This window comes from Bartonella sp. AP150HLJHH (assembly GCF_042196385.1).
GTDB lineage: Bacteria > Pseudomonadota > Alphaproteobacteria > Rhizobiales > Rhizobiaceae > Bartonella.
Genome location: NZ_JBHIQC010000007.1, coordinates 1 through 57,671, shown reverse-complemented (window position 1 = coordinate 57,671; position 57,671 = coordinate 1). Strand labels below are relative to the sequence as shown.

The following is a 57,671-nucleotide window of genomic DNA, read 5'->3' as shown; positions in this document are numbered from 1 at the left end:
AGGTTTTATCTCTTTGTTGAATTTGGCAGCTTTTCTTTCAATAAGTGTTGGGCTTATTAACCTTTTTCCGATTCTACCGCTTGACGGTGGGCATCTTTTATTGCATGTCATTGAGGTCATTACTGGGAGGAAAATATCTGCTAAAATTCAGGGAATCGTTTTTCGTTTAGGTTTTTCCATTCTTCTCCTTTTTATGATCTTTGTCTTTTTTAATGATTATTTTTGTTGGTTTAGCTAATTAAATTATGGAAAACGCTTTATAAATTAAGTAATAATAGCAAAAACAAATTGAAGGTTGTTTACCATGTCTACAAAATGTTGTGGCGTTGTACATTATAATGAGTAATTAAGGAATTAAAAGTCTCGCTGTAAAAAGGTTGTTATGGCAGTTAGCTTTTAAGGCATCATGTCCAAGGAACGAGAGTAAGGTAAAAAAGCCAATGACTACGAATTCAAAGTTTTTAAATGCAGCATCTGTATTGGTGTTAAAGATGGGGATGATTGCCCCAACAACGGTTTTTATGTCAATTGCTGCGGTCGGAGAAATACAAGCGTCTGTAGTCCGCTCTATTGAGGTTCGTGGGAATAAGTTTGTAAGTTCTCAGGCGATTCGAGACAATATGGGGATTAAGGTTGGGCAAGGTGTTTCCAGTGGTGATGTTGATAGTGCTGTGAAGAATCTTTTCGAATTGGGTTTATTTTATGATGTTAAAATAAATCCGGTGGGTGATAAATTGGTTGTATTCGTAAAAGAATATGAGGTTGTCAATCAAATATTGTTTCAAGGAAATAAATCTTTTAAAGACCCAGATCTTAAGCGGTTTATTTCTTTAAAACCGAATGAGCCTTTTAATTCTGCTAAGCTTTCTGCTGATATAAATACAATTCGTGAGGCTTATAAAACTCTTGGTCGTAATAATATCACTGTTAACGTTCAAACGATTAACCTTGGAAAAGGGCGGGTTAATGTGGTATTTAATGTCGTTGAAGGGAAAAAAACAAAGATTGGTGATATCACTTTTAAGGGAAATAATGTCTTTGGAAGTCGCCGTTTGCGTGATGTGATTTCAACAAAAACTTCAGGAATTTTTTCGAAGTTGTTGGGAGGTGATGTTTACAGTGAAGAGCGCCTCGCTGTTGATGAAGAAGCTTTACGTCGCTTTTATTATAACCGTGGTTATGCAGATTTTCGTGTAGTCTCTTCTAAAGCAACTTTTGATGCAGCAAGCAATACGTATAAAATTTCTTTCGTTCTTGATGAGGGTGCGCTCTATAAAATTAGCGATATTCAGGTTGAAAGTGATGTTGATGGAATTGACGTTCAATCTGTGAAAAGGATACTTAAAACCCAGCCAGGTAATGTTTATAGTGCAGAAGATATTGAACAGTCTGTTGCAACTATTAATAACAAAGTTGCTGATTCGGGATATGCTTTTGCTAAAGTTGAACCGCGGGGAAATCGTAATTTAGCAAATCATACAATTTCAATTTTATATAATATTGAACAGGGAACACGTGCTTATATTCAACGTATTGATATACGTGGCAATGAGAAAACGCGTGATTACGTCATTCGCCGTGAGATTGATTTAAACGAAGGAGATGCTTACAATCAAACTTTATTACAGCGGGCAAAACGTCGTCTAGAAAGTTTAGGTTTCTTCAAAGCCGTTAATATTTCAATGGTTCCTACAGATCAATCTGACCAAGTTGTTTTGGTAATAGATGTCGTTGAAGCTTCAACAGGAGATCTCTCTCTTTCTGGAGGGTATACAACAGGGGGAACAAGTCCTGGTATGTCACTTGAAGTTTCTGTTACTGAACGTAATCTCGGGGGACGTGGTCAATATGTTCGTTTAGGATTAGGTGCGGGGCAAGAAAAATCTCGTAATTATAATTTATCATTTGTTGATCCTTATTTCTTAGGGTATCGTTTATCTGCTGGTGTTGATGTTTTTCGTAGTACTTATCGTGCTGATAAAGCCTATGATGTACGGCAGACAGGTGGATCGCTGCGGTTTTCGTTACCTATTAATAATCAATTATCTGCTAATGTAGCTTATTCTTATGTGCAGGAAGAATATGATTTTGGCGGAGAGTATGATTTTGACAAAGAGAGTGACATAATAGAATTATATGGGAAATATTCTGGTGCGATTGTTCAAGCTGCAAAACACAGCCCTTGGAAACGTTCATCAATTAGTTATGGTTTCACCTATAATACGATTGATGATATGAGATCCCCCCATGATGGGTGGTACGTACATCTGCTTCAGGAATATGCAGGGCTTGGTGGGAGTGCAAAATTCTTGAAGACCACGGGTAAGGCGATGATGTACAAGACTCTTTCTGACCAGAAGGATATCGTTGGTTTGCTTTCCTTTGGGGGTGGTTATATCCACGGAATGGGCCGAGATGGTGTTCGTATTTTCGATATGTTTAAAGTAAATTCTGATATGATTCGAGGGTTCAAATATAATGGAATAGGTCCGCGTCAGGTTTCCAGTAAGGGTGAGGTTTATTTCTTGGGGGGAACGACATATATGAATGCGACTGCTGAAGTACAGTTCCCTATCCCTGTCGTGCCTGAAGGATTTGGGTTGCGCGGTGCTTTATTTGCGGATATTGCCACGCTTTATGGCAATAATTATAAAGCCGTTTTTAAGGGTGAACCGTCTGTTACCAATACCAAAAGTGCTTGGCGTTCATCTGCAGGTGTGAGTTTGATGTGGGATTCTCCGTTTGGTCCTTTGCGTTTTGATTATGCTTGGCCAATAACGAAGCAGGAAGGTGATCGTTTGCAAAAATTGAACTTTGGTATTTCTACGAAGTTCTGATTTGAGCGATTTTAAGAAGGAAAAACTTGAAGAGAATAGCTTAAGCTGGGAGAGAAAGTGTTTTGATGGCGGATACATTTTTTTTTACGCCGTCCCGACGATTGACAGTTGCAAATGCTGCTGAGTTGACGGGTGCAAAGCTTCTTAATCCAGAGTTTTCTCATAAAGTTATCAATACTCTTTCTTCACTTGAGAGTGCTGTGGAAGGTTCGCTTGTTTTTGTAGAGCATCGGAAGTTTTCTGATGCTTTACTGGACAGTTCTGCTGTTGCTGTTTTGTGTACGAATGAGATTGTTTTTAAAGTTCCCGAAACTATGGCAATTTTGGTGACATCCACACCACAGCGTGACTTTGCTCAGATTGGTCGTATTTTGTTTCCAGATTCTGTCAAGCCAATGCCTTGGTTGGGGCAGAAGGGGATTTCATCGCATGCGCATATTCATCCAACGGCTAAGTTGGCAGATGATGTGTGTATTGAAGCGGGAGCTGTTATTGGTAAAAATGTTGAGATTGGTGCAGGAACTCTCATTTCATCCACAGCTGTTATCGGTGAAAATTGCCGTATTGGATGTGACTGCTATATTGCTCCTAAGGTAACAGTTCAGTGTTCTATAATAGGTGATAAGGTTCAGCTTTATTCTGGTGTTTGCATTGGGCAAGATGGTTTTGGTTATGTTGGGGGCGTTTCTGGAATCGAGAAAATTCCACAGCTTGGTCGCGTTATTATTGAGGATGGTGTAGAAGTTGGTGCGAACACGACAATTGATCGTGGAACATTTCAAGATACTGTTATTGGTGAAGGAAGCAAGATTGATAATCTTGTACAAATTGCCCACAATGTAAAAATTGGCCGCTATTGTCTTATTGCCGCTCAATGTGGCATTGCGGGAAGTACATCTATAGGGGATATGTCTCAGCTTGGCGGAAGTGTGGGAGTAGCTGATCACATCATAATAGGTAAATCTGTTCAGATTGCTGCTCGTAGTGGTGTTATGAATGACATTCCGGATGGCGAAAAATGGGGAGGTAGTCCAGCGCGACCATTTAAACAATGGTTTCGTGAAGTAGCGGCGTTGCGCAGTATGGGAAAAGTTAAAAAGGAGAAACGCTGATATGATCAGCAATGAAAAAACTAAAAACTTAGAGGCTGTCGATATTGAAAAGCTATTATCAATATTACCGCACCGTTATCCATTTTTATTAATTGATCGTATCGTTGATATTGATGGTGAACAAGAAGCGATTGGTATTAAAAATATAACGATTAACGAGCCACATTTTACGGGACATTTTCCCTCAAAGCCTGTTATGCCTGGAGTTTTGATTTTAGAAGCTATGGCACAAACGGCAGGAGCAATAGCACTTTTAAATTTAGGCAATAAGCAAACAAATTTAGTTTACCTTATGACGGTTGATAATGCGAAATTTCGTAAGCCGGTTATGCCTGGTGATCAGCTCAAGATTCATGTTCAGCTTTTGAAAAAAAGATCTGGTATGAGACGTTTTTCATGTGTTGCAAAAGTAGAAGATGTCCGCGTCGCTGAAGCAGAAATTGCAGCAATGATTGTCGAAGAAGAATAAACGATATTTGATGGGAATTTAAAAATGTCCGGTACGAAAATCCATCCAACTGCTCTTGTGGAGAAGGGAGCGCAGCTTGGTGAGAATGTACGCGTTGGACCATTTTGCCATATTAGTTCAGAGGCTGTTATTGGTGATGAATGTAGTTTGACAAGTCATGTTGTAATAATGGGAAAGACAACGTTAGGAGCCAAGAGTAAAGTATTTTCTCATGCCGTTTTGGGGGCAGATCCGCAAAATAATAAACATAAAGGAGGGGCTACAACTCTTTTTATTGGTAAGAATTGTACGATTCGTGAAGGTGTAACAATGCATAGGGGGTCCGATTCGAGTGTAGGAATGACAGTTGTTGGTGATAATTGCCAATTTTTTTGTTATGCGCATATCGCTCACGATTGTTATGTAGGCAATCATGTAACATTTGCCAATAACGCAATGATTGCTGGTCATGTTACTATTGGTGATTATGTGATTATTGGTGGTGGTGCTGCTGTTCATCAATTTGTTCGTGTTGGACATCATGCATTTATCGGCGGCGTATCTGCACTGGTTGGTGATCTGATACCTTATGGAACAGCTGTTGGTGTGCAGGCAAAACTTGCTGGACTCAATATTATTGGCATGAAGCGTGCAGGACTTGAGCGTCAAGATATTCATGCACTCCGTCATGCGGTTGCTATGCTTTTTGATCATAGCAAACCATTTAAAGAGCGTGTCAGTGATGTTGCTTCTTTCTATTCTTCTTCTCAGTCTGTTTCTGAAGTTGTTAATTTTATTAAAGAAGAAGGAAAGCGTTTTTATTGTACACCAAAATTTGAAGGTGTTAGAATAAAAGAACATAAGGATTAAAAATGCCTATTTGGGGAGCCAGAAGTTTTCTTTCCGGCCGTACTGCTATTATAGCAGGAAATGGTGTTCTACCGATTACTGTTGCGCAGACTCTTGAGAAGAATGGAGAAAATCCTTTTCTTGTGCTTTTGCATGGTGAGGCAGATTCTGTTCTTTATCGCTATGAGCATTGCGAGCTATCAATTGTAGAGTTAGCACGACTCGTTAAAATTTTAAAAGAGGCTGGTGTATATAATGTTGTTTTGGCAGGTGGTGTAAAAAAGCGTCCACTTCTTAAACAATTGCGACTGGACTGGACAACATTTTTAGCTCTTCCTAAGTTAATCGGAGCTTTGAAGAGGGGAGACGATGCGTTATTAAAAGCTTTTATACGAGTTATTGAAGCACATGGTTTTTGTGTTATCGGTGCTCACGAAATAGTCCCAGATCTTTTAGCTCCCATAGAATTTAATTTAACAGTACGGCGCGCTACTCCAAAAGAGAAAAAAGATATTTTTTTAGCAGTAGAAGCAGCAAAGCTTTTAGGTCAATTAGATATCGGGCAAGCCGTTGTCGTTGTCCAAGGAAGGGTGGTTGCTCTAGAGGGCGCTGAGGGAACTGATAATATGTTGTGGCGTGTTTGTGAAATGCGAGAAAGAGGGCAAATTCCCCTTAAAGGTGGCATTCTTGTAAAATGCGCAAAACCACAACAGGATAATCGCGTTGATTTGCCATCAATTGGGCCCGCGACAATAATGAATATTGCAAAGAGTGGTTTATCTGGTGTTGCGGTGGAGGCAAATAGAAGTCTAATATTATCAGTGAAAACAACAATAGAAAAAGCCAACAAATATTCTTTATTTATAGAGACATTTGAAAAGTTTGGTCATGAATAATTGTTTCTTAAAGATTGCAGTGGTTTCAGGTGAGGAATCTGGTGATTTACTTGGGGCCGATCTAATTTCTTGTTTATCACAACAGATAGGATGCAATATTCATTTGATTGGTGTTGGGGGGAGCCATTTAAAGGCATTAGGCTTAAAAAGCTTTTTTGATTCCCATGATATTGCTTTAATAGGTTTAAAGGAGGTGTTGAAAAAACTACCATTGTTGTTGCTACATATTCGCAATTTATCCAAATTTATTGCACAAGAACAACCTGATTGTTTAATTATTATTGATAGTCCTGATTTCACGCATCGTATTGCAAAAAAGGTACGTGCTTTAGCGCCTTCTATTCCTATCATTAAATATATTGCACCGACCGTTTGGGCATGGAGGCCAGAGCGTGCGAAAGCTATGTGTGGATTTGTTGATCATGTTTTAGCGGTTTTTCCTTTTGAAGAAAAGATTATGCAAGATTTGGGAGGCCCTGCCACGACTTATGTTGGACATCGTCTTTTGACATATCCTCCCCTTTTGAGAGTTCAGTCAGAAAAAAAAAGCCAATTAGAACACAGAAATTTGATCGATACACAAACATTATCGCCTACATTAGTTATTTTGCCAGGATCACGCAATTCAGAAATTCGTTCCTTAATGCCTATTTTTCGAGAAACAGTAGAGATTCTTGTACAACGTATTCCTCATTTACGTATTATTTTACCAACCTTACCTCATTTGGTAGATAGAATCTGGGATTTTGTGCAGGGCTGGAAAAGCAAGATAGAAATTGTAGTTGGTGAAGATGAAAAATGGCGTTCTTTTGCACAAGCAGATGTTGCTCTTGCTGCACATGGAACTGTTTCACTTGAATTAGCCTTAGCAAAAGTTCCTATGGTTCTTTGCTATAAACTTGATTTCTTTTCTAAAATATTTATTTTTCCTAAAATGATGTTATGGAGTGCTGCTCTTCCAAATATTATTTCTGATAAGCCTATTGTTTCGGAATATTTGAATGAATTAATCCGTCCTGGCATGTTAGCAAGACAGGTAGAACAACTTTTGGCTAATCCTTTATTGCGACAGGCACAACTTGATTCCTTTGAGATGGTAGAACAGAAAATGAAAACTGAAGTACCATCGGGGGTTGTTGGCGCACAAACAATTATCACTCTTTTAAAAAGCAGGAATAAAATTGTATAAATAAAGCAATATTTTAATGATTAATATTTAATTTTAGCAAGAAAATTACAAGCACGTTGGCTTTTAGGATTGGTAAAAAATTCTTCAGAGGCTGTATCTTCAACAATTTTTCCATTTTCTAGAAAGAGTATTCTTTCTGAGACTTTACGTGCGAAGCCCATTTCATGGGTAACACAAAGCATTGTGATCCCTGTATCGGCCAATCGAGCCATCACTTCCAAAACTTCTCCCACACTTTCTGGATCAAGGGCAGAGGTTGGTTCATCAAAAAGCATGACTTCGGGTTCCATACAAAGTGCACGGGCAATCGCAACACGTTGTTGTTGCCCACCAGAAAGTTGTAAAGGATATTTTTCACAGTGTTTTTCAATACCAACATGCGTTAAGTAACGAATTGCCCGTTCTTTTGCTTGTTGTTTGGAAAGGCCCTGAACTGTCATAGGTGCTAAAATACAATTTTGTATAACGCTCATGTGGGGAAATAAATTAAAGTTCTGAAAGACCATTCCTATCTTACGAAGAACATTTTTTTGCTGTTGTATAGGTGCAGTATGGATATCAACGTTATGGATACAGATTGAACCTTTTTGTGCTTGTTCTAATTGATTAATACAACGAATTAACGTTGATTTTCCTGATCCGGATGGTCCACAAATAACGATATGTTCACCAGCTTGAACATTAAAGTTGATATCATGTAGGACCTGAAAGTTTCCATACCATTTATTTAGATTTCGAATAGAGATCACTGGTTTTTTACTGGGAGAGATCGATTTATTATTTTTCAAATTCATCTTATTTTATTCTTTCATTGATGAAGAACTTGATTAATTCAACATTTTGGTTTGGTAAAGTTTTTTATGATCATTTTATTTACCGTAAATGTCGAGTGAGGCGCTGCTCGATAAAAACAATAAAACGATGAATGAGTTCAACGATAAAGAGATAGATAATAGCAGCCCAAACGTAAACTTGAAAATCGAAAGTCCGTGAATAAGCGAGTTTAGCAACCCCCATTAAATCATAAACAGTAATAAGTGAGGCAACAGCACTGGATTTAATCATTAAAATCAACTCATTTCCTAGGGGGCGTAATGCTACAATCATTGCTTGTGGAAGAATAACTCTAAAAAATGTGACAGAGTTGCTTAAACCTAAAGCTTTTGATGCTTCGCGTTGTCCAGTTGTTACGGATAGAAAACTTCCTTTAAAGATCTCAGATTGATAGGCAGCAGAATTGAGTGTAAAAATAAAAAGACAACAATACCACGCGTTTTGAAAAAACCACCATAGCCCCACCTGTTGCCAAAAACTGTTCATTGAACCAAGCCCATAATAAAAAAGAAAGAGTTGAGCTAATAAAGGAGAGCCGCGGAAAAAATAGACATAAGCATTTGCAAAATATTGTAAAAATGTATTCTTTGATAGACGTGCAAAAGCGATAATCATACCCAAAAAAAGACCTAGAGAACAAGAAATAGAAACAAGCTCAACAGTAATAATAAAGCCATTAATAAATTTTGGTCCATAATGGCTTAAAAGATCAGGATTAAAAAGGAAATAAAGCCACTCAGGAATCATTGACCTAGCACCTTTTTATAGCCTATTTGAGTGTATGTTTCCAAATGGCGTAAGATTGCAGTAAAAAACGCTGAAAATAACAAATAGAGTAAGCATGCTATAAAATAAAATAGCATGGGTTTATTGGTAGCAGCGACAGCTAAATTCGTTTGTCGCATGAGGTCAACAAGCGCGATTGTAGAAACAAGGGATGTATCTTTCAGTAAAGTAAGCCAATTATTAGAAAGTCCTGGTAAGGCATTTCGGATGAGCTGAGGAAAGACAATACGAAAAAATGTGGTTGTTCGCGAAAGACCTAAAGCTTTAGCCGCTTCATATTGACCTTTATCAAAAATATTAAATGCTCCAAGCCAAACTTCACAAGAAAAAGCTGCAAGAACCATACTAAGAGCAAGAACACCAGCAACAAAAGCATTGATACTGAACATGATTTCAAAATTAAAATAGTCAAATAAATTTTGAATAAGGCTTTGTAATCCGTAGTAAACTAAAAACAGAGTTAAAAGCTCTGGTAATCCACGAAACACCGTTGAAAAGAGACGTGCTAGAGCTTTAGCTATCTTAATATTGGATCGAATCATTACTGCATTGAGAAGTCCTAGAGGAAATCCTAGAAGGCCACAACATAACGCCAATGACAATGTCATTCCTGCACTGGAAAGTATAACCGCTCCCCATCCCCCATTGCTAAATGATAGCAATGCTAAATTTTCAATCATTCTTGTGTTCCTCATGAAAGAGTTAGATAATATTTTTTAGCAATAACCAACGGGTTTCATTTAAATATCATATTGATATTTAATAAACATCACTTGTAAAATATTTTCTCATAATTTTCTCATAAGTTCCATCCAAACGAATTTCTTTTAGCGCCTCATTGAGCTTATTTTTAAGATCATTATTATTTTGACGGACTGCAATTGCAACAGGAAATCTTGTTTCTTCTAGAGTTCCTAGGAGGGAACAGCAATCTTTTCCTTCATTTTTAAGCCAATTTAATGCTTGTAATTTATCAACAATAATCACATCAAGTCGATGATTTAAAAGATCACGATTCACTTCGATTGTGGAAGGATAGAGTTTTATTTTCACCTCTTCAGAGGCATAATGATCTTCTGCATAGAAAGCTTGTGTTGTATTGGATTGCACACCAAGATTTTTACCTCTAAAATCTTTTGTCGAGATTTCTTTAATTCCCGAAGCTTTGGTAACAATAACAGCCAGTGCTGTATCGTAGTAAGGATCTGTGAAGTCAATTTTTTGTAAGCGATCTTGTGTGAGAGAGAGGGAAGCAATGATAGCATCATATTTTTTTGCAATAAGTCCAGGGATCATTCCCTCGAAGTCTTGTGTGACAATAGTACATTCAATATTCATTTTTTTACAAAGTGCGTAAGATATATCAATATCAAATCCTTGCAGTTTGTTATTTGAGTCAATATAACTAAAGGGAGGATAGGTGCCTTCACTCGCAATTTTTAATGTTTTCGCATCAGCCAATTGGGTGAATAGTGCAGCGCTTATTATAAGAGCTCCAGCTAATAGTTTCATGATGTTCTCCTATTGGATAAGCGGGCAATATGAAATCATTATGTTTTTATAATCTGTAAGCTTTTTGGGAGCAATTCAAAAATTTATTGATGTTTATTTTAGATCATTATGTTGGACATTATTGATAAAAAAAGAATAAATATCTTATTGCTTGTATGATAGCTTAATTTTCACGAAATATTTGATTTGAATCATTTCATGAGTCAAAACTGCGGATTTTTTTTGAAAATAAGGCTATTAAATTTGAACATAAAGAAAAAATTAGATTTTGATACGATAAAAATACAACCTTATTGTTGTCATTAGATTCTACAAAATGTTTAGCTCTCAAGGAGCAATTAAAAGTTATTTTGATAATGTAAATTTTCTTATAAAAAAGCCGAATTTCTAATTATATCTGCATGTCCAATAAAGATTTAAAAAATACTCCTTAAATATACAGATTGAGTTTTAATTCATAGTGCTATCTAATTGATATCGAAAGTAAAATATTTTCTCATAATTTTCTCATAGGTTCCATCGGCGCGGATTTCTTCTATTGCTTTATTAAAACTATTTTTAAGATCATTATTATTTTGACGGAGTGCAATTGCAATAGGAAAATTTGTTTCTTCTAGAGTTCCCAAGAGGTGACAGCAGTCTTTTCCTTCATTTTCAAGCCAATTTAATGCTTTTAATTTATCAAAGATGATGATATCAAGCCGATGGCTTAAAAGATCACGATTAACTTCTGTTGCTGTAGGATAAAGTTTGATATTAACTCCTTCAGAGGCATAATGATCTTCCGCATATGCAGCTTGTGTTGTATTTGATTGTACACCAAGGTTTTTACCTCTAAAGGCTTGTGTTGAGATTTCTTTAATTTCCGAACTTTTGGTAACGATAACAGCGAGTGCTGTGTTGTAGTAAGGATCTGTAAAATCAATTTTTTGTAAGCGCTCTTTTGTAGGAGAAAGGGAAGAAACGATAGCATCATATTTTTTGGCAAGAAGACCGGGAATCATCCCCTCAAAGTCTTGTGTGACAATAGTACATTCAACATTCATTTTTTTACAAAGCGCATAAGATATATCAATATCAAACCCTTGCAGTTTGTTATTTGAGTCAATATAACTAAATGGCGGATAAGAAGCATCGCTTGCAATTTTCAGCGTTTGAGAATTGGCCGATAGGGTAAACAGTGTCGCGCTTATTATAAGAGCTCCTACTAATAATTTCATTATGTTCTCCTATTAGATAAGCTGGCAAATATGAAACCATCATGAATTTTTATAATCTGTAAGCTCTTTTGGAGCAATGTAAAAAATTTATCTGTGTTCATTTTGCTATCATTATGCTGAATATCATTATCAAAAAAATAAATTCTTTTTATCAAGTATAGGAATAAAAAATATAGGAAAGAAGGTCACCTCTTATTGATTATAGGGTGATTTTTAATAATTTTATTTAAAAATCAATAATTTATCTTTAAAAGAAAAACTATCAACTTAAATACAAAGAAAATTTCAGCTTTTAACAGAACAAAATGTAAAAGTGTTTTTATTCTAATTAGAGAAGCACTTAATGTAAGCTTTTTGCAATTTTATCTGAAGAAGATAGAAAGAAAAATTCTGACATTGCTAGATTTTAATATGTAATAAGGCTTTTAAACATGGGGGAATGATAGGGAATACATTTTCATTAAAGATAATGAGGATTATAAGGTAAACTTTTCAATTTCTTTTTGCTAAATGTTTGGCTAATTCGCAGAAGAGTATTCTCAATTTCTTTACAGAGCTAAAACTTAGAATTTTTTAGTAAATTTTTATGATGATGTTATCTCTGTAGAAAGAGTTTTAAAATCACGTTTTATAAAAATTCTTAAAGGATGTTTTTTGATTACTCTCAATAAAGCTTCAGTAAATTGAAGCTTTATTGATTTCTTTTTTTAATTTGCACGTTCATCTATAGGAACATAGTCACGCATAGCATAGCCAGTGTAGAGTTGTCGAGGACGACCAATTTTTTGTGCAGGGTCTTCAATCATTTCTTTCCATTGTGCCACCCACCCGACACTGCGCGCCAATGCAAAAAGGACAGTAAACATTTCAGTTGGAAAACCTAGAGCTTTTAATGTAATGCCGGAATAGAAATCAACATTGGGATAAAGCTTTTTCACAATAAAATATTCATCACTTAAGGCAATTTTTTCAAGCTCTATTGCAATATCAAGAAGAGGGTCATCTTGAATGTTGAGTTCTTTTAAAACTTCATGACAGGTTTTTTGCATGATTTTTGCACGTGGATCATAATTTTTATAGACACGGTGCCCAAAGCCCATAAGGCGGAAAGGATCATTTTTATCTTTTGCACGTGCAATAAATTCAGGAATTCTTTTAATAGAACCTATTTCTTGTAGCATTTTTAGGCATGCTTCATTGGCACCACCATGTGCTGGTCCCCAAAGGCATGCAACACCTGCTGCAATACAGGCAAACGGATTAGCACCTGAGGATCCAGCAAGACGTACCGTAGATGTAGAAGCATTTTGTTCATGATCTGCATGAAGGGTAAATATTTGATCCATTGCCCGAGCAAGCACAGGGTTTGTTTTATATTCTTCACAAGGAACAGCAAAGCACATATGGAGGAAATTTGCAGCATAACTAAGATCATTACGTGGATAAACAAATGCTTGTCCAATACTGTATTTATAGGCCATAGCAGCAAGCGTTGGAACTTTTGAGATAAGACGAACAGAAGCAATCATTCTCTGGTGAGGATCTGTAATATCAATAGAGTCGTGATAGAACGCAGACATAGCGCCAAGGCAGGCAACCATGACGGCCATAGGATGAGAATCACGACGGAAGCCATGGAAGAAGCGTGCAAATTGTTCGTGGACCATGGTATGCTGCATAATACATCGATCAAATTCATTTTTTTCTTGCTGTGTTGGGAGTTCACCATAAAGTAAAAGATAACAACTTTCGAGAAAGTCTCCTTTTTCAGCCAATTGATCAATAGGATAACCACGATAAAGCAATATGCCTTTATCACCATCGATATAAGTAATTTTTGATTCACAAGAAGCTGTTGAAGTAAAACCAGGATCATAAGTAAAAATATCGGTTTTTTTATAGAGAGAAGCAATTTCAATGACTTCAGGTCCACTCGTGCCTTTACGCAAGGGAAGCTCTACTTTTTTATCATTCACAATAATATATGCGTTATTCTCAGACATTCGGTATTCCTTTCAGATCCTTCACTTCTAAAAATTAAGACTCTGCTTCATCAGAGTGGGGGATGTATAACTGAAGCTTTTCTTACTTATTTAAGGGTAGATTGCCTCTAAAAGTGAGTACATGCAATCTAAAAATATTTCCTTATTGATCATTATTACTCAATAAGAAATGTATTTCAATGATATAACATAAAAAACTCTTTTAGGGCGCGTTGAGATATCTGTATAGATCCTTATTTGAGGAAATATACTCAGTGCACATCATGGGCATATTGTTGTGATAAGTTGGTCCTTGATGCGATGAAGGGATTCATTGCGTCCTAATAAAATAAGAATATCCAAAACACCTGGTGATGTTGCACATCCTGTAAGAGCTGCGCGAAGTGGTTGGGCGATAGATCCAAATTTGAGATTCTGTGTTTGGACACAAGAGCGAAGTGTTTCATCTAGAGTTTTTGTATCCCAAGAGGGGCAAGCTTTCAGAGCAAGATAAAGATCGTTTAAAATGGTTCGTCCATTTTTATCTAAGAGTATTTGAGCTTTTTCATCAAGTTGTAAAGGTCGTTGCGTAAAAATGAAGGAGGCATTGTCAATCAGTTCGCACAGTGTTTTTGAACGTTCTTTCAAATGCGGGATTGCTTTTAAAAATTGAACACGGCGTTTTTCATCAAGTCTTTCAATAATTTGTGCTCCCCTATCGGTTTCTGGTAGAATATTAAGAGCGGCATCAAAAAGTTCTTGATCATTACTCATACGCATATAGTGTCCGTTGATGGAATCGAGCTTTTTGAGATCAAAACGAGCAGCACCTTTGTTAATATCCTCAATATCAAACCAAGAAATCATATCTTTAAGGGACATCAGTTCGTCATCACCATGACTCCAACCTAAACGGACAAGGTAATTGCGCAAAGCAGCAGGAAGATATCCCATTGTTCGGTAGGCATCAACACCGAGCGCACCATGTCGCTTTGATAATTTTGCACCGTTTTCACCATGGATAAGAGGAATATGGGCCATAACAGGAATGTCCCATCCCATTGCTTTAAAGATAATCGTTTGTCGGGCTGCGTTGGTAAGATGATCGTCACCACGTATAATATGTGTGATGCCCATATCATGATCATCAACGACAACAGCATGCATATAGGTAGGCGAACCATCAGAACGCAAAATAATGAAGTCATCGAGATCTTTATTAGGAAAACGGACATCACCTTGAACACGATCATGTACAATCGTTTCTCCATCTTGAGGGGCTTTGATGCGAATAACAGGCTTAACATCTTTAGGAGCTTCAGAACTATCACGGTCACGCCAACGTCCATCATAACGTGGTGGGCGCCCTTCTGAACGGGCTTTTTCACGCATTTCAGCTAACTCCTCAGGTGAAGCATAACAATAATATGCTTTGCCATTCTTGACCAACTGTTCAGCGATTTGGCGGTGACGTTCTGCTCGTTCGAATTGCGAAATAGGGGCGCCATCATAACTAAGACCCATCCAGTGCAAGCCATCTATAATGGCTTTTACAGCTGCTTCTGTTGAACGCTCTCGGTCTGTATCTTCAATTCGTAAAAGCATTTTTCCACCGGTATGTTTTGCATAAAGCCAATTAAAAAGAGCAGTACGAGCACCACCAATGTGAAGGAAGCCAGTGGGTGAAGGGGCAAAACGAGTAATAACAGACACGAATATTTTCCTTTAAACTAAGATATTACTTATGGAATTTTATAGAAAAGTCATGTTAGCATAAGTGATGGGGCGTGCAATAGCCGTATTGCGAGTTAAAGTGGGGGACTGATGTTTTATAAAAGTAAAGAGGGTTTATCCGAAAAATCTGTTACAGAAAGAAAAAAGCCATGTCAGATAGGGCAGAGTGTTTTTTCTAGGTATGATGATGCAAAGAACAGTAGCTATAATCAACAAAAACTTTTTTTATTGACACTCTTAAAAGAAGTAATCATTTTTTTTCGCAAATGGTTAGAAGATTGTATTAATAAAGAAGTTTCTTTTGGTATCCTTTTTTCGCTGATTTTAGTCTTTTTTGCCCTAGGAATCATTTTCTATTTTCATTTAGAGTGGGAACCGAGTTGGGGACAATTGGGGGCGTTGGTCAGTATTTTTCTGGGAATATTCTATGTAGCACGTTTTTATCGAAAAATAACGATTCCCGTGGGGTTTCTGTTTTGTATTATATTGGGTGCTTTAGCGGCAAAAATAGAAACGTGGCGTATTGCAACACCCATGCTAAGCAGTGACATTGTCACTACATTGACGGGAAGAATTGTTTCTATTGAGTCAGATGCCAAAGGAGGATTTCGTTTAGTTTTGGATATTTTGAATACAGAAAATCCCGTATTACGCCATAGTCTTCATCGTGTTCGTTTATCGGCAAGATATTTGCCATCTGGCTTAGCGATTGGTGATGGATTGCATGGAAAAGTTAAGATTCGTGCATTCTCTGGGCCGGTGCGTCCAGGAGGCTACGATTTTAGTTTTCATAATTATTTTAAAAGAATTGGAGCACAAGGCGTTTATTTAGGAAAACCAAGAAAAATATCCGTTTCGCAGCCTGATGGAATATTCGCTATCATTCTACAGAAAATTGAAAATTTACGCACGAAGATGACACAAAGAATCCGTATAGCCCTTGAAGGAGAAAAGGGGAGTGTTGCAGCTGCCCTCATAACAGGGCAGCGTGCTGGTATTTCAAATGAGACAAATGAAGCATTACGTACAGCTGGATTAGCTCATATTTTATCAATATCAGGTTTACATATGGCGTTGTTAAGCGGCATAGTTCTTTTGAGTATCCGTAGTTTTTTAGCATTTTTTCCAGTTTTTTCTTCCTATTATTCCAGTAAAAAATTTGCTGCTATCGTTGCTTTTATGATAACAGCTTTTTATTTGTTATTGTCGGGCTTAGCAATATCAGCGCAAAGAAGTTTTGTGATGATTGCTGTTATGTTGGTTGCTATATTGTGTAATCGCTCTGCTATAACAATGCGTAATTTTTCCATTGCAGGGTTGATAACTCTAGCGATGACACCCCATGAAATATTAGGTCCTAGCTTTCAAATGTCTTTTTCTGCGACTGCTGCTTTGATCGCTTTTTTTGATTGGTGGAGTGGAAGGTCATTTTTTCTTAAAAGAAAAACAACTCCCTCTTATGTTGGAGGAGGAGTGATAAATTTTGTTTTCTTATCGATGCTTTCAACATGTGCTTCTTCCTTTGTTGCAGGGAGTGCAAGTGGAATTTATGCTGCTTATCATTTTTCTAATATGGCATCGTTGAGCATTATCAGTAATGCTTTTGCTTTGCCTGTCATCTCAATTTTTGTCATTCCCTTTGGATTAATCGCAGTTCTTGCAATGTTAGGAGGATTCGAATGGCTTCCTCTTCAAATTATGGGTTTTGGAGTTGATCTTGTAATAAAGATTGCACATGCTATCAAGGCTATTTCTCCTGATTTGAATCTTGGTTTTATGCCGTTATCAGCGTTAGTTTTATTGAGTATAGGCTTGGTTGGACTGACTTTTTGCAAAACACCCATCCGGCTCTTTTTTAGTTTGTTTATTTTGGCAGGTATTTCTATTTGTGTATTGCATTCACCTGTACAACTGATTATAGCAGATAATATGCGCCTCGTGGGCGTTATTCATGATAAAAAATTATATATTGATCGTTACCATATTTCTAAGTTCACGACATCCATATGGAAAAAGTCATTTCGTGTGAATGAAACGATTAAACCAACAAAATATGGTCCTTCGTTGCACGGACAATTTATTTGTGATTATCATGTATGTACATCTTTATTGGATAATGGATTAAAAGTGATCGTTTTACAGAGAGAAACAGATCAATGTGTAGAGGCAGATATTCTCATTCAGACATTTGTGATGCATAATCCAACTTGTTACAAGAAGGCAAAAATGGTATTTATACCTCAACAATTGTTATCACGAGGAAGCGTTATGATGACCAAAGGTGGAGATATTATTTGGTCTTCGCTAGGGTTTCATAGACCATGGAATATGCACAGACAGCATTCATAAAAACATATAATCAGTCATATTTTGCTTCACATTTGGATAATGACAAAACAAAAAATAACAGAAGACTTTTCTCATAATATTTTACGGTATTTAAATTGGTAAGTTTATCAACGTTATTGAAATGAGATAATAATCTACAGTTTTCTAGAAATGGATGATTTTTTATATCTGATCATTTTAATTTTTTCAAAAAAATTGATATGTGCATCTTTGTGCATCCTATTGATAGCACAAAATAAATCAAAAATTCTTATTGAATGAGAAAAATCCTAACAAATATTCTCAAAGAAATAAAAAAGATAATTGTTGATTATTCTATTTTATTCTTATCATATATTTCTATAACGAGTAACATCTCTTCAAGCAAGAGATGATGGTCAATTTAAATAGATTGCGTCAAGAGGTTATCTTTTATTATCATTATTATCGGTGGTAATAGGGGTGGTAAATGCTTGCTTATACGGATAGAAGGCAAAGTCATTCATGAATGTTCAGCAGTTAAAAAAAATGGCAGCTATTAAAGCGCTTGAGTTTGTTGAAGATGGTATGCGGCTTGGTATCGGATCTGGTTCGACAGTCAATGAATTTATTCGTCTTCTAGGTGAGCGTGTTGCGGATGGTTTGCGGGTGACTGGTGTTGCTACTTCAAAATATTCTGAACAACTCTGTCATAAGTTTGGAGTGCCTGTTAGCACTTTAGAACAAATACCTGAGCTGGATCTTGATATTGACGGAGCAGATGAAATTGGTCCTGAGATGATGCTCATTAAAGGGGGAGGGGGAGCATTGTTGTATGAAAAAATTGTAGCGTCGGCATCTCGTGCAATGCTTGTCATTGCGGATGAAACAAAGGTGGTAAAAAGACTTGGTGCTTTTGCACTACCAATTGAAGTTAATCCATTTGGTATCCACACAACATGCAGAGCCATTGAAAAAGTCGCTGATGATTTAGGGCTTTCTGGAAAAATTGCATTGCGAATGAATGGAAAAAATCCTTTTGAAACAGATGGTGGCCATTTTATTCTTGATGCATTTTGGGGCTGCATTTTGCAACCAAAACCATTATCGGATGCACTTCTTGCTATTCCTGGTGTTGTTGAGCATGGCCTTTTTTTGGGGTTGGCTTCACGTGCAATTGTCGCTATGGCTGATGGTCAAATAAAAGTTTTAGAACCGTTTGATTTTTAGAAAAGGCATTTACATGATGATATGTTAGCACAGTAAAAAAGGGTCTTAAAGATTTTAGGTAGAATAACGAATTAAAATTATAATTAGCGATCGGGGTAATCATTAAATGAAAATAATATTTTCTTTTCAGCGTTTTGTCGTATATTTTAGTGCAATTGCTATTTTTGTTGTGAATGTTGGCATGGCTTATGCACAAGGTGTGAGTGATCAACATTTAGATTCAGCGCGAAAGGCAATCAGAGCTATTCATGCAACGGATCAATTTGATAGCTTTTTACCAAATGCGGTCCATGATTTCAAAAATGAACTGATTAGCGATGATCCGAATTTGGCAACAGCTATTTCTGATATTGTTGATAAGCAGGCGCTTGCTTTAATTAAAAGGCGCTCTGATCTAGAAAAAGAGATTGCTCATGTATATGCAAAATATTTTACTCAAAAAGAGCTTGATGCGATAACAACATTTTATAATTCTGATACCGGTAAAAAGTTTTTGACAGAAGTCCCCAATATTGCACGTGATTCTTATTCAGCATTTGATATATGGCGTACTGCTCTTATGCGGGATCTTGTAGAAAATGTGAAAAAAGAGATGTCTGAAACACTTAATTTGAATAATTCTACTATGCCTACAAATATGCCTATAAAATCAGAATCTTCAGAAAATAAAAAATAGCTTGATCGATATCATGACAACAATGGGCAATTTCTAATTTTTTTAATAGCGGCGGTTTTCCCGCCGTTTTAAATATTTTAATGAGAATAAGTCTTTTTAGAATACTGCTTTATAAAAAAGGCTTCTTCAAAAGAAAAAAAGACTTTCATTTGATAATAAAAGATCTTAGCCTACTCTTGCAGATGTATAAGAAGGAATAATTCGTGGGCTCTTTTGACTTTGATTTATTTGTTATTGGAAGTGGTTCTGGTGGAGTGCGTGCAGCACGGCTTGCTGGAGGTCTTGGCAAGCGGGTCGCTATAGCAGAGGAATATCGTATAGGGGGCACTTGTGTTATTCGTGGTTGCGTTCCCAAAAAACTTTATGTTTATGCATCACAATATGTAAAAGAATTTAAGAAAAGTGTTGGTTTTGGGTGGGAATATGCGGATCCAATTTTTAGCTGGGAAAAGTTGGTTGCAGCTAAAAATAAAGAAATATCAAGGTTAGAAGGGTTGTATCGTAAGGGATTAGAAAATAACAATGTGCATATTTATGAAAGTCGTGCTACTTTTATAGATGATCACACATTAGAGCTTTCTGCCACGGGTGAGCGGGTAAGTGCAGAAAAAATTTTGATTGCAACAGGGGCAAAACTTGCACCAAATACGTCCATAGAAGGCGGTGAATTTTGCCTTACTTCTAATGAGATTTTTGACCTTAATCAACTCCCAAAATCAATAGTGATTGTTGGTGGAGGGTATATTGGTGTTGAATTTGCTAATATTTTTCATGAATTAGGTGTAAAAACAACACTCCTTCATCGTGGTGATTTAATCCTTCGTAATTTTGATCATGATTTGCGGCAATTGCTCAGCGATGCAATGATTGAAAAAGGGATTTCTATTCTCTATGGCATAACAATTTCTAAAGTGCAGGCTGCAGAAAATTGTTATGAAGTTGTTTTATCAAATGGGAAAATAATCAGAGCCGATCAGATTATGTTGGCTACGGGGCGTGTACCAAATACAACGGGTTTAAGACTTGAGCGGGCAGGTGTTAAGGTGAATGAATTTGGTGCAGTTGTTGTTGATGAGAAAATGACAACAAATATCCCCCATATTTGGGCTGTTGGTGATGTAACAGGTCATATTCAATTAACACCCGTTGCGATTCATGATGCAATGTGTTTTGTTAAGACAGCATTTGAAAATATTCCAACAACACCTGATTATGATTTAATTACAACAGCAGTTTTTTCACAGCCAGAGATTGGAACGGTTGGTCTTTCAGAAGAGGAGGCGGTAAAGCGTTATAAGCGTCTTGAAATTTATCGTACAGTTTTTCGTCCTATGCGTAATATTCTTTCTGGTAGTTCAGAGAAAATGCTTATGAAACTCATTGTTGATGGTGAAAGCCGTATTGTTGTGGGCGCTCATATTTTAGGGGAAAATGCTGGTGAGATGGCTCAGCTTATAGGGATATCTCTCAAGGGTAAGCTGACGAAGGATATCTTTGATGAGACGATGGCAGTGCATCCAACGATGGCAGAAGAATTGGTAACGATGTATAAACCAAGTTATATATATGAAAATGGGAAGAAAATAGAAAGTTAAACAGCATATATTGCGGTAAAAAGCTTTTGGTATGCTAATCTGTAAGATTAATCTTTAGAGAGAGTGTAATGATAAAAGAATGGGCGCCTGACACTTGGAGAACAAGGCCAATTAAACAAGTTCCGACTTATCCGGATAAGTCTATGTTAGAAGATGTTGAGCGAAAACTGAGACGGTATCCTCCTTTAGTTTTTGCCGGTGAAGCACGTGATTTAAAAAATGAATTAGCAGCCGTTGCGAAAGGCCAAGCTTTTTTATTGCAAGGTGGTGATTGTGCCGAAAGCTTTGCAGAACATGAAGCTGATAATATTCGTGATTTTTTTCGTGTATTTTTGCAAATGGCGATTGTTTTGACTTTTGGTAGTTCTAAACCGGTTGTTAAAATTGGTCGTATTGCTGGTCAATTTGCAAAGCCTCGCTCTTCTGATATTGAAAGAAAAGAGGGAGTTGAATTTCCTGCTTATCGTGGGGATATTATTAATGGCATTGAATTTGAAGCCGGTTCTCGTGTTCCAGATCCGCAACGGATGTCTATGGCTTATCGCCAATCTGCGGCAACACTTAATCTATTGCGAGCTTTTTCACAAGGCGGCTATGCTAATTTAGAAAATGTTCACACATGGATGTTGAGTTTTGTTTCTAACAGTCCGCAGGGAGAACGTTATGAATTATTGGCAGAGCGTATTTCTGAAGCAATTGATTTTATGCGTTCTATAGGGATTACATCCAAAACACATTCTTCATTGCGTGAAACATCTTTTTATACCAGTCATGAAGCACTGTTGCTTGGTTATGAAGAGGCTTTGACTCGGATTGATTCAACTTCAGGAAATTGGTATGCAACATCTGGTCATATGTTATGGATTGGTGACCGTACGCGTCAGATTGACCATGCTCACGTTGAATATTGTCGCGGCATTAAGAATCCTATAGGATTAAAATGTGGTCCTTCCATTGAGCCTGATGAGCTTTTGAAATTAATTGATATTTTAAATCCTGAAAACGAGCTGGGGCGGCTTACTCTCATTACGCGCTTTGGTTATGATAAAGTTGAAAGTTATCTACCTAAACTCATCCGTGCTGTTGAACGCGAGAAGCGTGCGGTTATATGGTCATGTGATCCAATGCATGGCAATACAATTACTGCCAATGGTTATAAGACGCGTCCTTTTGATTATGTTTTAAAAGAAGTAGAGAATTTTTTTGCAGTGCATCGTGGAGAGGGAACTTATCCAGGAGGCATTCATATTGAGATGACAGGTCGTGATGTTACTGAATGTACAGGAGGGGCGCACGCCATTTCTGTGGACGATTTATCTGATCGTTATCATACGCAATGTGATCCACGGTTAAATGCAGATCAAGCGTTAGAATTGGCTTTTCTTGTTGCTGAACTCCTTAAAAAAAATCGCGTGACTGACTCGTTAGCAATTGCTGCTGGGGGGTAGGCAAAAATTTGCCTAATATTTTTAGGTCATTATGGCAGAAAAGAATTTTAAAAAATGATGTTTCCGATGATGAAGAATAAAGTTGTGGTTGCTAAACTGATGAAATGATACAAAGGCTTATGAAAAATGATATTCGGGTATCAATTGCCCAATTAAATCCTATTGTCGGTGATATTGAGGGGAATTTTTCTTTAGCTGTCATGGCGCATCAAAAGGCCAAAGAAGAGGGGGCTGATCTTGTTTTATTCACGGAACTTTTTATAAGTGCTTATCCGCCGGAAGATCTTGTTCTAAAACCTGCTTTTACAAAAACATGTGAAGAGACTGTTGAGAAATTAGCAAAGATAACCGTAGGCGGACCAGGAATTGTCATTGGTCTTCCATTAAGGCGCAATGGTAATATTTACAACGCTGTCATGGTTCTTGATGAAGGGAGAGTCATTGCCGAATGTTTGAAGTTTGATTTACCTAATTATGCTGAATTTGATGAAAAGCGTTTATTTTCTTCAGGTCCACGTCCTCAGCCTATTGTCTATCATGGAATTAAATTAGGAATAGTCATTTGTGAGGATCTTTGGAATGATTCCTCTCTTAGTACAGAGCTTAAAGATAAAGGAGCGGAAATTATTCTTGTCCTTAACGGATCTCCTTATTATCGTAATAAAACATTAAAACGTATAGACGTTGTTCATACACAGGCTCTACAATCTGGAGTGCCAATTATCTACGCTAATCAAGTAGGTGGTCAAGATGAGCTCGTTTTTGATGGTGGGTCTTTTGCCTTGAATGGACAAGGCAAAAAGATATTTCAAATGAAACACTTTGATAGCCATATTGCTTTAAGCCATTGGCAAAAAACAACGACGGGATGGCACTGTATTTCAGGTCCTAATGAAAGTCTTCTCAATGGATTAGCGGCTGATTATCAAGCTTGTGTTTTGGGGTTGAAAGATTACGTTAATAAAAACGGCTTTAAGGATGTTATTCTTGGTCTTTCAGGAGGAATTGATTCAGCCCTGTGTACGGCAATGGCGGTGGATGCTCTTGGTGCTGAGAGGGTTCGCACCATTATGATGCCCTATCATTATACTTCGCAAGAATCATTAAAAGATGCCAAAGAATGTGCTGATCTTTTGGGATGTCGTTATGAAATCATACCGATTGCACAATCTGTTGAGGCTTTTTTAAAGACAATGGCACCTGTTTTTTTAGGGTTACCCTCTGACGTCACAGAGGAAAATCTTCAAAGTCGTATACGCGGTACACTTTTAATGGCGCTTTCAAATAAATTCGGCTCAATGGTGGTAACGACAGGCAATAAGTCAGAAATGGCTGTGGGATATGCAACACTGTATGGGGATATGAATGGCGGGTTTAATCCTCTTAAAGATATTTATAAAATGCAGGTTTATGCATTAGCGGAGTGGCGCAATAAAAATCACTTGCACAATTTGAGAGGACCAAAAGGAATGATCATTCCATCCAATATTATAGAAAAAGCACCCTCTGCAGAGCTGCGGGAAAATCAAAAAGATGAAGATTCTCTTCCGCCTTATCCTATTTTAGATGATATATTACAATCTCTTGTAGAAAATGACATGAGTATTTGTGATATTGTTAAACGTGGACATTCACGAGAAACTGTTGCGAAAGTTGAACAGCTTCTTTATGGTGCCGAATATAAAAGGCGTCAATCTGCGCCTGGTGTAAAAATCAGTTACAAAAATTTCGGACGCGATCGTCGCTATCCTATAGTCAATCATTTTCGCGATAAAAATTGAGTATTATTTTATGGTTAAAGTTCGTTTTGCTCCCTCTCCAACAGGTTATATTCATATTGGCAATATCCGTATTGCGCTTTTCAACTGGCTTTATGCGCAAGCGTATAAGGGAGAATTTATTTTACGCTATGATGATACAGATATTGAACGTTCTAAACAAGAATATATCGATGCTATTGCTGTTGACCTTGAATGGCTTGGTATTCAACCAGATGCAATTTATTACCAATCCAAGCGATTTAATCGATATGATGAAGTGGCAGAAATTCTCAAACAACGTGGCCTTCTTTATCCTTGTTATGAGACAACAGAGGAATTAGAGCGGCGTCGTAAAATCCAGCTTTCACGCAAATTGCCTCCTGTTTATGACCGTGCAGCATTGAAGTTGACAACAGAAGAGAGAAAAAACTTTGAATCACAAGGTCGTAAACCCCATTGGCGTTTTCTTCTTCCTAATTTTGAAAGTGATCCTTTACACACAAAGCGAACAGAAGTTTGCTGGAATGATGCAATAAAGGGAAAGCAGACGATTGATTTAGCTTCTCTTTCAGATCCTGTTCTTATTCGTGAAGATGGAACCTATCTTTATACATTGCCGTCTATTGTTGATGATGTAGATATGGCTATTACGCATATTATTCGTGGGGATGATCATATTACAAATACAGGCGCTCAAATTGCTCTTTTTAAAGCTCTTAATGCAGAATTACCGGTTTTTGCTCATACCAATTTATTGGCGACAGTTTTAGGAAAAGGATTTTCAAAACGTAATAATGATCTTTCTATTCGTTCTCTACGGGAAGAAGGATTTGAATCTATAGCTGTTCAATGCCTTGCCGTTTTGATTGGGACATCGCAAAATGTGCATCCCTATCCCAATCAAGCTGCGCTTTTAGAGCATTTTAATCTCCAAGATACGTCAAGATCCGTTGCAAAATTTGATATTGCTGATCTTCTTGCTTTGAATAGTCATCTTGTCCATGAGTTAACCTATGAGGAAGTAAAAATGCGCCTTAAAAAACTTTCTATTGAGGGAGATAAGGCGGAATATTTCTGGAACGCGATAAGAAGCAATATTAATAAAGTCAATGAGGCTGTTTTTTGGTGGAAAATCATTCATGATGAACAGAATTTTGATACAGTAGCACTAGAGGATCGTGCTTTTGTGCACCAATCACTCGATTTCTTACCTGAAGGTGCTTTGAATGAGGAAAGTTGGAAAATTTGGACAACAGCATTAAAAGAAAAAACAGGTCGAAAAGGAAAAGCTTTATTTATGCCATTACGTCAGGCACTTACGGGCATGGATCATGGACCTGAAATGGGAAAAATTTTGCAGCTTTTAGGGCGTGAAAAGGTAACGGAAAGGCTCTCTAGAAAATAAGAGCGGATTTTTTAAAAGTATTTTGTTCATTTCACTCTAAAAGAGAGTAGAGAACGGGTTTATTTGCACGTTTTTATAAGCATGAAAGCAGGAATATCATCACCAAATCCAATAGGTGTGTAATTCTTATTTTTTCGTGAGCGTTGTTGCTCAGATGGCTTCTCCTTATTATTTGCATTTTTGATATATTCTGTTTTATTCTCTTCTACAGATTTTTTAGTGTGAGCAACAGTCTCTTTTGGAGCAGTTTTCTTTGATGGTTTTGAAGATTTTTTCTTTACAACAATATCTTCTGTTTGATCATCGGCTATTAAAGTTGAGAGATCTCCATTGAGCCATTCAATTTTTTCATTACTCATTTCCTCGATGGCATTGATATATTTTTGATCAGCTTTTGTAACGATTGTAAAGGCTTTTCCGCTACGATTTGCACGCCCTGTACGACCAATTCGATGGATATAGTCTTCAGCATGTGTAGGAACATCATAGTTAAATACATGACTTACAGCTGGAATATCGAGTCCACGGGCAGCAACATCAGAAGCAACAAGAAGTGTAAGTTTATTATTTTTAAAATCAGCTAGGGTGTTCATGCGCGAATATTGGTCCATATCTCCATGAAGTGCCCCTACATTAAAGTTATGTTTGATGAGCGATCTAAAAAGTTCAGAAATATCTCTCTTTCGATTACAGAAAATGATTGCATTTTGAAGCTCTGCACCTTCATTTTGGATAAGCTCTCGTAAAACCGCTCTTTTATCCCATGATTTATTTCCAGATTTGACAAGCCGTTGTGTAATTGTGGTAGCTGTTGAGGAAGCTTTTGTAACTTCAACAGATACGGGAGAATGTAAAAATTGTTTCGTTAGTTTTGTAATTTCTGGCGCCATTGTTGCAGAAAAGAACAAAGTTTGACGCGTAAAAGGGGTTAGCTTACAGATGCGTTCAATATCAGGAATAAAGCCCATATCCAACATGCGATCAGCTTCATCAATCACAAGGATTTCAACGCCCATCAGGAGTAGTTTACCGCGCTCGCAATGATCAAGAAGGCGCCCTGGTGTTGCTATAAGAACATCAGCTCCCCGTTCAAGTTTGCGATCTTGGAGTTCAAAAGATACCCCACCAATCAAGAGAGCAACGTTTAAACGATGATTTATTCCGTATTTATCGAAATTTTCTTCAACTTGAGCTGCAATTTCTCTTGTTGGTTCTAAGATGAGCGTACGGGGCATTCGTGCTCTTGCACGACCTTTTTCAAGGAGAGTGAGCATAGGCAATACGAAAGAGGCAGTTTTACCTGTTCCCGTTTGGGCGATTCCTAAAACGTCTTTTCTTTGAAGGACATGCGGAATTGTTTCACTTTGAATAGGTGTCGGAGCTGTATACCCCGCTGATTTCACCGCATTAATAACCTTTGCGGAAAGACCTAAATCATCAAAACTGTTTAAAGATGGTATCATTTTTTTATCAACTGCTCTGTGATTTTAACTGCGCTATCTAATGATGATTATAACCAATATTCTACACTCTTTAAAAGTATTAAGATGGTTTCACAAAAAAAATAACTATAACAATCATATACATATAAAACGCATAATACAATCATTAATAGCGAAATTGTTCTGATAAAATGCGCTCATCCCATGAATGATTTGAGTCAAAAAGGATTGAAGCTGTTACTTCTGTTGCCATTGAAATAGTAACTGAATGAACAGATTTAACTTCAATATTATCTGCAGCAGCGTTTACAGGGCGTTTGTCAGGTTCAAGCATATCAAAGCGCACTGTTACTGTATCGGGAAGCAAAGCTCCATGCCAACGCCGAGGGCGAAAAGGGCTAACGGGAGTGAGGGCCATAAGGGGAGCCATAAGAGGTAAGATAGGTCCTTGTGCTGATAAATTATAGGCGGTTGATCCAGCTGGTGTAGCGACGAGGACACCATCACAACTTAATTGTTCCATGCGTACGTTGTTATCAATGGTGATGCGAATTTTTGCCGCTTGATAAGATTGCCGAAAGAGGGATACTTCATTAATTGCAAGCGCCTCGATAGAATCTTGACATTCAGATTTTGCAATCATGCGCAGGGGATGGATTTCTTTTTTATGTGCGGCAGCAATACGATTGGGCAATTTTTTTTCATGAAATTCATTCATAAGAAACCCTACAGAACCTTGATTCATACCATAAATAGGTTTGCCTGTGTTCATGATATCTCGTACGGTTTGTAACATTGTCCCATCACCACCGATTGCAACAACAATATCAGTTTCTTCCAGAGAAGAATGACCATAAACGGAAATTAATTTATGGGTAGCTTTGATAGCCTCCTCAGTTTCTGCGGAAATAAAATGAAAGCGACTTGGTAATGTAGCCATTTAAAAATTATCCTGATACTTATAATTTATGTTGTAACTTATTTTTGAGAGTTTTGAAGTTGTAATAAAAGCTCTTTTTATAATAAAAAGAGCATTGAATAAAGAGAAGTTATTTCAAGGTAAAGTATCATTAAAAAGTAAAAGGAATGCGTCGTTAGATAAATTACAAACGAGTAATTTTTTTATTAGAATGATAATTTAGCATTGAAGCTAAGAGTATGATTAGTTAAAAGACCATAACTGATTTTAATAATCAGTGTGAAGCACCCGTAGCTCAGCTGGATAGAGCGCTGCCCTCCGAAGGCAGAGGTCACAGATTCGAATTCTGTCGGGTGCACCAAATTTTTCAACTTTATATCATACTAAATAACAATATTATCTAAAAGAAGCCAATTTCCTCTTTTATGAAAATGGTTATTTGAGTTGTTTATTAAGTTTTGCAGCGAATAAGCAAATGATTTTAAGAGAAGTAAAATTTACGGCTGCGTATATAATTTTTCGGTTAGTCATTTTGAATATCGAGATAAAAAAGCAAGGTTATCTAAATATGCTTTCAATTTAACTATAAACATTTATAACATAAAAATACATATTAATTCAATATGTTATTGTAAAACTGATCTGGCGATGTTGATAGTAGACCGCTAAATATATTGTTTTGAGCATTAAAATAGATAGCTAAATTTGCTTTTATTCTATTTTTGGAGTTAAAGGCTGTTATGGTGATATGGAACGCGGATGAGAAATATCACCAGTTAAAGGAATAATTAAGGGGGAAAAAACAACCGTTAAGATTTGAATTGTTTCAAAATGCTGTATTCGATATGGTTTTGATATGGGTATCTGGTGATTTCTCTATACACCAATATTGCCAGTTATGTTGGATGAGGGATTGTTTACTTTTAATCAACTTTTTTATATACTGAACGCTAATTATGGTGGTTATTTAGTTGGGAGTATGTTCTTTACGTTTGGCAGAATTGGGATTATATTTCTTGCTCCTCGCATACTATCTTGTGCAGCTATAGTGATGAGTGCACTTAATTATTTTCATGGCGTTAACACTTAGTCCTTTTGATCCGTTTTGCTGCTGGTGTTGCGAGTGTAGCAATAATGGTTTTGGGTTCTATTATGGTCATGCAGCATAGCCATATGGGCGGATTATTGCTTCGCTTTATGCAGGTGTAGGAGTTGGTATTCTACTACTAGGTAATGAATATGTTATTATTAGTTTGAACAGAGCGCTTGATGCAACAAACATTTGGTTTGGAGCTGGCTTAATGTCTGTTCAAAACTTTTAAAAACATACAGGTTTAATTATGATAACTATATCAAAAAACACCTCCGTTATTTCTTTCATTGCAAATGAAACCGCTCCTGTTAATCAGAAAAAACCATCCAAAATATGAATAGATCAATCAAATGGATTTCGTGACTGGTCATGTATATGTATATATTATCGCATTCGTGCTTTAAACGATTTTGGTGATGTAAAAAAAGCGATCTGGATGCTTTTATTGAAAATGAAAGCAATCTCTCTCATGATGGTAATTGCTGGGTTGCTGATAATGTCTGTGTTGTAAAATCTGGTTGTGTTTATGAAAATATAAGGGGCTATGGCAATGCTGCCATTGGTGGCTATGTGTATGGCAATACCCTTATATGTGATAAAACCCATGTGTATTTTGGTGTTCATGTTTATGACAATGCTCATCTTTCTTATAACGTTTGAGTTTATCATTAAGCGCGGGTTTATGGGAATGCAAAATTATCCGGTAGTGCACGTATTCATAGCAATGCCGCGGTTTATGATCATGCGGTTGTTAGGCAAGGTTTACGGCAATGCTAGCGTGGGGTGTCATACTAAGGTCTACGGCTCTGTTTATGGCTATGCCAAGATCTCCTGATTATATCGTGATTAGAAGTAATGTATATGGCAATGCAAGAATAAAAAGACATAGCGATTTATATTCGGTTCCCATAAATTGAGAGGTTTATGAAAGTGATGATGTTATCAAGATTGATAAACAGAATAAATGACAGACGTGGAGGGTGCTTCTTTGATGGTTATAAACGCATCATAAAAGAAAGCTGTGCCAATTGATATGACGCTGCTTTTAAATAGAGGTACTACAGATCATACAAAAGAAGTCAATAATGAATGCATGTATACAAAACGTATCATATTGCAAACGCTCTATTCTATTGATTAAAACTGATCAAAAGGAACGTAAATGACAGATATGATCTTTAATCACTCATTTGAATTACAGAACCTATAAACACTTTATGTATGGCTATAAAGCGTATTAAGAATAACGCTCGCATTTTTGAAGTGGTCATTTGACACAAAGTACATTATCAAAATGTCTCAATGCTTGGTAGGTTCATATCAAGACTCTCAAGAGAAAATGCATATTAAGTGAATATTTGTAACAAAACCCGTTGTTTACATTTACGAACATTGGTTTTTAAAAGCAGCTTTTCATAAGACAATAAACAACCGCTTTTTATAAAATCTAAGGCTTTTAAACTGTTATAAATCTAGGTTTCAAACGTTTTTATAGAGATATCATTTTATGTCTTTAAACGTTCATTTAGTGAGGTTCTCATAAGCGTATTTTCACTTTGCATTTAAACTTAACTTCTCTGCAAATAAGCCGGTCCATATTTGGGCTGGCAAAATTAATCAGCTCAAATTTGAGCTCGTTAACTTTAGAATAGAGCATTCTTTAAACATTGTCGCTTTTGACTCAAAATTGAGTAAAACACCATGCCTTTGTAATATGATTGCAATCCTTTTGAAATTTATCTACTTATCTTTGTCTTAATAAGTATCCTCAAATTTGAGGGGACTTCATTTGGTTTCGTATTTTTAAACTGTAACTTTTAAAACGTTTTTTGCTTGTTTGCCTGCGTTATATCATTAAAAATCTTTTGATTTCTACGACATAACATTATCAATTTCATTACCTGTTGTGATGATAATATCTATATAATGTCTGCTTATTATTGACTAACTTTTTAGTAAGCGGCGCTTTAAATCGACTTGTCTTTAAATCCTTTTATGTGCCCTTAATGAATTAAAACCTATTCTATGATAGTTTCAAATGATTATTTCTTTTAAGGTTTAGCTCAAAAAAAGAGTAAACCCCATACCATTCTTTAAACGCATGCAATTTATGTTATCGATAATTTCAAACGATTACGTTTTTAATAATGCGATTTGTGTGTGATAAAAACGTATCATAAAATTTATGAACTGTTATGAATGATAGCTGCGTTCACTTCATTTGAATGTTTACATGCGTTTTATGGTCTATCCATACATGGTAATTGTTTATGAAAAATGGTTAATTAAATCACGTATAAAAGTGTAGATTTTAAATGGGATTCATATAGAATAATTGCACACAAACTATTGACTTTATTATATTTTTTTTTATGAATAAGATTCCATCTCGTTTAGACGTTGCAAAAGAAATCACCAAAGACCTTATTGATAAGATTCTTCTCTTACACGGCGTTATCACTTTTGTTTGCAAAAATCTGCTTCGCTTTTGACTTTTGATATGGATACAACCTCTTTTGAGGTAGAGCAAAGAATTTTTTAATCATGGAGAGTGCAACAGTGTTCTTCAAAAATCTTGATTGGTTTGTTGAAAAAATTAAAGAGTTAGATAATTATTCAGCATGTTATCAACTCCCAGATTGTGAAGTACAAATTCTTTATAATGACGCAATTATCAAAGGTTATCCGTAAGTTGATGTTGGAGTTTCGATTAGTACTGGTATTTTATCTGCTGCCTGTATGGTAATTGATCCCTATCAATTCTCAGCACTTACAGGATCTACAACTTGATTTTTATAAAAAGGGGTTGAGAGTTTGTGAAGAAGGAATATATGCAGATTGGTTGGAATTAAGCTTGATTATGTCTTGAAATAGGCGATAGAAAAAATTGATCTTCATAAATGCTTTTATTCCAGATATGGAGCACCACCTTGGCGATAGAGTGAAGTTGGAGGCACATAAAGGTTATCAAGGTAGATGATGCAGATTATAGCTTACTTCATATTGGTGCACTGGCTTTATTGGGTGATGTTGCAACCTTACAATCTTATTATCAAAGTTTCAGTGCAGAGGATCATTTAGGCTTTGATGAAAATACCCAACAGATTCATTTTGAACGTGCATTGGCTGTAGTCAAAGAAGTAGTCAAATCTAAGCAACACAGCTACGCTTTCATTGCAAAAGTAGTAAAAAATATGAACCATCTGGAAGAAAAACAAAGTTCTTAATAAGAGCTTTCCAGAGAGGTGGAGTTTCATTCTTGGAAGGAAAAAAATAGCTAAATTTATCGAAACAAAAGCTAAGGAATAGCTCCTTAAGAAATATCAAGAAGATCTAAAAAGATTATAGGAGCCAGAGTCTGGTTTAAAGATGCCATCATCAGTTGAGTGAATTCAACAATGGTGGAGTTTTATCCATTGGCGGAAATCTGATGTTTGAAAGAGGCTTTCTTGATGTGAAGGTAATATTGTAATAAATAATTATTATAAATCAATATGTTGTATATATTCATTGTTTTGAGATTAATGACCATTGACAAATAATTTTGCACCATTTTCTCTCTTCCAGCTTTTCGTCAATCATCAATGAAAATTTTTTATAATGGAAAGTTCATTGATAATATAACTTTTGTATGTCATTATTTTACGCTTAAAAAAAATATAAAAATAATGAAATGCAATTGAGTTATCAGCTGCTTATTCTTTTCAATTTTTAATCATAAAAAAATCTTTTTATTCATTTTGCTTATAAAAAGAATTAGCTTTTTTCTGGTGATACAAGTGGAGAAATAAGGATTTTAGATATGTTTCTGCGTTCCATTTCAATCACTTTAAAGTGTAAACCATCAGTTTCAAAACTTTCTCCCTCATTTGGTAAATGACCAAACTGCCAAAGCATAAAGCCTGCCAGAGTCGTATAACGATCTGCTTCATCCACAAGGTTACGTCCAAGATAACCACTTAAACGGCGGATATCAGCATATCCCTCAACAAGAAGACTGCCATTTTCAAGTTGTTCTGCGATCATGAGTTCTTCATCGTCATCAGGAAAGTCTCCTGCAATAGCTTCAAGAATATCGGTTGGTGTTGCAATTCCTTCAAAAGATCCATGCTCATCAACAATAATTGCAAGCTGAATCGAAGAATGACGTAATTGCTCCATCAATCGTAAAACACTTGTGTTTTCATGAACAACGAGGGGTTCTCGCATAGCTTTTTTCCAATTAATCTTTTTCCCCTCAGCCAAATTCAAAAGAAGATCTTTTGTCAATGCAACGCCAACAAATTCATCCACTTTTTCACGCGCAAGAATTAAGCGGCTATGTTTAACCTTTTGTAATTCTTCACGCATTTCATTTTCATCAGCATTTAAATCTAACCACTCAATCTCATTACGCGGCGACATGATAGAGCGAACAGGGCGATCAGCTAAATCGAGAACACCACGAATCATCTCCTTTTCTTCTGGTCTAAACAATTCAGAAGCTGCGGCCTGTTCAGCAATAACATCTACAGTCTCAGCAAGGTGACTATCTTTGCTTCCTCCTCCTAAGAGCCTCAAAACAGCATCAGCTGTTCTACTGCGTAGATCATTCGTTTTAATCATTTTTTCACGGTTACGACGTCCAATTTGATTAAAAGCTTCGATGAGAACAGAAAAACCAATAGCAGCATACAAATACCCTTTTGGAATATGAAAACCAAATCCTTCAACAATGAGAGTAAAACCAATCATCATCAAAAAACCAAGACAAAGGATTACAATAGTGGGATGACGATTAATAAAACGCATAAGAGCACCAGATCCGCACATCATTACTCCCATAGCAGCTATGACTGCGATATACATAACTGCTGCCTGCTCTTTTGCAATCATACCTGTTGCGGTAATAATACTGTCTAGTGAAAAAACAGCATCCAGCACCACGACTTGGACGATTACTTGCCAAAAAACAGCATAACCAACGCCTGTTTTTCTTTCATGTGATACTCCTTCTAACCTTTCATGTAATTCTAGCGTTCCCTTTGCGAGCAAAAAGGCTCCACCACCGATTAAAATAAAGCTATGCCAACTAAATACAAAAGATGAAAGTGAAAGAATTACCCTATCGAGTCTCATAACCCATCCAATAACGGTAAGAAGGAAAAGCCGCATAATTAATGCTAAAGTAAGACCTATAAAGCGTGCGCGGTCACGCAAATGCAGTGGCAATTTTTCAGCTAAAATTGCAATAAAGATAAGGTTATCTATTCCTAAAACAATTTCGAGAAAAACCAGCGTGATCAAACCAAACCACGCATGGGGATCAGTGATCCATTCCATCATTCATTACCTTTTAGAAGCTTAAAAGCGCGCGATTGACAAAAAAAATTCATAGGCTTTTATTCGTATATTGGATCATGAACATTGAATGTAAAAAAACTTATATTCAAAGAAAAAAACAGCACAATATTGCTTGAATGCATGTGATTGTTGATAAAACAAAATGATGCCCCATCCCGCTTACAACCACAAGAAGGTTCTTCTAATTTTCGCTCGGGCATTATGCTCGATAATCCTCTAACTATAGGTTCTGTATAACAATCAGAACATTTATTTATAAAGCTTCTTATAATGAGTTTATTTTTATATAAGATCAAGTGGTGAATATCATATTTTTAACCTTACAGACAATGAGTTCATATAACAAACAACAAAATATCTAGACATCCACTCTTAGGAGCGTTATAGAAACGCTCATTCTCATTTTTTGAGAAACTTATGGGTGATTAGCTCAGTCGGTAGAGCAGCTGACTCTTAATCAGCGGGTCGTGGGTTCGATCCCCTCATCACCCACCATTTGGTTTTATACCGTAAATAACTTATTGATTGCGTAATTTTTTAAGGTACGATTTTCTAAATAAAATTGGGCAGTAGGATTTCCCCATATCTGTTTGTTTAAAAGTGAAGATTGTTGATATAGCTTAGTCATCGGTTTTTGTACTTTTTAGGGGACTCAAAGAACTTCCAAAGGACATTTAAAGATCTTTTAATGCGTATTGTTTCTTTTTTTAAGTTGCAATTGGTAAGGAGAAGCTTCTTACCGACAATTGTGTTATTTAAAAAGGGGTATAAAAATCAACAGTTTTCACTTCTTTTAATATAAATTGATTAAAATTTTTTTGGATTTTTAGCATATTGTTTAAAGACAGAAGAAACTTTACACTTTAGTTGTGTCAGCAGCGTGGATATTTTTTGATAACTCTCCCGCTTAAACAAAAAACTTCTGTAATAATCATCAGTATTCCAAGAGGGTAAATCAAGATAAAATGAAGTAGTTAGCTGGACATACAAGGAATAAAATTATATCAATTTAATTGTTTAAAGTTAATACCTGTTAAACGAAAGACAATAAAATTTAATGAGGCTTAAAGTTTTAAAATATTAAGCTATGTGGTTACGCTATGCTGTCTTTCCGTTAGCTAAACCTCTAAAAATATAAATATTAAGAAAGCTACTTAGATTCATTATAATATATTGATTTATAAAGAATTGATTATTCTTTGTTTGAAAAAACTTTACTATCATAAACTTCTTTTGTTTCAATCCTTCTTATAATAAATTAATTAAAATCATTCATTTGTGCATCATAAATGGGATTAACGTGTGGATAAAGACTATTGAAGAAAGGCATGAAAATAATTCTTATTAATGTTCTTAAGTGCTAAAAGTTATCATAACATTGGAAAAATAGTATAATGGCGCAGGCTTGATCTTTTATTAAGTATAAAGTTGATGGTGCAACAATAGCTTTACTATTATACCATTTATGGGTACTGCTGTGTAATGGAGAAGAGCGTTGAGAGAGGTTTCTTAAAAAAGATATGTAAATTGGCAACACGATGGTGTTTTGTTCTTTTATAGGTACACAAAAAAGAAGTCATTGATAGCCTTTTATTTATTCCGGTGGTGTTTTGGGGACTCTTTTCCAATATTGTCGCGCCTCAAAAATGACGACCACAAATAATGAAAGGATGAGCGGTATAATCAAATAAAACATTCTAAAGACAATAAGCGCTGCAATAACATCGGTTGGATTTATATTGGGCATGCCTGTTATGAAGAGAGCTTCAAGAACTCCTACTCCTCCTGCTGGAGCATTAGAGAGAAGAGTTATCGTAAAAGACGCTAGGAAAACACCAAGAACAGATATAAAATGAATATCTGCGTTATGTGGGAGAACAGCATATATAATTCCTGCTGCTCCTAAAAGCTCTAGAGGGCTAATGAGAAGCTGTTGAATAACAATTTTCAGCCGTGGATAGGAGAGTTGAATTTTTTTACCTAAGCGTAAGGGTTTTAACTGAAGCCAGCTGCCAAACGTATAAAGTGCTATACAGCTGAGTAAAATTGCTCCAGCCGTTGTTCCGAGCCATTCAGGAAGTTCTTTATGAATGAGGGTGATAATTTCGGGTTGCAGCACCAAAACGATTCCCAAAAGTAAGATTGTGCCGATTACAAAAGTAAAAGAGCAAAAACCTACTAATATTGCGATTTCTGTTCCGTTTAATCCTTTCATTTTATAGGCGCGATAGCGTACAACGGCACCAGAAAAAACTGAAGCACCGATATTGTGTGAAAGAGCGTAGGTTGTAAATGAACATATAGCGATAAAAATCCAAGAAATTTTATGGCCTAGATGTTGCAAGGCAATTCGATCATATCCAGCAAGAGCAGCATAAGCTAGGAGAGAACATAAACAGGCTAATAACCAGTGCTGTGCATTTAAATTGCTCAAGCGCTCCAATACATCCCCAAATGAAATGGCAGAGAGCTTCATGTAAAGAATTCGAATAGATACCAGCATTGCTAAGATACCAATCAATGGCCATATAAATTGCTTTATTTTCACGATTCTGTATCCATTTTATGTTTTCTGTAAATTTTCATGATTGAGCATATTCCTTACAGATCTTCGTTCTGTTATATACTCTATAATGCCATTGGCAATTTCTTCATCATCTGTTACTACAACATCAGCACCTAAATCAATGAGATATGTTGTTTCTGTGTCGGATAATGCATGTGTGATTATCTGGATATCTTTCTTCATATCACGGATATTCACGATACATTCTCCTACTTCAATGGTACTTCGCATTGTAATAACAACTTTATGTGCATTATTTATATTTGCTGCGTTCATTATTTCTTGTTGAATGATATTGCCGCAAATAGCCTCAAAGCCATCTGCAATCGCTTTATCAGAGAGGCGTTTTGATTCTTCTACGATCACTATAGGTTCATCTCTATTTATTAAAGATAATGCAACACACTTACCGATACGACCATAGCCAATAATTACGATATGGTTGTTTTTAAAGGTCATCGGTAAAAAATCTTGGTCAGGATCTTGTGGATCAATATCAATAATTGTTTGGGTATTTTGTGAAGATGCAGAATTTTTTTCTAGACGTTTTTTAATTTTATTACAGGCAATGAAAACAAGAGGATTGAGCAAAATAGAAAAAATTGCTCCTCCAAGAATTAAATCATGAGCGTCATTGTTTAAAAGTCCTAAGCTTAAACTTAAACCAGCAAGGATAAAGGAAAATTCTCCGATTTGGGCAAGGCTTGCAGAAATAGTCAAAGCTGTTGCATTAGAATAGCGAAAAGCTTTAACGATGAAAAAGGCAACAGCAGATTTTCCGATTACGATAATGAATAAGGTTGCTAAGAGAGGGAAAAAATGAGTTAAGAGTTTCTCGGGGTCAAATAACATGCCTACAGAAACAAAAAAGAGAACAGAAAAAGCATCGCGCAGTGGTAAAGATTCTTCCGCGGCACGGTGGCTTAATTCTGATTCGCTCATGACCATACCAGCAAAAAAAGCACCAAGAGAAAGAGAAACTCCAAATAAATGAGCGGCTCCGAAAGCTACTCCTAATGCAATAGCAAAGACGCTAAGACGAAATAATTCACGTGATCCCGATTGTGCGCTCATTTTTAAAAGCCATGGGATAACGCGTCGCCCAATGACGAGCATAAGTGCAATAAATACAATTACTTTTAGGATAGTGAGACCAAAAATACCCCAAATACTTAAATCCAACCATTGAACAAGAGGATCCAACGCTTCTTTTTTGGTATTGCTGAGGGCACTTGCCAAGGAAGGGATGAGGACAAGTATAAGGACCATTGCTAAATCCTCAATAATCAACCATCCAACGGCAATGCGTCCTTTTTCTGTTTCAATAAGATGACGCTCTTGCAAAGCACGTAGCAGGATAACGGTACTTGCTATGGATAAAGCAAGACCGAAAATCAAACTTCCACTAAAGCCCCATCCCATAATCAGACCAAGGCACAAACCTAGAAAAGTAGAAAATGCCATTTGTGCAATAGCAGCGGGGACAGCAATAGCTTTGACAGATAAAAGGTCTTTTAATGAAAAGTGGAGCCCAACACCAAACATCAGCAAAATAATACCAATTTCAGCAAGTTGATTAATGATGACGGAATCTATTTTAAATCCGCCTGTATTGGGTCCCACAATAACACCAGCTAACAAATAGCCTACAAGGGGTGAAATACGTAAACGGCTAGCAATCATTCCCAAGAGAAATGCTAAACATAAGCCTGCAACAATAGTTGTGATAAGTGGTGTGTCGTGGAGCATGGATTATTTACTATTCTTGATCAAAAAGCGAATGAATGAAAACGACTATATTTCTATGAGAAGAGAGGCGAGATGTACCATACGCATTAAAGGGCATTTTTATTTCACTTTGATATTTGCACGATTATTTCGCTCACGCCACCAATTTCCTAGCAGGAGTAAAATAGGAGCAGCAATAAAGATAGAGGATGATGTTGCAATAATAATCCCAAAGACCATGGGTAATGCAAAATTATGAACAGCACTTCCACCCCATATCGCCATGGGGAGCATCGCAAGAATTGTTGTGGCTGATGTAAAAAAACAACGTACAAGAACCTGATTAATTGACAGATCAATCAGCTCGCGCAACGGCATTTTTTTATAAAGACGCATATTTTCGCGCATCCTATCATAGACGACAACTTTATCATTTATAGAATATCCAACAATTGTTAAGAGTGCGGCGATAGCCGTTAAATTAAAATCAAATTGAAATAAAGCAAAAAAGCCAATCATTTTTGTGGTGTCTAGAATGAGAGTGATAATTGCTCCAATGGCAAAGAACCACTCGAAGCGTAACCATATATAGAGAGACATGGCAATAGCCGCAAGAATAACAGCAGTAAAAGCAGCTGTGGCAAGCTCACCTGAAATTTTGGGACCAACAACTTCTATTTGATCGAATGTGGTATCGGGATAGATATTTTGTACAGCTGTTTTGACCTTATCAATGGCGGTGGTTTGTTGTGCTTCGCCACCGCTTTGTTTCTGCATGCGAATTAATACGGTATTTTCGTTATCAATATTTTGCAAGGTAACTTCACCAATATTAAGAGTAGAAAGCTTGGAACGCAGAGTTGCTAGATCTGCTGGTCCTTTCGTGGTAATACTCATTTGGCTTCCGCCAATGAAATCAATACCAAAATTCAATCCAGGCTTAAAAAAGAGAAAAACTGAAGCCATTGATAAAACAATTGAGACGCCAATACCAATGAAACGTGCTTTCATAAAGTGGAAAGTTGTGTTTTGTGGCATGATGTTGAAAGCAGAGTGAATATGCAATTTTTTAATTTTCCATTTACGAACGATCCAAATCATGATGATGCGTACAATGGTGATATTTGTAAACATGGAGATGATAATACCAAGCAACATTGTTACGGCAAAACCACGAACGGGACCGGTCCCGAACCAAAATAGTAAGACGGTCGCTATAATTGCTGTAACATTTGCATCAACAATGGTTGCAAAAGCGTGTTTAAATCCACGATCTAGGGCTGCAAAAGCACCCACACCTTTTCGACTTTCTTCACGGATACGTTCATTGATAAGGATATTAGCATCAACGGCAATACCGATGCCTAAAATAATACCAGCAATACCAGGCAGCGTAAGCGTAGCTCCCAAAAGACTCAGTGCAGCAAATGTTAAAATTGTGTGCAGAGCTAGTGCTATATTGGCAATTAATCCCCAAATACGATAGAGAAGAAAAATAAAAATTGCAACAAGAATAAAGCCAATTATGCCGGTGTAAAGTCCCATTTGGATAGCATCAGCACCAAGATTTGGACCTACGGTTCTCTCTTCAATGACCGTGAGTGGTGCGGGGAGGGAACCAGCACGAAGCAGAGCAGCCAGAGTTGAGGCTTCTTTGGGGTCAAAGTTTCCTGTAATTTGACCTTGTCCATTGGGAATGACACTATTGATGGTCGGAGCGGTTAAAACTTTATTATCCAGAACAATGGCAAAAGGACGGTTAATATTTTGTCGTGTTATATCGGCAAATATTTTTGCACCAGCGGAATCTAGCGTAAATGAAATAATGGAACGTCCTGGTATTTGGGGGTCAAAACCTGCACGGGCATCTTTCAGGACATTTCCATCTAAAGCAATTTGATCATAAATTGCATAATGTTGTGTTGCATCAGTGTATCCAGGGAGAATAGAAACACCTATAGGGGGGTTATTGGGGTCCACATTAGAAGGAACAAGATGAAAACTCATCTTAGCGGTTGTTCCTAAAAGATCACGCAGTTGTTTTGGATCTTGTAGTCCAGGCAATTGGACCATAATACGATCATTTCCGACCTTTTGGATGGCTGGTTCTGAAACACCAACTTGATCTATACGACGACGGATGATTTCTAAGCTTTGTTCAATAGCATTGCTGACACGGTCTTTTATACCAGCTTCTGTTAATGTGACGCGGAGAGTTTCATTTTGAGCACTGATCGTGATGTTATGTTCTGTTGTGCCAAAGCTACTGTGTATGGGGGTTATTAATGTTTTCAAAGCAGAGAGTGCTTTTTCAGTTTGCGATGGGTCAGAAATAAGGGCAATAACGCTATCTTCAACGATACGCACACTTGAGGTGCGGATTTGTTTTTCACGCAATACATTGCGCACATTGCTTAAAACTATATGTAACTGATCGCGTTTTAACGTTTTGCTATCAACCTCGAGCAGGAGAGAAGAGCCTCCTTGAAGGTCAAGACCAAGTGCTACACGGGTGTCGGGTAAGAATTTCGAGTTTTTAACTTGTTCGTGTGAAAATAAATTGGGTAAGGCAACATAAATGCTGCTTAAAAGAATAAAACAATAAAGGGTAGTTAACCAACCAGGTGTACGCATGATATATTCCGTAAATAGGCAATCTAACAGTTATTCAAAGTTAAAAGCACAAGTAAAATAAGATGATCGTTTTTATATTCAAGGAAGAGAATTAAGTATGTTCATTGGGAGGAGCGCGTTTATTTGAGAAATATTGTGTTTTAACGTTACGAAATCGTGTGTCAACAGCTGGAATCTTTATTAAAAAGAAATCCAATGTTAGGATTTTTTGAAAGGTCCTCATAAAAATAGATTCTGTATGGAGTGTTACAAGTTTTTTGTTTTCAGTTGTGGTAACATTCACCTGATCACACTTATGATGTAAATCAAATCTATTCGTTTTAATGACATTATTGGTGTGTGATTGTTTGATTAAATAAGCACGCGTTTCTAGGTTGCTCGTCAAGAATACACCTAAACTGGATAGAAAAATCCAGGTTGTCAAAGGAAGAAAATCTTCTTTTTTGCAATAAAGGTGCAAAAAAAACATGCTAGAGTGCCTTCTTTAATCTTATTGAGTTCAGCTTATTTATCATTCTTTTATCTTATTACCAGTATTATAGGATAAGGGAAAGCTTTTATAAGATTATTCTATAAAAGTTGAAAATATCTACTTTATACCATATTTAAAAGAGAAAAATAAAATCCCTTTTGTGCTCATAAGGTAGATATGTATTCATTTTGTAGAAAAAACATCCACATACTTTTCCTTCTTTTGGGGATTATCTTTGTATTTAATTCTGGTGCATGGGGTAATAGGGGGGCACAAAATACAATTGTCGAACAAACGATAGCTTCTTATTCAGTTGATGAAATTATTCTGCAACAACAGTTGATTATTAAGACTCTTGAAGAAAATACTGAAACTTTAAAAAGAGATTTTGACAGAAAGCCAGAAGATGAGCGTGCTTTAGAAGAATTACGGTTACGTGCACAAGATATCAGTGAACGTGCTATTGAGGCAGCATTTGTTTTGCGTCCTCCTCTTAATGAGATTAATACACTTCTTGATCAATTAATGGAGCTCCATCGTGACGTGAAAAAACTGAAAAGCTCTGTGAAGGAATATTCCTATTTGATAGAGCAAAAAGCTAAAATTAACAGTATCATGCTTCGTTTTGAAGCAATTTTCTTAGCGGCAAATAGAATAGCTGAACTTTCTATTTCTCAATCTCGGGAGCTTTTTAAACGCACGCTTACGTATAGGCTTGAGTTTTCGATTCCGATGGTTAAACATCTCGTCCAAAAAACAAAAGAGGCTTCATCAGATTTTCTTGTGTTGTTAAATTCTTGGTGGAATTTTATATTTTACTTCAAGTTTTTACAACTATTTCTTTGCTTTTTAATTCCACTTTTTATTACTTTGGGACTTTCGTATTTTTCTCAAAAAGTTCTTGTTCATGTGTATTGCCACTTTACGAAGTCTAATGAGGAAATATCTTATTTACAACGCTTATTGATCGCCTTTATTTCAGTTCTCTTACCTTCACTTGTATGTATTCTTTGCGTTTATCTTGTGTTGTTTTTGTTTCGTAGTTTTAACTTAGATCTAGGTAAGCTTACAACAGTTTTTGATATGATAGGTTGTCAAATTATTTTATTATTTTTAATCAATCGATTAGCGGTTGTTCTTCTATCATCGAATAGGCCCCATGTAGGTCTTCTCAAGATTACATCATCGTCTGCTTATCAATTAGTGATTTTACTCACTTCTTTAGGGGGTATTTTGGCATTTGACGCTGTTCTTGATAGTATTTATCAAATCATTTCAGCGCCTCTATCTTTAACAATTGCTAAAAGTTTTATTGCTGTTTTTCTTGTAGCGATATTGCTATTTATAATATCATTTGTACCTTTGCGGTTTAGACGTAGGCGTGTTCAAGAAGAAAAAAAAGAGCCATACTTTTGGCCATTTTATATACGCATTCCTCTTATTGGCTTGGGGTTACTGCTCTTTGTATTGAATTTTTTAGGTTACGTTGGACTTGCGCGTTTTATTACGCAGCAAATTATGATTGATGGAGCATTTTTAGTTCTCATGTATTTAGGAATACAAAGCGCTCAAGCACTTGGAACTAAAGACCAATTTATGAAAACAACGGTTGGTCATCTTTTGATGCAGAGGTTTCATTTAGAAGAAAAAACGATGAATCAATTGGGAGTTTTTGTGAGCGTTTTTCTCAATTTATTTGTTGTTATATTTTGTGCAATGCCAATTGCTGTACAGTTTGGATTTTCCTATTCTGATTTAAAAGCAGTTTTGTGGCAATCGGTGACCGGTTTTCAGATTGGAAATATTAGTCTTTCTTTGATTTCTCTTGTAACAGGAATTATTTCTTTTTGTGTTTGCTGGTTTCTTATTCGCCGATTTATTGGTTGGTTAGATAATGTGGTGTTGGTTCATGGAGAGTTCGATTCTGGTATACGTAATTCTATCAAAACAGTGATAAGTTATGGAGGCGTTGTTGTATCTTCTTTGACCGGATTATCAATGGCAGGTTTGGATCTTAGAAATTTCGCTCTTATTGCTGGAGGACTTTCACTTGGTATAGGTTTTGGTTTACAGAATATTGTCCAAAACTTTGTCTCTGGACTTATTATTTTAGTTGGAAGACCATTTAAAATAGGGGACTATATAGAATCTGGATCAGTAGGGGGTGTTGTTAAGCGTATTAGTGTGCGTGCAACGGAACTTGAGACAATTCAGCGTAAGACGATTATTATTCCCAATTCAAGCCTTATTAATAACAACGTTAGTAATTGGACACGACGTAATAAAGTAGGACGAATTGATATACCAGTTACTGTATCATCTAAGGTTGCTCCAGAGCATGTTGCTGAAATTTTGTTAGAGATTGCTTCTGCGACAGAAGGCGTTTTAAAAAATCCTATCCCACAGGTGAGTTTTACAGCATTTGATCGTAAGAGTTTTTCCTTTAATTTGGCTATTTATGTGCCTAATATTACCTCATCTTCTCATGTAACCAATGCTCTTCGATTTAGCCTATATAAGCGTTTTGCTGAGGAAGGAATCTTAGAATGCTGAAATATACTTATATTTTGATTACAGTTATTCTATTAAGTATTTTTACCATAACAGCTTTTGCTGCAACAGTGAAGAATACTGATTTAAAGATACAATCTCTTATTGTTGTTGAAGGAAGTATACCTTCAAAAATTTCTTTAAATACTCATCAAACAATTACAATTTGTATGAAGGGATGTTTTATAACTTTTCCTAATAAAGACCGTTTTGCAATAAAGGCAGATGATAATATAGAAATCAGTAGGGGAAGAGCAATTTTTAAATAAAATGATTGAGAATTTTTGTTTGGGGACAAGATTTAGAAGGATAATGATATTGTGTGTAATTAATAATCTCATCCTTTAGAAAATGGTAAAAAAAAGGTATGATTTTAGTATAAAATGGATGTTTTTTTATACTATGTAGAATCTACAGTATGCATTTTGGATGTAAGAATATTGAGGTATTTATAGTATTGTTAATGAACATCGATTTTCTAAAAATAATTACATCATTTTTAGAATTTTTTCATAAAAAAAGGCATAAAATATACTATTTTGTGATTTTTTTGCGGTAATTTTAATACAAAATGTTTTATATTTCCTCCTTTTGACAAGATAATATGTATTTTTATTAAATATTTATTATTTGAAGTAATCATTATTATAATATTTTAAAATTTATTTGATAATATTAAATTTTGATGTAATGATATATTAATATAGTAATAGATTTAAATGTAACTATAAAGGAGTACATGCGATTTTGCAGCATAAGATTTTATAAAACTTTGTTTTTCTAAATGTGATTTTTGATTATATTTAAATTTAGCAATGGGGTATAATTTTATGAATACAAAATTTATAACAGCATCTGTTTTTTCTTTGATTTCACCTTCTATAGTACAGGCTGCAGATGTGGTGGCTCACGAAGAGCCAGTACATGTTGCCTCAGAAGTTGTTGCTTCTTCACCTTTTTCTTGGGGAGGTGTTTATTTCGGGGGGCAAGTTGGTGGCTTTTCAAGTAAGATTTCTGCAACAGCGCCTGATGTTAATATTCCTCTCTATCCTGATGAGGGTAGTAAAAGTAAACCATGGATACCTGTCGAGAAACAGCATATGCCCGATCTTTCTGGGTTTATAGGTGGTTTTTATGCGGGTGTTAATTTTGATCTCGGTAATAATTTTATTATGGGGATTGATACGGATATCATTTTAACGGAAAAAAAGGATACAAAAACAAGATTTCATGCAGATGAATCGAGTGCTGGTGGAACTGAAGGATTGGGCACTGAAGGATCGGGTAGTGATACTGAGGAATTAGATACAGAAGAAAAAAGTCGAAAAAAGGCAAAAATTGTCAGGAGACAGGGCAGAGGCTTTTCTCGCTCTTCTGCAGAGGATAAAGAAGAGAAAGACAGTTTAACTTTTAATCATACGTTAAAACAAAAATGGACAGGTGCTACACGGGTGCGTGTTGGGTTTTCTGCAGGGCATGTGATGCCTTATATTGCTGGTGGTGTTGCTTATGGACAGTTTCAGGATATTTTGTCGACAGTAATTACGGGAGGTGAGCCATTTAATAGGACATCGGATGTAACAAAAACGATGATTGGTTATACTCTCGGTGGTGGTGTTGATTTTGCAATGACAGACCATCTTGTTGTGCGTGCGGAATATCGTTACTCAGATTTTGGTAAAAGGAAATTTAAAGACGAGATTGAAGTTAAGTATAAGACGAATGATTTTCGCGCAGGAATAGCTTACAAATTCTAATTTTGTAGGATAAAGGAGCTTAAATTTAAGAGGTCCTATTTCTTTGATAGGGCCTTTATTTTTTAATTTTATGCATTGTAAACACTATTTTATGGTGAAAAAAGGGGGGCTTTGACTTTGAGTGAGAATGAGGAGGTAAGGAAGAGTTACTCAGATTCTTAATTGTTAAGAATAAAAAATTTTTAGTTCACGAGGTGTGGTTGAAACATTTGTTGGCAAAGAAGGATTGCTTCGTCTTTTATATTATTACAGTTATCACTTTATAATACCGTTATAGAGTTGCAAACAGTAAACTTAAAGAGAGTTTTTACTATCTAAGTAATGAGAAAATAAAGAAAATTCACATAGAGTGGTGCGGACGGCGTGCACCTATTTTTTCTTTATTTAGAATTCTCTACGCTATCACCTGATTGCGCGTTTTACTTTTTTCTATATTTATAACTAACTGTTTTTATTTGATTTTATTTATAAAATTGCCTTTTGTATATAATCTTGCTATCAAATGAAATCGCTCCAAGTGCGATTCAAAAGGTGGTTCAAAAGGTGGTTCAGAAGGTGGTTAGCAGAACGAGAACACGTGATAGACTGTCTGTCTTATCTGTAAAAAATCTATCTAAAGTAAAATATGCTGATGGAGCTGGGCTATGGCTTATCAAAACAGCCCAAAATCAAGGGCGTTGGATTTTTCGATTTGATTTCAATAAAAAACGTCGTGAAATGGGATTAGGCTCTTGTAGCGTTGTATCTTTGAAAGAAGCGAGGCTTAAAGCTACAGCTTGCCGTGACCTTTTGCACCAAGGTATTGACCCGATTCGTAAAAGGAAAAATGAAAAATTACGGCAGGCAGTTGATAGTATTTCTTTACAAAAAATAGTTTTAAGTGCTTTTGAAGCCAAAAAAAGCGAATTGAAAAATGAAGGTAAAGCAGCAAGGTGGTTAGTACCTCTTACATTGCATGTTTTTCCTAAACTTGGGGATATAGCAATTACTGAATTAACGCAATTTGATATAAAAGAGTGTTTGTTGCCTATTTGGAAAACAAAAAATGAAACAGCGAGCAAGGCTTTATCACGTTTGAATATTGCTATAAAACATGCCGCAGCACGTGGTATAGATGTGGACATGCAATTGGTACCAAAAGCAAAAGCTTTATTGGGAAAATTTATTCAAAATGTTCAAAATATTCCTGCTATGCCATGGCAGGAAGTTCCGGCATTTTATCAAAGCTTGGATGATAAGATTCTTTCAAATTTAGCACTGAAGTTGCTTATTTTGACTGGAGTACGGTCGTATCCATTGCGCTATTTGCGTCTTGAACAAATAGATAAAGATATATGGACGATACCAAAAGAAAATATGAAGGGCATTGTAGGAAAGGTTTCAGATTTTCGCGTGCCATTGAGTGATGAAGCTTTAAAAGTGATTGAAAAATCTCTCCCCTTTGAAAAAAATGGTTTTTTATTTGCTGGGAGTTCTGGAAAGCCTATATCTGATGTAACACTTTCTAAATTCATGAAAGACAAAGGTTTTGATTATAGACCCCATGGTTTCAGATCTAGTCTTCGTGACTGGATAGCAGAAACAACGTCAACACCATTTGAGATTGCTGAAACTGTTCTTGCGCATTCCGTTGGGAGTTCAGTGACAAAAGCTTATATGCGGACAGATTTTTTAGAACAACGACATACCCTTATGGAACAGTGGGCTGCATTTATAACAGGAGCGACCTAAGGGGATCAAATTGTTAATGTTTTGAAAACCACTGTTTGAGATGTGTAAAACGACATTATTTCTTGCATCTGCGAGACGCGCGAAATTGATAATTCATTTGCTAAACAGTTTCGCACATCTCAGAATGTATTTAGAGTCGGATATTTGGTTTTTGTGTAAAAATATTTACCAATGCATCTATAAGACGTGAAAAATCAAGCGCTAGCAAGAGTATAATGAGTACAATCCATCTCGTATAACGTGACATCACTTTTATACTTTTGTAGGTCATGATAATTTCTTGAAGGATTTCTTTTTCTCCTTCTGTAAGCTCTGTATCGTCTTTTGTTTTTTTCTTAGCCATGTTTCCACCCACACACACGTTCGCCCTGCTTGTTATGCTTTAAGATATCTCTTGCTAAATTGGAACTGATGACGTTAACATCTTGCCTCTCTAAATAAATTGGCAACCAACCAACACAAGAGACATACTTATTTGTCCCGCAACCAACGAGAGAGAGCAGTACGCACATCAGTATCACTTTTCTGATTAACTTCATTTTCCACCTCCAGCCGTGTTGTTGCTGCTTTTAAGGTTTTTTCTGTTTGCTTTTGCTGTTCTGCCTTTTTTCCAAGGGTAAAAGCTTTTGCCAAAGCCATAAAAAAAGCGGCTAGAGCCGCGCCTATTAACAGCAGATTTCTTTTCATCCATAAGATCATAAACGGTGTTCCTGAAAACGTTTAGCAACAAAGAAAATGCCAGCACATGCGGCTAAAACCATAATGGTAGCAAATGCCCATTGCACTGGACCATTGCCTGCTAATAAGCCTCCAAGCCCTGAAAAAGAACCAATAACTGGTGCAAGAGCTTCAGCTTTAAAAAGTCCCGTTGGTGCTTGCGTTTCTACTGTTTGATAATTGGAGGAAACATAAGCCCCTTTTGCCCATAAGCCTGTTTCTGCCGCACGCCGGTGTGCGAGACCTTCAAGACGCTTCCCGCCTGCTTTGGTCCATTTCTGTAGCTCGGCAGGGACAGCTTCATATTCACCTTGATTGAGCTTTTTTAACAGTGTCGAGTTACAAAAGGCTGTTGTTCCTACATTATAGCAAAACGACACTAACGCCGCGAATTGTTCATCGGTTAAAGCAACTTGAACTGCTTGTTCAACGACATTCTCAAATTGTCTTAAGTCTTGGCAAAGAAGTTCTTCTGCTTGCTTTTCAGTGATTGTCATGCCTTCGTAAATAAAAGGCTTTCCAGCATTGTTTGTATGTCCATAACCAATGGTCCACACTCCAATGGCATCTTTATAGGCATTGAGACGTAAACCTTCCCATTGTTTAATCAGTGCTAACCCTTCTGGTGATATTGTTCTCATGTATTGCTCCTATAAAAAAGCCCCACAAAAGGTGGGGCAGATTGATAGATTAAAATTGTAATTATTGCGTTTTATTAAAAGTAGTGTTTCATGTAACTTTTTTCTGTGTTATACGTTACATGAAACATAATGGAGATTTTGTTATGGCTACAATGCACGTTAATGAACGCGTTCAAAAACATCGCAACGCACAAAGAAAAGCAGGTTTGCGTTTAATGCAAATTTGGGTACCAGATACGCGTCAACCGAACTTTGCAGAAGAGTGCCGACGCCAATGTCGCTTAGTCGCAAAAATGGATAAAACAGATACATCTATGCAGTTGTTGATGGATCAATCTTTAATGGATGTTGATGGCTGGACAGAATGATGCGTGGATCTCTCGTCACAATAGCTATGCAAGGCGATTTTGGTAAACCAAGACCTGCGTTAATCATTCAAGCTAATCAATTCAATGAACATACAAGTGTAACAGTTTTACCCATTACTAGCACACTTGTTGATGCGCCATTACTCCGCATTACGATTCAGCCAAACGCTAAAAATGGTTTGCAAAAACCTTCGCAAGTCATGATTGATAAGATTATGACGGTAAGATGTGAAAAAGTTAGTCCAGCTTTCGGCTCCATTCATGCAGATAAAATGGTAGAAATTGAACGCTGTTTAGCTGTATTTTTAGGAATAGTAAAATAAAAATAGTATTTCTTTTTATCATCATAAAATAGCTTTGTTTATCTATCTTCTTCATCCATATGGATAACGCCTTCACCTTCATCACATGCGTCTGGTGGAGCGTTTGGATCAAGGGTATCATCCTTGTCTGGTGTTGTGTTTGCAACGTTTCCAGCCGCATCTTCTTGGGTTTCATCAAAAAGCTCGCAATCCATTTTTGTAGTGTAACCACCCGTTTTATCAAGTTTGTGCTTAACACTTTTGATGCGCCATTCTGCTGGAATATAGGGGCGGAAAGGGGGCTCCTGAACAAGCTTTGCTTCTGCTTGCACAAAAGGATCACCACCAATATCACATGAGAAAGAAGATTTCCCACGAGATGATTTATTGCGATAAGCCGCAATGGCTGCAACAGCCTCTGATTGATTGTGGTAGGTGTATTTGAGTTCATGAAACGGCGGATTACCAACTTTGACTTCTTTTTTTTCACCACTGCGGATATCATGATAGTTTGCGATAACACCGCCTTTTTTCTCTTCTTCTTGCTCTTGATTTTCAGGTGTTTCTGCTGCTGTCTCTACTTTAGGCAAATTGGGGGCGTCACTTTCATCCATATGGATAACATCTTCGCCTTCTTCAATTTCCTCTGGCTCTCGTGCATCAGCGGCGGCTTTTTGATCATCTCCTGCATCTGTCTTTAATCCATTGGCGGCACCTGCTTCATCGCGTGCACTGTATTTAAAATCCCAAGAGGTACATTGTTTTTCATGGATAACAACAATAGGGAGTGTTTCACCGGTAATGGCTTTGCCTTCACCCCGTTTGGCAAGCACCAATTTGCCATCAACGGGTTTTGCTACCGCATCATAGTTTTCTGCAAGGCGCGTGGCAAAAGCCATATCGCTTTCAGAAGTTTGGTCAATGTGACGCACAACAATTTTGGCAAGAGCAGGGTCAACTTTTGGTGTATAGCCATTGCGCTGTGCTATCTCTTGAATAATACTGCCAAGGGTTTGTTGGTGATAGGATTGGCTTTTGGGTGTTCTATAAGACGTGTTCATAGAGGCGGCGCGTCCTGTAACACTTAAGCTTTGCGGTGGGCTGCTTACAGAAATTTCGTCTATCAGATAGGCTCCCATATCGCGGTTTTTTCCGCCTTCATAGCCAAGAGTTACAGAAATAACTGTCCCGATAAGAGGAATATCAAGAAAGCCGTTATCACTGTCACGGGCACGGTCATCAAGCTCTATAGTGATACGATCACTTTTGTTTTCTGCTTCATCGGTAATTTCAATTGATAAAACATAGTCCATCAGCATTCTTGTGATGTCCTCTCCATTTGCCAGAACCATGCAAAAAGGTTTCATGATTTGCTACCCCAAATTCTGATTACTGGTGTGGCTTTCGGATAGGGGAGGGTTGGTAAGAGTATCGTGATGCCTGCTTTTAAAATGGGTCCATAGTCTGCAAGACCAAAGTTTGCTGCATAAACGCGTTCAACAGCAAGGGCTTGTTGACCCTTTGCATAGTATCTCCAGCAAATGGCATCAACCATATCACCATCTTTGGTCATATAAAGATCACTCATAGGTCTTCACCATATTCTCTCAACTTTATTGTAAATTCTTGTTTTTTGGGGATGCCATTATGATGAAAAATGCTTTGTTTTTCCTCTACAGAAAGAATGACAAACTTACCTAAGATTTTGCCTTGACCAGTCACAAGAATGTGAGGTCCTTCATGTGCCATTTGCCGTAAATATTCGAGCTGTCTGTGACCACCTTTGAAATCTGGATAAATCACACCAGTTAAAGAAAATTCCGCATTTGCAACGGCAGGCAATTGAAGAGCTGCTTTGCGCCCCAATCGTCCTTGCTCTACCCATGGAACCCCATAAGACATATCAAGTGTTTGATAAGCTGCTGTTTCAATCGAAAAAATAAAACCACCCAAAGCTAACATCATGGTATTTAATCCGAAAGGCTAGAGGCTATGGCTAAACGTTGCTGTTTTGCATAGCGTTCAAGTGCTTGATTGACAGCGTCTCTGATTTCGTCCTTGAGACCATTGGGGACGGAAATATTTAGATTTGTAATGGTTACACGGGCGTCTACTTCAACGGGCTTATGAACCGTAATTGGCTTTGGAGCTTTAAAGGCACCTACTTTATTTGTTGCCTGCATTTGTCCTGTTTCAACGACACTTGTATTAAAACCACTCTTGCGTTTTTCAGGCGGGGTATTTGTAACCACTACTGTATCCAGCATTCTTTTTGCCTGTGTATTGGTTTCTTCGGTAAAGGTTTTAATGGTCTGCGTTGAAGTCTTGTCTATTGAAACATTAAACCCTAACTTTTCTTTCACCCAATTAGGCATCCAACTGGTTAATTTCTTCATCATATTGCCAAATCCGTTATATAGATCACCCCATTTGCTTTTGATGCCCTCCCAAAGCCCATTAATAAGATTGGAACCTGCTTCCATTAAATCGACCCCAAGCAACCATTTAATCAATGCATTTATGCCTTTTGCAATCCAAGAGAGGGGTGAAAACTTTTTAAAGAGACTAAAGAGGTTACTGAAAATGTTACTGCATAAATTAGCCAAAGAACTCAACAAATTTCGTAAGAAATTCATGACCGTATCCCAATTTTTATAAAGCAGATATCCAATTCCAATAAGGGCTGCAATACCAGCCATTATCCAGCCTATGGGGGTTGTCATGATAGCAACACCAAGCGATATAAAAGCAGAACCAACAGCGGTTATTGCTGGAATAACTGAAGCTATAAGAACTGCTCCAACCGCGGCTAAAGATGCAGCTACCCAACCATTGAGTTTGTCCCAATATTGATAGAGGACAAAGAGCGCTGCAATGCCACCCATTAACCAACCGATAGGTGTCGTCATAATTGTGATACCAAGGCTAACAAAAGCAGTTCCTACGGCTGCTAATGCGGCAATGAGTGGACCAAAAATGAACGAACCAAGTGCCACAAGTCCTACCTTAAAGAGGGTTATTTCACCAATCAATGGCTCTAGCCATTGGAACCAGCCTTTAATCCTCTCTGTGAGATCACTGATGCCTTTTCTTAAATCAGAGGTAGGATTAAGCAAATCATTAAAGACTTTTCTTAAGGTTTTTGCCCAGCTCGCAACAGTTGTTTGAATGAGGTCGCGGTTTTCATCAATTAACTTTGAAAAACCGTCAACCATATCATTGATCACGGGCATGAAACGCGCGCCAATAAAGCTCGCGATACCGCCTATTTTTTTCTTAAAAGCACCAAGCTTATCACTTAAATCTGCGGCATAGCGTGCAACATCGGCACCTATCAGCCACTTTCCTTTTCTCGCCTTTGCAAACAGCTCTTTAATGGGTGCCATGCCTTGTGCAAGCATGGAAGCCATTTCTTTGCCATCACCCCCAAACAGCAGGGCAGCAATATGCTGTCTTTGTGCTTGATTTTTCATCTTACTCATCTTGTCGGTAATTTCTTCCAACAAAGCCGAATTTGATTTGAGTTTTCCAGAAGCGTTTTTGACAGAAATGCCAAGCGCCTCAAACCCCATAATGCCTCTTTTTTGTCCAGCATATGCTTGTGCTGAACGTCTATTTAAAGTTGCTAGAGATTGTTGAAAAAGTTCAGCAGAAGTGCCTGAATTATCGGCTGCATCGCCCCATAATTGAAGCGATGCAACACTCATCCCCAAATGTCGTGATGCGTGATGAAGACTATCTCCCAGATGCATGGTTTTCATGGTGAGGGCGGTTACACTTGCCACAAGACCACCACCAGCAAGCCCTAAAACACCGGTAAAGACCGAAGCACGGCTTGCCGCCGTGCCAAGAGCACTTTGAACACCTTTCAAACTTGACGTCATGTTTTTGACAGCAGCAGAAAAGCGCGGAATACTCAATCTATGTGAAAGTGTTTTTGACAATGTATCGAATTTTTTTTGAAGATGTTTGAGAGGTGCGGTGAGTTTGTCTTCAAGAGACAGTTTCACCTTTGCATCAGCAACTTTTTCACTCATTTTGTCTTATACCTTCCTGCTGCTTGTTTTCGCCAGAATATGAGTTCTTGCGGTTCCATTTCCATCATGTCCGAAAGGGACCAATGAAAAACAATGGCGATATCGGCTATGAGTTTAGCGGCGGTTTCCCAGTCGAGGTATCCCGCCGTTTGATAAAAGACTCTAAGATTTCTCCAATGCTTGCCAAATCATTGATATCGAGTTCGCTAACAGCCTCATGCGGCCATCCAGAAAGACGTGCGATCATAGCAATTGTTTGTTCAACACCTTCCTTCTTATCGATTGCTTGCACATCTTTTGTTTTGGGACGCCGTAAGGTGATTTCGGTGTGTTCTTTTCCTTCAAATGTAACCGGCACAAGTAATTTATGTGTAATGCTTGTTTGTACTGCCATTTTTATAATCCTATGTTTACTCTATGGTCTGCTAATTGATTGATGCCATTGAATTTTCTCACCAAGTTAAGGACATCTATCTCAACGATTTCCATATCTTTCTGGACATATTTGAAATACTGCAATGTGAAGGTCGCTGTAGAAGTTGCTTTGCTTCCTGGTTGCCATTCTGCCATTTCAAAGCCTTTGCATATCCCTCTCATGGTGATGACAACACCTTCTGCGGGTGTGCCTTGGGCTTGCATCGAACTGCGTAATGAGATATCGACATCAGTGCGCCCCAGCAGTGTCATCAACTCTGGAGAGCAATCAGAAATGGTCATGCTAAGTGTGAGGGTTTCAAGACCAAGATCAACCTCAATAGAGCTATCCATGCCTCCGCCACGATAACTTTCAACAACCAAGTTCAAATTCGGTAATGTTACGCTTTCACATTTTGCTTGATAGGGAATGCCATCGACAAAAATGTTAAAATATTTTAGAACCCTTGGTAAAACTGGTACAGTCATTAAAAGATCTCCTCTAGGTAATCATTGATGATTTGTGAACGGAACGTGATGTGTTCTGCGGGTGTTGTGGGGGTAAATTCGACATTGAAATAGACTCTGCCGCCTTCAATGGCGCTTGCTGTGTTAAGCTCTAGATCAGGTGTACAGCGTCCACCAAGAATGGCGCCTTGTGCTTTCAAATCACGCAAATAGGCATTGACGCTTTCACTGACATCATTCATGTAGGTTTTTTTGATATTGCGGTCGACAGCCCATAGATGCCCGCGCAAAATGGCGTCATTAATCATATCTGCGGTTCTCACCACCGATAAGAAAGCAAACTTTGTATCACTTGAAAGGGTGCGATTACCCCAAAGACGATAACCGTTTTCGCGGATAATTGTTGTGATGTTTTGTTCGTTAAGAAGGTTGGCGCGGCTGGATCTGTCCCCAATGGAAAAATCAATGGGGCGTGCAATACCAACAATGCCATTGATCACTTTGTTTGAAGGGGAATGCCAAAAACCATGTGTAAAATCTGTTTTGGCAATGACACCTGCAACCGCTGCACTTGATGGCTGTTCTATAGTTTTTCCATCACGATTCACCTTTACAAATGGATTAATAAGAATGGCGCGTTTTGAATCAAAATCTTTTGCTGTGCTAAGGGCTGCTTCATCTGTGCTGTTTGGTGCATCAAGCACCACAATCGCACGCAGACGCTCGGCAATGCCAATCAATTCTGCTGCTACGGGGTTGGCAGTTGCACCAGTTCCATTCTCTTCAATATTCACACTGGAAGGGCGTTGATGTGTAAAGCCTAGAGCGATGAGAATGCGTGGTGTTTGTCCTACAATGGATTGCGCTCCAATCAAAGCATGAACACCTTCATAAGCACCATTTGCGTTTACACCACCTAGAACATTGGTGAGTGTTGCATTTTCATTGTCACCCTCGTTCACACGGACGACAACGACAATTGCTCCCACTTGCTTGAAAATGAGATCAAGGGCATTGGGTAAGGTACCTTGACGCTTACCCGTTTTATCCAGTTTAGCTGCTTGTGAAAGAGAGCCTGCTACCAAAACCGGTGTGTTGAGAGGGAATGCTTGTTCATCGGCATCGGGTGCTGTGCCAACAATCCCGATAACGGCAGACTGAACCGCGCGAAGGGGGCGGGTGCCGTCGTCAACCTCGTCAACTTCAACACCGTGTAGAAAACCTGTTGCCATACTTTATGCTCCTTTAAATGAGGGATGAATTAAAATGAATGGGAAAAATGAGAGGTAAAAAGCCGCTCTTGAGAAAGGTTTGTTTTCAACAAGCACTTTCTTTTTATAAATATCTTGACTTGGTCCCAAAATGGTACTAAGATTGATAAAAATCAGGATAAACTTATGAAAATTGTTAAAATCTCCACACTTCAAACTTTTTGGGCTCGATATCCTGATGCTGAACAACCGTTAAAAGCATGGGTAGATGAAGCTAAAAATGCGCAGTGGCGTTCTCCTCATGACATTAAAGAGAAGTATAAAAATGCAAGCATATTAAAGAATAATCGTGTTGTTTTTAATATTAGAGGCAATGATTATCGTTTAGTTGTTTCAATCTTTTATCCAGCAGGTTGGCTTTATATAAAATTTATAGGGACACACAAACAGTATGATGCAATTGATGCTAATACTGTAGAACTAAAGGAATTTAAGAAATGAATATCAAACCACTTCGCACTGAAAGAGATTATCAAGAAGCTTTAGAAATTGTGTCTGCAATGTTTGACAATCAACCTAAAGAGAATACTCCAGAATTTGATCAAATGGAGGTTCTTGTGTTGTTGATTGAAGCGTATGAAGCAGAACACTATCCTGTTTCTCCTCCTCACCCGATTGAAGCTATTAAATTTAGAATGGAACAAATGAACTTAAGTGCTAAAGATCTCGTTCCTGCGATTGGTCATTTAAATCGTGTTTATGAAATCTTGAGTGGTAAAAGAAAATTAACACTGCGCATGATTAAAAACTTGCACCAACAGTTCAATATTCCACTAGAAAGTCTGATAGCTTAGGTTTTATACTAATTTATTTTTTTGAAAGATTTTTAAGGGGTTTCAAAAGGTCTTCAAAGATCATTTAAAGACCCTTTAATATGTATTATTTCTCGTTTTAGAAATCGCAATTTGAGATGATCAGCTCTTGAGCCGGCATTGGATTATTTGAACCACATGTATAAGATGTATTCACTTCTTTTAGTTTAAATTGGCTAAAGGTTTTTCGGATCTCTGGCACATCATTGAGAGACAGAACAAACTTTCCCTTTAATTGTGCAAGCAGTGTGGACATCGTCTGGTAATCCTCTCGCTTAAACAAATCCTTGCCATAGCAATTCTCAACGCCTGTTAAAGCCCTTTTAAAGGGCTTTAAAAGAGCTTTAAAAGGACTTAAAAACATATAAGCCTGCTCATACAAAAGCTATCCATTTGACTTGCGCTATTTTTGGTTTTGTATTTAATCTTTCCATAACCTTATAAGAACAGCGCCATCAGCTCCAGCGCCGCTTGGAGAAGAATCGGCATGAGAGCCAGCACCACCACCACCAAAACCACGCCCTGCTTTTCCCGAACTATAGGAACCTTTGCCGACTCCTCCAGAGCCACCACGTGATGTATCACC

At 37.1% G+C, this 57,671-nt stretch carries 52 protein-coding genes, 2 tRNA genes and 1 pseudogene (1 of these 55 running past the window's edge); 28 read left to right on the top strand and 27 right to left on the bottom strand.

Features of this window, described 5'->3' with window-relative positions:
* The 7 genes from ACFING_RS04570 to lpxB all read left to right on the top strand — a co-directional run.
* A protein-coding gene (locus tag ACFING_RS04570) for an RIP metalloprotease (RefSeq protein ID WP_375613470.1) crosses the window boundary here: on the top strand, positions 1–238 show its 3' portion. The gene continues 911 nt to the left of window position 1, outside the view; only the last 238 of its 1,149 coding nucleotides appear in the window; its start codon lies off the left edge, out of view; the stop codon is at positions 236–238.
* A 202-nt stretch (positions 239–440) separates the two neighbouring features.
* A complete protein-coding gene (gene bamA / locus ACFING_RS04565; RefSeq protein ID WP_375630040.1) occupies positions 441–2,837 on the top strand; it encodes an outer membrane protein assembly factor BamA in 2,397 nt (798 codons plus the stop codon).
* 65 nt (positions 2,838–2,902) lie between these two features.
* The gene (gene lpxD, locus ACFING_RS04560; protein WP_375630039.1) at positions 2,903–3,949 is read left to right on the top strand and encodes a UDP-3-O-(3-hydroxymyristoyl)glucosamine N-acyltransferase; all 1,047 of its coding nucleotides are present in this window, start codon (positions 2,903–2,905) and stop codon (positions 3,947–3,949) included.
* A 1-nt stretch (position 3,950) separates the two neighbouring features.
* Positions 3,951–4,418 carry a 3-hydroxyacyl-ACP dehydratase FabZ gene (fabZ, locus tag ACFING_RS04555; RefSeq protein ID WP_375620785.1) on the top strand — a complete coding sequence of 156 codons (468 nt, stop codon included), beginning with the start codon at positions 3,951–3,953 and terminating at the stop codon, positions 4,416–4,418.
* 24 nt (positions 4,419–4,442) lie between these two features.
* On the top strand, positions 4,443–5,267 hold the full coding sequence (gene lpxA, locus ACFING_RS04550; RefSeq protein WP_375609506.1) for an acyl-ACP--UDP-N-acetylglucosamine O-acyltransferase: 825 nt from the start codon (positions 4,443–4,445) through the stop codon (positions 5,265–5,267).
* Positions 5,268–5,269: 2 nt separating this feature from the next.
* Positions 5,270–6,142 carry an LpxI family protein gene (locus ACFING_RS04545; RefSeq protein ID WP_375629630.1) on the top strand — a complete coding sequence of 291 codons (873 nt, stop codon included), beginning with the start codon at positions 5,270–5,272 and terminating at the stop codon, positions 6,140–6,142.
* Entirely contained in the window at positions 6,135–7,331 is a 1,197-nt protein-coding gene (gene lpxB, locus ACFING_RS04540) for a lipid-A-disaccharide synthase (protein WP_375630038.1), read from the top strand. The genes ACFING_RS04545 and lpxB overlap by 8 nt, the downstream gene beginning before the upstream one ends.
* A gap of 20 nt (positions 7,332–7,351) precedes the next feature.
* Here the strand turns inward: lpxB and ACFING_RS04535 are convergent, their stop codons facing one another.
* The 7 genes from ACFING_RS04535 to gltX (ACFING_RS04505) form a co-directional block, all read right to left on the bottom strand.
* Positions 7,352–8,125: an amino acid ABC transporter ATP-binding protein gene (locus ACFING_RS04535; RefSeq protein WP_375620787.1), complete on the bottom strand. Its 774-nt coding sequence runs from the start codon at positions 8,123–8,125 to the stop codon at positions 7,352–7,354.
* Positions 8,126–8,204: 79 nt separating this feature from the next.
* Positions 8,205–8,912 carry an ABC transporter permease gene (locus ACFING_RS04530; RefSeq protein ID WP_375630037.1) on the bottom strand — a complete coding sequence of 236 codons (708 nt, stop codon included), beginning with the start codon at positions 8,910–8,912 and terminating at the stop codon, positions 8,205–8,207.
* On the bottom strand, positions 8,909–9,631 hold the full coding sequence (locus tag ACFING_RS04525) for an ABC transporter permease (protein ID WP_375620789.1): 723 nt from the start codon (positions 9,629–9,631) through the stop codon (positions 8,909–8,911). Before ACFING_RS04525 ends, ACFING_RS04530 begins: the two co-directional genes overlap by 4 nt.
* A gap of 79 nt (positions 9,632–9,710) precedes the next feature.
* Positions 9,711–10,463: a transporter substrate-binding domain-containing protein gene (locus ACFING_RS04520; protein WP_375630036.1), complete on the bottom strand. Its 753-nt coding sequence runs from the start codon at positions 10,461–10,463 to the stop codon at positions 9,711–9,713.
* 467 nt (positions 10,464–10,930) lie between these two features.
* Positions 10,931–11,683, bottom strand: coding sequence for a transporter substrate-binding domain-containing protein (locus ACFING_RS04515; protein WP_375620791.1), 753 nt, complete (start codon positions 11,681–11,683; stop codon positions 10,931–10,933).
* Positions 11,684–12,390: 707 nt separating this feature from the next.
* Positions 12,391–13,686 (bottom strand): citrate synthase, encoded by a 1,296-nt coding sequence (gene gltA, locus ACFING_RS04510; protein WP_375630035.1) that lies wholly within the window; start codon positions 13,684–13,686, stop codon positions 12,391–12,393.
* 261 nt (positions 13,687–13,947) lie between these two features.
* Complete coding sequence (gene gltX / locus ACFING_RS04505) at positions 13,948–15,378, bottom strand: glutamate--tRNA ligase (protein WP_375630034.1); 1,431 nt, start codon at positions 15,376–15,378, stop codon at positions 13,948–13,950.
* 111 nt (positions 15,379–15,489) lie between these two features.
* Here gltX (ACFING_RS04505) and ACFING_RS04500 point away from each other — a divergent pair, with 111 nt between their 5' ends.
* The 7 genes from ACFING_RS04500 (at position 15,490) to gltX (ACFING_RS04470) (ending at position 25,820) form a co-directional block, all read left to right on the top strand.
* On the top strand, positions 15,490–17,748 hold the full coding sequence (locus tag ACFING_RS04500; protein ID WP_375630033.1) for a ComEC/Rec2 family competence protein: 2,259 nt from the start codon (positions 15,490–15,492) through the stop codon (positions 17,746–17,748).
* A 483-nt stretch (positions 17,749–18,231) separates the two neighbouring features.
* Positions 18,232–18,936: a ribose-5-phosphate isomerase RpiA gene (gene rpiA, locus ACFING_RS04495; RefSeq protein ID WP_375612139.1), complete on the top strand. Its 705-nt coding sequence runs from the start codon at positions 18,232–18,234 to the stop codon at positions 18,934–18,936.
* A 106-nt stretch (positions 18,937–19,042) separates the two neighbouring features.
* Positions 19,043–19,612 (top strand): DUF2059 domain-containing protein, encoded by a 570-nt coding sequence (locus ACFING_RS04490; RefSeq protein ID WP_375612140.1) that lies wholly within the window; start codon positions 19,043–19,045, stop codon positions 19,610–19,612.
* A 203-nt stretch (positions 19,613–19,815) separates the two neighbouring features.
* Positions 19,816–21,207: a glutathione-disulfide reductase gene (gene gor / locus ACFING_RS04485; RefSeq protein WP_375612141.1), complete on the top strand. Its 1,392-nt coding sequence runs from the start codon at positions 19,816–19,818 to the stop codon at positions 21,205–21,207.
* A 68-nt stretch (positions 21,208–21,275) separates the two neighbouring features.
* Positions 21,276–22,655, top strand: a complete 1,380-nt coding sequence (locus ACFING_RS04480; RefSeq protein ID WP_375630032.1) for a class II 3-deoxy-7-phosphoheptulonate synthase — start codon at positions 21,276–21,278, stop codon at positions 22,653–22,655.
* A gap of 119 nt (positions 22,656–22,774) precedes the next feature.
* Entirely contained in the window at positions 22,775–24,436 is a 1,662-nt protein-coding gene (locus ACFING_RS04475) for an NAD+ synthase (RefSeq protein WP_375630031.1), read from the top strand.
* A gap of 10 nt (positions 24,437–24,446) precedes the next feature.
* Complete coding sequence (gene gltX / locus ACFING_RS04470; RefSeq protein WP_375630030.1) at positions 24,447–25,820, top strand: glutamate--tRNA ligase; 1,374 nt, start codon at positions 24,447–24,449, stop codon at positions 25,818–25,820.
* 59 nt (positions 25,821–25,879) lie between these two features.
* Here the strand turns inward: gltX (ACFING_RS04470) and ACFING_RS04465 are convergent, their stop codons facing one another.
* Positions 25,880–27,283 carry a DEAD/DEAH box helicase gene (locus tag ACFING_RS04465; protein ID WP_375620798.1) on the bottom strand — a complete coding sequence of 468 codons (1,404 nt, stop codon included), beginning with the start codon at positions 27,281–27,283 and terminating at the stop codon, positions 25,880–25,882.
* 145 nt (positions 27,284–27,428) lie between these two features.
* Complete coding sequence (locus ACFING_RS04460; RefSeq protein ID WP_375630029.1) at positions 27,429–28,202, bottom strand: NAD kinase; 774 nt, start codon at positions 28,200–28,202, stop codon at positions 27,429–27,431.
* A 263-nt stretch (positions 28,203–28,465) separates the two neighbouring features.
* Between ACFING_RS04460 and ACFING_RS04455 the strand changes: the two genes are divergently transcribed.
* The 5 genes from ACFING_RS04455 (at position 28,466) to ACFING_RS04435 (ending at position 32,501) form a co-directional block, all read left to right on the top strand.
* Positions 28,466–28,542, top strand: a tRNA-Arg gene (locus tag ACFING_RS04455).
* 537 nt (positions 28,543–29,079) lie between these two features.
* A complete protein-coding gene (locus ACFING_RS04450; RefSeq protein ID WP_375620800.1) occupies positions 29,080–29,271 on the top strand; it encodes a hypothetical protein in 192 nt (63 codons plus the stop codon).
* A gap of 91 nt (positions 29,272–29,362) precedes the next feature.
* Positions 29,363–29,503, top strand: a complete 141-nt coding sequence (locus ACFING_RS04445) for a YbfB/YjiJ family MFS transporter (protein WP_375630051.1) — start codon at positions 29,363–29,365, stop codon at positions 29,501–29,503.
* Positions 29,504–29,902: 399 nt separating this feature from the next.
* Positions 29,903–30,109, top strand: coding sequence for a hypothetical protein (locus ACFING_RS04440; RefSeq protein WP_375630028.1), 207 nt, complete (start codon positions 29,903–29,905; stop codon positions 30,107–30,109).
* 2,122 nt (positions 30,110–32,231) lie between these two features.
* Positions 32,232–32,501: a DUF6990 domain-containing protein gene (locus ACFING_RS04435; protein WP_375630050.1), complete on the top strand. Its 270-nt coding sequence runs from the start codon at positions 32,232–32,234 to the stop codon at positions 32,499–32,501.
* A gap of 529 nt (positions 32,502–33,030) precedes the next feature.
* Here ACFING_RS04435 and ACFING_RS04430 read toward each other — a convergent pair.
* Positions 33,031–34,599, bottom strand: a complete 1,569-nt coding sequence (locus tag ACFING_RS04430; RefSeq protein ID WP_375612149.1) for a TerC family protein — start codon at positions 34,597–34,599, stop codon at positions 33,031–33,033.
* Between the two features lie 437 nt (positions 34,600–35,036).
* Between ACFING_RS04430 and ACFING_RS04425 the strand changes: the two genes are divergently transcribed.
* Positions 35,037–35,112: transfer RNA gene (locus ACFING_RS04425), tRNA-Lys, on the top strand.
* A 1,099-nt stretch (positions 35,113–36,211) separates the two neighbouring features.
* Here ACFING_RS04425 and ACFING_RS04420 read toward each other — a convergent pair.
* From ACFING_RS04420 to ACFING_RS04405, 4 genes are all read right to left on the bottom strand, one after another.
* Complete coding sequence (locus tag ACFING_RS04420; RefSeq protein ID WP_375630027.1) at positions 36,212–37,165, bottom strand: YbhN family protein; 954 nt, start codon at positions 37,163–37,165, stop codon at positions 36,212–36,214.
* A 15-nt stretch (positions 37,166–37,180) separates the two neighbouring features.
* A complete protein-coding gene (gene ybaL, locus ACFING_RS04415) occupies positions 37,181–38,932 on the bottom strand; it encodes a YbaL family putative K(+) efflux transporter (RefSeq protein WP_375630026.1) in 1,752 nt (583 codons plus the stop codon).
* A gap of 99 nt (positions 38,933–39,031) precedes the next feature.
* Positions 39,032–41,545, bottom strand: a complete 2,514-nt coding sequence (gene secD / locus ACFING_RS04410) for a protein translocase subunit SecD (protein ID WP_375620802.1) — start codon at positions 41,543–41,545, stop codon at positions 39,032–39,034.
* Between the two features lie 91 nt (positions 41,546–41,636).
* Positions 41,637–42,014, bottom strand: a complete 378-nt coding sequence (locus ACFING_RS04405; protein ID WP_375613487.1) for a hypothetical protein — start codon at positions 42,012–42,014, stop codon at positions 41,637–41,639.
* Between the two features lie 180 nt (positions 42,015–42,194).
* Here ACFING_RS04405 and ACFING_RS04400 point away from each other — a divergent pair, with 180 nt between their 5' ends.
* The 4 genes from ACFING_RS04400 to ACFING_RS04385 all read left to right on the top strand — a co-directional run bounded on the left by ACFING_RS04400 (position 42,195) and on the right by ACFING_RS04385 (position 48,055).
* Positions 42,195–44,570 (top strand): mechanosensitive ion channel domain-containing protein, encoded by a 2,376-nt coding sequence (locus ACFING_RS04400; RefSeq protein ID WP_375613488.1) that lies wholly within the window; start codon positions 42,195–42,197, stop codon positions 44,568–44,570.
* Positions 44,564–44,836: a hypothetical protein gene (locus ACFING_RS04395; RefSeq protein ID WP_375612155.1), complete on the top strand. Its 273-nt coding sequence runs from the start codon at positions 44,564–44,566 to the stop codon at positions 44,834–44,836. The genes ACFING_RS04400 and ACFING_RS04395 overlap by 7 nt, the downstream gene beginning before the upstream one ends.
* A gap of 561 nt (positions 44,837–45,397) precedes the next feature.
* Positions 45,398–46,324, top strand: coding sequence for an outer membrane protein (locus ACFING_RS04390; protein WP_375630025.1), 927 nt, complete (start codon positions 45,398–45,400; stop codon positions 46,322–46,324).
* 555 nt (positions 46,325–46,879) lie between these two features.
* The gene (locus ACFING_RS04385; RefSeq protein ID WP_375630049.1) at positions 46,880–48,055 is read left to right on the top strand and encodes a tyrosine-type recombinase/integrase; all 1,176 of its coding nucleotides are present in this window, start codon (positions 46,880–46,882) and stop codon (positions 48,053–48,055) included.
* A gap of 130 nt (positions 48,056–48,185) precedes the next feature.
* Here the strand turns inward: ACFING_RS04385 and ACFING_RS04380 are convergent, their stop codons facing one another.
* Genes ACFING_RS04380 through ACFING_RS04365 form a run of 4 tightly spaced genes read right to left on the bottom strand, consistent with a single transcriptional unit; the run spans position 48,186 to position 49,413 of the window.
* Positions 48,186–48,398 (bottom strand): hypothetical protein, encoded by a 213-nt coding sequence (locus tag ACFING_RS04380; RefSeq protein ID WP_375618855.1) that lies wholly within the window; start codon positions 48,396–48,398, stop codon positions 48,186–48,188.
* Entirely contained in the window at positions 48,391–48,594 is a 204-nt protein-coding gene (locus ACFING_RS04375) for a hypothetical protein (protein WP_375630024.1), read from the bottom strand. The genes ACFING_RS04380 and ACFING_RS04375 overlap by 8 nt, the downstream gene beginning before the upstream one ends.
* Positions 48,527–48,754: a hypothetical protein gene (locus ACFING_RS04370; RefSeq protein ID WP_375630023.1), complete on the bottom strand. Its 228-nt coding sequence runs from the start codon at positions 48,752–48,754 to the stop codon at positions 48,527–48,529. Before ACFING_RS04370 ends, ACFING_RS04375 begins: the two co-directional genes overlap by 68 nt.
* The gene (locus ACFING_RS04365) at positions 48,751–49,413 is read right to left on the bottom strand and encodes a lysozyme (RefSeq protein ID WP_375630022.1); all 663 of its coding nucleotides are present in this window, start codon (positions 49,411–49,413) and stop codon (positions 48,751–48,753) included. The genes ACFING_RS04370 and ACFING_RS04365 overlap by 4 nt, the downstream gene beginning before the upstream one ends.
* Positions 49,414–49,556: 143 nt before the next feature.
* Here ACFING_RS04365 and ACFING_RS04360 point away from each other — a divergent pair, with 143 nt between their 5' ends.
* Together ACFING_RS04360 and ACFING_RS04355 are read left to right on the top strand one after the other, a co-directional pair.
* Positions 49,557–49,781, top strand: a complete 225-nt coding sequence (locus tag ACFING_RS04360; RefSeq protein WP_019224016.1) for an antitoxin MazE family protein — start codon at positions 49,557–49,559, stop codon at positions 49,779–49,781.
* A complete protein-coding gene (locus tag ACFING_RS04355; protein WP_375630048.1) occupies positions 49,781–50,104 on the top strand; it encodes a type II toxin-antitoxin system PemK/MazF family toxin in 324 nt (107 codons plus the stop codon). The genes ACFING_RS04360 and ACFING_RS04355 overlap by 1 nt, the downstream gene beginning before the upstream one ends.
* A gap of 38 nt (positions 50,105–50,142) precedes the next feature.
* On the opposite strand, the gene ACFING_RS04350 is transcribed toward ACFING_RS04355, so the two are convergent.
* From ACFING_RS04350 to ACFING_RS04315, 8 genes are read right to left on the bottom strand one after another with little or no spacing between them, the layout of a single operon-like run.
* A complete protein-coding gene (locus ACFING_RS04350) occupies positions 50,143–51,450 on the bottom strand; it encodes a phage late control D family protein (RefSeq protein ID WP_375630021.1) in 1,308 nt (435 codons plus the stop codon).
* Entirely contained in the window at positions 51,447–51,671 is a 225-nt protein-coding gene (locus tag ACFING_RS04345) for a tail protein X (RefSeq protein ID WP_375630020.1), read from the bottom strand. The genes ACFING_RS04350 and ACFING_RS04345 overlap by 4 nt, the downstream gene beginning before the upstream one ends.
* Positions 51,668–52,048: a phage tail protein gene (locus tag ACFING_RS04340; protein WP_375630019.1), complete on the bottom strand. Its 381-nt coding sequence runs from the start codon at positions 52,046–52,048 to the stop codon at positions 51,668–51,670. Before ACFING_RS04340 ends, ACFING_RS04345 begins: the two co-directional genes overlap by 4 nt.
* 5 nt (positions 52,049–52,053) lie before the next feature.
* Entirely contained in the window at positions 52,054–54,120 is a 2,067-nt protein-coding gene (locus ACFING_RS04335) for a phage tail tape measure protein (protein WP_375630018.1), read from the bottom strand.
* Positions 54,117–54,179 (bottom strand): hypothetical protein, encoded by a 63-nt coding sequence (locus ACFING_RS04330; RefSeq protein WP_375630047.1) that lies wholly within the window; start codon positions 54,177–54,179, stop codon positions 54,117–54,119. Before ACFING_RS04330 ends, ACFING_RS04335 begins: the two co-directional genes overlap by 4 nt.
* 47 nt (positions 54,180–54,226) lie before the next feature.
* Positions 54,227–54,514 carry a phage tail assembly protein gene (locus tag ACFING_RS04325; protein ID WP_375630017.1) on the bottom strand — a complete coding sequence of 96 codons (288 nt, stop codon included), beginning with the start codon at positions 54,512–54,514 and terminating at the stop codon, positions 54,227–54,229.
* 2 nt (positions 54,515–54,516) lie between these two features.
* Positions 54,517–55,023 carry a phage major tail tube protein gene (locus tag ACFING_RS04320; RefSeq protein ID WP_375630016.1) on the bottom strand — a complete coding sequence of 169 codons (507 nt, stop codon included), beginning with the start codon at positions 55,021–55,023 and terminating at the stop codon, positions 54,517–54,519.
* A complete protein-coding gene (locus ACFING_RS04315; protein ID WP_375630015.1) occupies positions 55,023–56,234 on the bottom strand; it encodes a phage tail sheath subtilisin-like domain-containing protein in 1,212 nt (403 codons plus the stop codon). Before ACFING_RS04315 ends, ACFING_RS04320 begins: the two co-directional genes overlap by 1 nt.
* A 165-nt stretch (positions 56,235–56,399) precedes the next feature.
* Here ACFING_RS04315 and ACFING_RS04310 point away from each other — a divergent pair, with 165 nt between their 5' ends.
* Positions 56,400–56,714, top strand: coding sequence for a type II toxin-antitoxin system HigB family toxin (locus ACFING_RS04310; protein WP_317993618.1), 315 nt, complete (start codon positions 56,400–56,402; stop codon positions 56,712–56,714).
* On the top strand, positions 56,711–57,067 hold the full coding sequence (locus tag ACFING_RS04305; protein WP_156851753.1) for a type II toxin-antitoxin system HigA family antitoxin: 357 nt from the start codon (positions 56,711–56,713) through the stop codon (positions 57,065–57,067). Before ACFING_RS04310 ends, ACFING_RS04305 begins: the two co-directional genes overlap by 4 nt.
* 97 nt (positions 57,068–57,164) lie before the next feature.
* Here the strand turns inward: ACFING_RS04305 and ACFING_RS04300 are convergent.
* Positions 57,165–57,395: pseudogene (locus tag ACFING_RS04300) on the bottom strand (DNA adenine methylase); the annotation flags it as partial.
* Positions 57,396–57,671: the final 276 nt, after the last annotated feature.

Excerpts from the sequence above, each read along its gene's own strand:
- ACFING_RS04545 (WP_375629630.1), top strand. The coding sequence starts at position 5,270 with ATGCCTATTTGGGGAGCCAGAAGTTTTCTTTCCGGCCGTACTGCTATT.
- ACFING_RS04400 (WP_375613488.1), top strand. The coding sequence starts at position 42,195 with ATGTATTCATTTTGTAGAAAAAACATCCACATACTTTTCCTTCTTTTG.
- ACFING_RS04345 (WP_375630020.1), bottom strand. The coding sequence starts at position 51,671 with ATGAGTGATCTTTATATGACCAAAGATGGTGATATGGTTGATGCCATT.
- ACFING_RS04475 (WP_375630031.1), top strand. The coding sequence starts at position 22,775 with ATGAAAAATGATATTCGGGTATCAATTGCCCAATTAAATCCTATTGTC.
- ACFING_RS04530 (WP_375630037.1), bottom strand. The coding sequence starts at position 8,912 with ATGATTCCTGAGTGGCTTTATTTCCTTTTTAATCCTGATCTTTTAAGC.
- ACFING_RS04500 (WP_375630033.1), top strand. The coding sequence starts at position 15,490 with ATGTTTTATAAAAGTAAAGAGGGTTTATCCGAAAAATCTGTTACAGAA.
- gltA (WP_375630035.1), bottom strand. The coding sequence starts at position 13,686 with ATGTCTGAGAATAACGCATATATTATTGTGAATGATAAAAAAGTAGAG.
- ACFING_RS04335 (WP_375630018.1), bottom strand. The coding sequence starts at position 54,120 with ATGAGTGAAAAAGTTGCTGATGCAAAGGTGAAACTGTCTCTTGAAGAC.
- ACFING_RS04350 (WP_375630021.1), bottom strand. The coding sequence starts at position 51,450 with ATGAAACCTTTTTGCATGGTTCTGGCAAATGGAGAGGACATCACAAGA.
- ybaL (WP_375630026.1), bottom strand. The coding sequence starts at position 38,932 with ATGCTCCACGACACACCACTTATCACAACTATTGTTGCAGGCTTATGT.
- ACFING_RS04360 (WP_019224016.1), top strand. The coding sequence starts at position 49,557 with ATGGCTACAATGCACGTTAATGAACGCGTTCAAAAACATCGCAACGCA.
- ACFING_RS04520 (WP_375630036.1), bottom strand. The coding sequence starts at position 10,463 with ATGAAACTATTAGCTGGAGCTCTTATAATAAGCGCTGCACTATTCACC.
- ACFING_RS04375 (WP_375630024.1), bottom strand. The coding sequence starts at position 48,594 with ATGAAGTTAATCAGAAAAGTGATACTGATGTGCGTACTGCTCTCTCTC.
- ACFING_RS04315 (WP_375630015.1), bottom strand. The coding sequence starts at position 56,234 with ATGGCAACAGGTTTTCTACACGGTGTTGAAGTTGACGAGGTTGACGAC.
- lpxD (WP_375630039.1), top strand. The coding sequence starts at position 2,903 with ATGGCGGATACATTTTTTTTTACGCCGTCCCGACGATTGACAGTTGCA.
- ACFING_RS04370 (WP_375630023.1), bottom strand. The coding sequence starts at position 48,754 with ATGATCTTATGGATGAAAAGAAATCTGCTGTTAATAGGCGCGGCTCTA.
- ACFING_RS04325 (WP_375630017.1), bottom strand. The coding sequence starts at position 54,514 with ATGGCAGTACAAACAAGCATTACACATAAATTACTTGTGCCGGTTACA.
- rpiA (WP_375612139.1), top strand. The coding sequence starts at position 18,232 with ATGAATGTTCAGCAGTTAAAAAAAATGGCAGCTATTAAAGCGCTTGAG.
- ACFING_RS04310 (WP_317993618.1), top strand. The coding sequence starts at position 56,400 with ATGAAAATTGTTAAAATCTCCACACTTCAAACTTTTTGGGCTCGATAT.
- lpxB (WP_375630038.1), top strand. The coding sequence starts at position 6,135 with ATGAATAATTGTTTCTTAAAGATTGCAGTGGTTTCAGGTGAGGAATCT.
- ACFING_RS04390 (WP_375630025.1), top strand. The coding sequence starts at position 45,398 with ATGAATACAAAATTTATAACAGCATCTGTTTTTTCTTTGATTTCACCT.
- bamA (WP_375630040.1), top strand. The coding sequence starts at position 441 with ATGACTACGAATTCAAAGTTTTTAAATGCAGCATCTGTATTGGTGTTA.
- ACFING_RS04515 (WP_375620791.1), bottom strand. The coding sequence starts at position 11,683 with ATGAAATTATTAGTAGGAGCTCTTATAATAAGCGCGACACTGTTTACC.
- ACFING_RS04340 (WP_375630019.1), bottom strand. The coding sequence starts at position 52,048 with ATGATGTTAGCTTTGGGTGGTTTTATTTTTTCGATTGAAACAGCAGCT.
- ACFING_RS04405 (WP_375613487.1), bottom strand. The coding sequence starts at position 42,014 with ATGTTTTTTTTGCACCTTTATTGCAAAAAAGAAGATTTTCTTCCTTTG.
- ACFING_RS04320 (WP_375630016.1), bottom strand. The coding sequence starts at position 55,023 with ATGACTGTACCAGTTTTACCAAGGGTTCTAAAATATTTTAACATTTTT.
- fabZ (WP_375620785.1), top strand. The coding sequence starts at position 3,951 with ATGATCAGCAATGAAAAAACTAAAAACTTAGAGGCTGTCGATATTGAA.
- ACFING_RS04365 (WP_375630022.1), bottom strand. The coding sequence starts at position 49,413 with ATGAGAACAATATCACCAGAAGGGTTAGCACTGATTAAACAATGGGAA.
- ACFING_RS04430 (WP_375612149.1), bottom strand. The coding sequence starts at position 34,599 with ATGATGGAATGGATCACTGATCCCCATGCGTGGTTTGGTTTGATCACG.
- ACFING_RS04465 (WP_375620798.1), bottom strand. The coding sequence starts at position 27,283 with ATGATACCATCTTTAAACAGTTTTGATGATTTAGGTCTTTCCGCAAAG.
- ACFING_RS04535 (WP_375620787.1), bottom strand. The coding sequence starts at position 8,125 with ATGAATTTGAAAAATAATAAATCGATCTCTCCCAGTAAAAAACCAGTG.
- ACFING_RS04305 (WP_156851753.1), top strand. The coding sequence starts at position 56,711 with ATGAATATCAAACCACTTCGCACTGAAAGAGATTATCAAGAAGCTTTA.
- ACFING_RS04355 (WP_375630048.1), top strand. The coding sequence starts at position 49,781 with ATGCGTGGATCTCTCGTCACAATAGCTATGCAAGGCGATTTTGGTAAA.
- ACFING_RS04480 (WP_375630032.1), top strand. The coding sequence starts at position 21,276 with ATGATAAAAGAATGGGCGCCTGACACTTGGAGAACAAGGCCAATTAAA.
- ACFING_RS04460 (WP_375630029.1), bottom strand. The coding sequence starts at position 28,202 with ATGGCTACATTACCAAGTCGCTTTCATTTTATTTCCGCAGAAACTGAG.
- lpxA (WP_375609506.1), top strand. The coding sequence starts at position 4,443 with ATGTCCGGTACGAAAATCCATCCAACTGCTCTTGTGGAGAAGGGAGCG.
- secD (WP_375620802.1), bottom strand. The coding sequence starts at position 41,545 with ATGCGTACACCTGGTTGGTTAACTACCCTTTATTGTTTTATTCTTTTA.
- ACFING_RS04525 (WP_375620789.1), bottom strand. The coding sequence starts at position 9,631 with ATGATTGAAAATTTAGCATTGCTATCATTTAGCAATGGGGGATGGGGA.
- ACFING_RS04490 (WP_375612140.1), top strand. The coding sequence starts at position 19,043 with ATGAAAATAATATTTTCTTTTCAGCGTTTTGTCGTATATTTTAGTGCA.
- gltX (WP_375630030.1), top strand. The coding sequence starts at position 24,447 with ATGGTTAAAGTTCGTTTTGCTCCCTCTCCAACAGGTTATATTCATATT.
- ACFING_RS04440 (WP_375630028.1), top strand. The coding sequence starts at position 29,903 with ATGACAATGCTCATCTTTCTTATAACGTTTGAGTTTATCATTAAGCGC.
- ACFING_RS04450 (WP_375620800.1), top strand. The coding sequence starts at position 29,080 with ATGTTGGATGAGGGATTGTTTACTTTTAATCAACTTTTTTATATACTG.
- ACFING_RS04380 (WP_375618855.1), bottom strand. The coding sequence starts at position 48,398 with ATGGCTAAGAAAAAAACAAAAGACGATACAGAGCTTACAGAAGGAGAA.
- ACFING_RS04395 (WP_375612155.1), top strand. The coding sequence starts at position 44,564 with ATGCTGAAATATACTTATATTTTGATTACAGTTATTCTATTAAGTATT.